Source organism: Streptomyces sp. NPDC005791 (assembly GCF_042871485.1).
Taxonomy (GTDB): domain Bacteria; phylum Actinomycetota; class Actinomycetes; order Streptomycetales; family Streptomycetaceae; genus Streptomyces.
Genome location: NZ_JBIAIP010000003.1, coordinates 178,604 through 236,274, shown reverse-complemented (window position 1 = coordinate 236,274; position 57,671 = coordinate 178,604). Strand labels below are relative to the sequence as shown.

At 72.3% G+C, this 57,671-nt stretch carries 28 protein-coding genes, 1 tRNA gene and 4 pseudogenes (1 of these 33 cut by a window edge); 14 read left to right on the top strand and 19 right to left on the bottom strand.

Annotated features, from left to right (window positions below):
* The 3 genes from ACFYSH_RS08155 to ACFYSH_RS08145 form a co-directional block, all read right to left on the bottom strand.
* On the bottom strand, positions 1-816 hold the 5' portion of the coding sequence (locus ACFYSH_RS08155) for an MFS transporter (protein WP_388751432.1). Its footprint begins 411 nt before the window's first position; the window shows 816 of its 1,227 coding nt (coding positions 1-816); the start codon lies at positions 814-816; its stop codon lies off the left edge, out of view.
* Between the two features lie 415 nt (positions 817-1,231).
* Positions 1,232-1,305 (bottom strand) — tRNA-Pro (locus tag ACFYSH_RS08150).
* A gap of 50 nt (positions 1,306-1,355) precedes the next feature.
* Positions 1,356-4,013, bottom strand: a complete 2,658-nt coding sequence (locus ACFYSH_RS08145; protein WP_388751430.1) for an ATP-binding protein — start codon at positions 4,011-4,013, stop codon at positions 1,356-1,358.
* 107 nt (positions 4,014-4,120) lie between these two features.
* Here ACFYSH_RS08145 and ACFYSH_RS08140 point away from each other — a divergent pair, with 107 nt between their 5' ends.
* The 3 genes from ACFYSH_RS08140 to ACFYSH_RS08130 all read left to right on the top strand — a co-directional run bounded on the left by ACFYSH_RS08140 (position 4,121) and on the right by ACFYSH_RS08130 (position 5,628).
* Positions 4,121-4,654, top strand: coding sequence for a DUF309 domain-containing protein (locus ACFYSH_RS08140; RefSeq protein ID WP_388751428.1), 534 nt, complete (start codon positions 4,121-4,123; stop codon positions 4,652-4,654).
* Positions 4,655-4,759: 105 nt separating this feature from the next.
* Positions 4,760-5,182: a DUF350 domain-containing protein gene (locus tag ACFYSH_RS08135; protein ID WP_359465147.1), complete on the top strand. Its 423-nt coding sequence runs from the start codon at positions 4,760-4,762 to the stop codon at positions 5,180-5,182.
* An 83-nt stretch (positions 5,183-5,265) separates the two neighbouring features.
* Positions 5,266-5,628, top strand: a complete 363-nt coding sequence (locus tag ACFYSH_RS08130) for a hypothetical protein (protein WP_359465145.1) — start codon at positions 5,266-5,268, stop codon at positions 5,626-5,628.
* Between the two features lie 49 nt (positions 5,629-5,677).
* On the opposite strand, the gene ACFYSH_RS08125 is transcribed toward ACFYSH_RS08130, so the two are convergent.
* A complete protein-coding gene (locus ACFYSH_RS08125; RefSeq protein WP_388751426.1) occupies positions 5,678-6,445 on the bottom strand; it encodes a sulfite exporter TauE/SafE family protein in 768 nt (255 codons plus the stop codon).
* 148 nt (positions 6,446-6,593) lie between these two features.
* On the opposite strand from ACFYSH_RS08125, the gene ACFYSH_RS08120 reads away from it, so the two are divergent.
* The 6 genes from ACFYSH_RS08120 (at position 6,594) to ACFYSH_RS08095 (ending at position 14,057) form a co-directional block, all read left to right on the top strand.
* Positions 6,594-7,715 (top strand): substrate-binding domain-containing protein, encoded by a 1,122-nt coding sequence (locus ACFYSH_RS08120; RefSeq protein WP_388751424.1) that lies wholly within the window; start codon positions 6,594-6,596, stop codon positions 7,713-7,715.
* 102 nt (positions 7,716-7,817) lie between these two features.
* Complete coding sequence (locus tag ACFYSH_RS08115; protein ID WP_388751422.1) at positions 7,818-9,185, top strand: ABC transporter substrate-binding protein; 1,368 nt, start codon at positions 7,818-7,820, stop codon at positions 9,183-9,185.
* Between the two features lie 46 nt (positions 9,186-9,231).
* A complete protein-coding gene (locus ACFYSH_RS08110) occupies positions 9,232-10,233 on the top strand; it encodes a carbohydrate ABC transporter permease (RefSeq protein ID WP_388751420.1) in 1,002 nt (333 codons plus the stop codon).
* Entirely contained in the window at positions 10,230-11,105 is an 876-nt protein-coding gene (locus ACFYSH_RS08105) for a carbohydrate ABC transporter permease (protein ID WP_388751418.1), read from the top strand. Before ACFYSH_RS08110 ends, ACFYSH_RS08105 begins: the two co-directional genes overlap by 4 nt.
* Positions 11,106-11,139: 34 nt before the next feature.
* Complete coding sequence (locus ACFYSH_RS08100) at positions 11,140-12,168, top strand: hydroxyacid dehydrogenase (protein ID WP_388751416.1); 1,029 nt, start codon at positions 11,140-11,142, stop codon at positions 12,166-12,168.
* The gene (locus ACFYSH_RS08095; RefSeq protein ID WP_388751414.1) at positions 12,165-14,057 is read left to right on the top strand and encodes a DUF2264 domain-containing protein; all 1,893 of its coding nucleotides are present in this window, start codon (positions 12,165-12,167) and stop codon (positions 14,055-14,057) included. Before ACFYSH_RS08100 ends, ACFYSH_RS08095 begins: the two co-directional genes overlap by 4 nt.
* Before the next feature lie 61 nt (positions 14,058-14,118).
* Here the strand turns inward: ACFYSH_RS08095 and ACFYSH_RS08090 are convergent, their stop codons facing one another.
* The 5 genes from ACFYSH_RS08090 to ACFYSH_RS08070 all read right to left on the bottom strand — a co-directional run bounded on the left by ACFYSH_RS08090 (position 14,119) and on the right by ACFYSH_RS08070 (position 18,567).
* Complete coding sequence (locus ACFYSH_RS08090) at positions 14,119-14,754, bottom strand: LUD domain-containing protein (RefSeq protein WP_359465135.1); 636 nt, start codon at positions 14,752-14,754, stop codon at positions 14,119-14,121.
* Positions 14,751-16,301 carry a lactate utilization protein B gene (locus tag ACFYSH_RS08085; RefSeq protein WP_388751413.1) on the bottom strand — a complete coding sequence of 517 codons (1,551 nt, stop codon included), beginning with the start codon at positions 16,299-16,301 and terminating at the stop codon, positions 14,751-14,753. The genes ACFYSH_RS08090 and ACFYSH_RS08085 overlap by 4 nt, the downstream gene beginning before the upstream one ends.
* Complete coding sequence (locus ACFYSH_RS08080; protein WP_359465131.1) at positions 16,298-17,065, bottom strand: (Fe-S)-binding protein; 768 nt, start codon at positions 17,063-17,065, stop codon at positions 16,298-16,300. Before ACFYSH_RS08080 ends, ACFYSH_RS08085 begins: the two co-directional genes overlap by 4 nt.
* 346 nt (positions 17,066-17,411) lie before the next feature.
* Complete coding sequence (locus tag ACFYSH_RS08075) at positions 17,412-18,164, bottom strand: FadR/GntR family transcriptional regulator (RefSeq protein WP_388751411.1); 753 nt, start codon at positions 18,162-18,164, stop codon at positions 17,412-17,414.
* Between the two features lie 127 nt (positions 18,165-18,291).
* Positions 18,292-18,567 carry a hypothetical protein gene (locus ACFYSH_RS08070; protein WP_359465124.1) on the bottom strand — a complete coding sequence of 92 codons (276 nt, stop codon included), beginning with the start codon at positions 18,565-18,567 and terminating at the stop codon, positions 18,292-18,294.
* Positions 18,568-18,803: 236 nt separating this feature from the next.
* On the opposite strand from ACFYSH_RS08070, the gene ACFYSH_RS08065 reads away from it, so the two are divergent.
* Both ACFYSH_RS08065 and ACFYSH_RS08060 read left to right on the top strand, forming a co-directional pair.
* A complete protein-coding gene (locus ACFYSH_RS08065) occupies positions 18,804-19,757 on the top strand; it encodes a histidine kinase (RefSeq protein ID WP_359465121.1) in 954 nt (317 codons plus the stop codon).
* A 2-nt stretch (positions 19,758-19,759) separates the two neighbouring features.
* Entirely contained in the window at positions 19,760-20,431 is a 672-nt protein-coding gene (locus tag ACFYSH_RS08060; protein WP_359465118.1) for a response regulator transcription factor, read from the top strand.
* Here the strand turns inward: ACFYSH_RS08060 and ACFYSH_RS08055 are convergent.
* Positions 20,398-20,547, bottom strand: a complete 150-nt coding sequence (locus ACFYSH_RS08055) for a hypothetical protein (RefSeq protein WP_359465115.1) — start codon at positions 20,545-20,547, stop codon at positions 20,398-20,400. The two genes, ACFYSH_RS08060 and ACFYSH_RS08055, sit on opposite strands and share 34 nt — an antisense overlap.
* Before the next feature lie 47 nt (positions 20,548-20,594).
* Between ACFYSH_RS08055 and ACFYSH_RS08050 the strand changes: the two genes are divergently transcribed.
* Both ACFYSH_RS08050 and ACFYSH_RS08045 read left to right on the top strand, forming a co-directional pair.
* Entirely contained in the window at positions 20,595-21,485 is an 891-nt protein-coding gene (locus ACFYSH_RS08050; protein WP_359465113.1) for a DUF2510 domain-containing protein, read from the top strand.
* 245 nt (positions 21,486-21,730) lie between these two features.
* Positions 21,731-22,381, top strand: a complete 651-nt coding sequence (locus ACFYSH_RS08045; protein WP_359465110.1) for a 4'-phosphopantetheinyl transferase superfamily protein — start codon at positions 21,731-21,733, stop codon at positions 22,379-22,381.
* Positions 22,382-22,433: 52 nt separating this feature from the next.
* Here ACFYSH_RS08045 and ACFYSH_RS08040 read toward each other — a convergent pair whose 3' ends face one another.
* Positions 22,434-22,823, bottom strand: a complete 390-nt coding sequence (locus tag ACFYSH_RS08040; RefSeq protein WP_388751408.1) for a hypothetical protein — start codon at positions 22,821-22,823, stop codon at positions 22,434-22,436.
* Between the two features lie 1,132 nt (positions 22,824-23,955).
* On the bottom strand, positions 23,956-24,492 hold the full coding sequence (locus ACFYSH_RS08035; RefSeq protein WP_359465105.1) for a LuxR C-terminal-related transcriptional regulator: 537 nt from the start codon (positions 24,490-24,492) through the stop codon (positions 23,956-23,958).
* 73 nt (positions 24,493-24,565) lie between these two features.
* Here ACFYSH_RS08035 and ACFYSH_RS08030 point away from each other — a divergent pair, with 73 nt between their 5' ends.
* Positions 24,566-24,811: a hypothetical protein gene (locus ACFYSH_RS08030; RefSeq protein ID WP_388751406.1), complete on the top strand. Its 246-nt coding sequence runs from the start codon at positions 24,566-24,568 to the stop codon at positions 24,809-24,811.
* 520 nt (positions 24,812-25,331) lie between these two features.
* Here the strand turns inward: ACFYSH_RS08030 and ACFYSH_RS08025 are convergent.
* From ACFYSH_RS08025 to ACFYSH_RS07995, 7 genes and pseudogenes are all read right to left on the bottom strand, one after another.
* Positions 25,332-27,404, bottom strand: coding sequence for a HelD family protein (locus tag ACFYSH_RS08025; protein ID WP_388751658.1), 2,073 nt, complete (start codon positions 27,402-27,404; stop codon positions 25,332-25,334).
* 225 nt (positions 27,405-27,629) lie between these two features.
* Positions 27,630-29,207, bottom strand: coding sequence for an MFS transporter (locus ACFYSH_RS08020; RefSeq protein WP_361894502.1), 1,578 nt, complete (start codon positions 29,205-29,207; stop codon positions 27,630-27,632).
* A 398-nt stretch (positions 29,208-29,605) separates the two neighbouring features.
* Positions 29,606-33,982: pseudogene (locus ACFYSH_RS08015) on the bottom strand (SDR family NAD(P)-dependent oxidoreductase); the annotation flags it as partial.
* Between the two features lie 171 nt (positions 33,983-34,153).
* Positions 34,154-34,789, bottom strand: a pseudogene (locus ACFYSH_RS08010) (ketoacyl-synthetase C-terminal extension domain-containing protein); the annotation flags it as partial.
* 141 nt (positions 34,790-34,930) lie between these two features.
* Positions 34,931-37,099, bottom strand: a pseudogene (locus ACFYSH_RS08005) (type I polyketide synthase); the annotation flags it as partial.
* Between the two features lie 234 nt (positions 37,100-37,333).
* A pseudogene (locus ACFYSH_RS08000) lies at positions 37,334-40,948 on the bottom strand (type I polyketide synthase); the annotation flags it as partial.
* A gap of 38 nt (positions 40,949-40,986) precedes the next feature.
* On the bottom strand, positions 40,987-57,630 hold the full coding sequence (locus tag ACFYSH_RS07995; protein ID WP_388751404.1) for an SDR family NAD(P)-dependent oxidoreductase: 16,644 nt from the start codon (positions 57,628-57,630) through the stop codon (positions 40,987-40,989).
* Positions 57,631-57,671 lie beyond the last annotated feature (41 nt).

Here is a 57,671-nt window from a genome sequence, read left to right as displayed (position 1 = left end):
TCCGGCGATGCCGGCTGCCCCGTAGACGAGGAGGAACACGGTGATGAGCCCGGCGCCCACCTGTGTCACCTGTTCCAGGAACGGGGTGACGTAGGTGTAGGCCCCGAAGTGGGCGAGCACGACCAGGAAGGTGATCACCAGCGCGAACCTGGTGTTGACGCTTTTCAGCATGCCGGTGAGCACGCGCAGGCGTGTGGGCTCCTCCGCGGGCAGGGACGGGACCACCAGGATCAGCAGGACGAACACGGCGAGAGTCAGCGCTCCCATCACCAGGAAGGCTGTACGCCACCCCGCGACGTCCCCGATGAACGTGCCCATCGGTACGCCGAGCACGGATCCGAGCGGTACCGCGGAAAAGATCATGGCGGTGGCGCGGCCGACCGACTCCGGAGGCACCAGCCGGCCGGCCAGTCCCGCCCCGATCGACCAGAACCCTCCGATGGTGATCCCGACCATCACCCGGGAGACCAGGACCAGCCAGTAGCTGGACGCGGCGGCCGCCAGGAAGTTCGCCAGCGCCAGCAGGAGGATGAACGCCCCCAGCATGAGACGCCGGTCGATGCGCCCCGTGGCCACGGTGACCAGAGGTGCCGAGATGGCCGCCAGGAAGCCCGGCATGGTCATCATCAGGCCGGCCATTCCATCGGAGATGGTGAAATTCGACCCGATGGAGGTAAGCAATCCGATCGGCAGGATTTCGGTGGTGACGATCGAGAAAATTCCCAGCATCACCGAGATCACGGCCAGCCACGATACGAGGGGCGACCGTGCCGGCAGTTCAGCGGGGTCGATGGAAGTAGTCGTTGCTGCGGACACGAATCCCGTCCTGTTGTGGGGCCTCACACATGGTTGTGAGCACTATTGCAGCAGGGACAGGAGACACCTTCTGGCAGTTTTCCGACGTCAACAAGAGCGCCCGGGCACCCCGCCGACCCGTCGGCCGAATTGCGTCAGGGCCGGAGAGCCCTGCGTTGCGACTGTTCAGGCGGTTCAGGGTGGGCTGGGAGGCCGGTGACGGGACGCCCCTCATTCGGCGGCAAGACCGCGCTACTTCGTCAAGTCGGCGAGCGTGTGCTGCGCGCACCACGCTCACTCCCGAGCCCCATCGTCATGACCCGCTGGCCCGGTCAAGGACGCCAGACCCCAAGTGGTCCCCAACTGGTCCCCAAAAATGATCAAGGGCCGGTTTCGGATTGCTCCGAAACCGGCCCTGATCTGCGACTGTCTCCAGTCGGGACGACAGGATTTGAACCTGCGACCCCTTGACCCCCAGTCAAGTGCGCTACCAAGCTGCGCCACGTCCCGCTGCGTTTCCTCCCGGTGTCCCCGGGGGGCTGCGCAGGACAAACATTACCTCACTCCGAGGACCGGATCGACGCCCGTACCTGCTGGGCACGGGTCGCCAGTCCTTCCGCGCCGCAGGTGGTGGCCAGCTTCTGCGCGCGGGCGAGCTCCCGCTGGGAGCGGATCGCGGTGCCGTACTCGAAGCGGGCCAGGGCGTGCTCGTAGGCGGAGGAGGACGCTTCGAGGTGGCGTACGGCCTCGGCCAGCATGTGTGGGGCCTCCTCCTCGGGCGCGAACAGGGCTTCGCAGCGCAGGGCCTCGCCGATCGCCGTGTCCGTGCCGAAGCGTTCCGCGTGGACGCGCGCCCGGGCAGCCAGTTCGGCGGCGCGTACCGGATCGGTGTCGGCGAGTGCGCGGGCGAGGTCACCGGACCAGGGGGCCCAGACGCCGTTGAACCGGCCGCGTGGTTCGAGAGCCGCCCCAGCCGCTTCCAGCTCGGCCACGGCCTCCTTGGTGCGCCCTTCGGCCAGCAGCAGACGTCCGCGTACGCACGGGGCGTCCGGCAGGACCATCGCGCTGGGGTAGGGCGGGCCGAAGCCGTACCGGTCGGCGACCAGCCTGGCCTCCGCCGTCCGACCGCGGGCGAGGAGGGTGTCGACGAGGAGGCAGGTGGCGTCCCAGTGGACGGGCAGTCCGCTGCCGGCCCGGTCGGCGAGGCGCAGTCCTTCTCGCAGGAAGCCCTCCGCCTCGGCGAGACGGCCGCGCCTGCGGTGCACGAGGCCGAGGAGGGTGTGCGAGAACGCGAGGTGCGCGCCGCTCCAGCCGGAGATCTCGAAGGCGCGCACGGCCTCGCCGAAGAGCGTTTCGGCACGGTCGAGCTGGTCGGTGAACGCGTAGGTGATGCCTACCATCGCGGGGAGTTCGAAGCCCCATTCGGAGTCGGTCCAGCCGAGCCCGCGCGCGGGCCGTCCGTCGACGAGCGCTCGTTCGCAGAAGCCGTTGACGAGTTGGGCGTTCTCCCCGCGGAGCATGGCGTCGAAGGCTCGCAGTGTGAGCAGGGCGCGCTCGGCGTTGTCGCGGCCCTTGAGGTGGTCCGCGTTGCGGGCGAGGCGGGCCGATCGTCCGGGGCCGTCGTCCTCGGTTGCCTGCATGCCCTCCCACAGGAAGTGCGCGGCCTGGAGACGCATCAGACCAGGGCCCGGTGCCGTGCGGGAGGCCTCGGCGGCGAGCGAGAGTGCCGCGTCCTTGAGCTGGTTGTTGTGGGACAGGGCGGCGGCGAGCCGGAAGGTGGCGTCGATCCGCAGTGTCTCGTCGAGCCCAGGCGTGTCGAGTGCGGCACGCAGGTGCTGCACCGTGGTGGCTGGTGAGGAGAGCAGCGTGGCGCAGCCCAGCTCGTACAGCATAGCTGCCCGTTCTTGGGGGCGTGGCGGCTCCTCCAGGGCGCGTTCGAGGCAGCGGCTGGCGGCCTCGGGGGCGCCGACCGCGAGGTGCTGCCGTGCCGCCTCACGGAGCTGTGCGACCAGCTCCTGGTCATCGTCCGGGTGGACTTCCAGCAGATGGCGGGAGGCTGCCGCAGCCCCGAGTCCGGCCTGGGTGATGGCCCAGGCCGCCCTGCCGTGCATGGCGGTGCGGGTCGCCGGCGGGATGGAGCGGTAGACGGCGGTGGCGATGAGCGGATGGACGAATTCCAGCGGGTCGAAGCCGCTGACGATACGGGCGTCCCGTAGCCGGGCCGTGCAGTCGGCGGCCTCCGCCGAGCTCATGCCGGCCAGGGTGGCGGCGAGTTCCTGGGAGATCTCGGTGCCGAGCACGGCGGCCGCCCAGGCGAAGCGGTTGGCGTTGGTGCCCAGGCGTTCGAGGCGGGCGACGAGCCCGCTGCCCCGGGCCGACGCGCCGAGCTCGCGCAGGAGGCCGGCGGATTCCTCGACCGGTGCCAGTTCGCGGTCCTGCGCCTTGGCGACGAGTTCGACCGCTTCGTAGGGGTTGCCTCCGGTGACGGCCCAGACCTCGCGGCAGAAGGGGTCGTCAGCGTGCTCCCCCAGGCCGGCGCGCACCAGGTCCGCCGTGGCGTCGGGGGTGAGCGCGCGCAGGGCCACCCGGATCAGCGCGGGGTGTCCCGCGGTGCCGGCACGCTCCGGGGCGCGGGCCATGGCCCAGTCGGCGTCACGTGCGGCGAGCTCCTGGGGGCGGTGCGCCTGGACGACCAGCAGGGGCAGTTCGGAGAGCCGCGCGGTGAAGCCGGCGAGCCAGGCCAGGGATTCACCGTCAGCCCAGTGCGCGTCGTCCACCATCAGGAGCAGCGGCCGGTGGCTGAGGCGTGAGGCGAGCCGGGACACGAGGTAGTCGAGGCCGTCTCTGACACCTTGCGGGTCGGGCTGCGGGCCGCTGGGATCCGCGAGGCCCAGAGCGGGCGCGGCGATCTCGAACCAGTCGCCGAACAGAGCGCGGGTCTCGTCGGCGGGGAACCGGTCCAGCGCGGGCTGGAGCAGTTGGCGTACGACGTGGAACGGCACCGAGGTGACCGTCTCGCCGCCGCGTGCGGACCAGACGGTGCAGCGGTCGGCGGCCATGGCCCGGATCTCTGTGAGCAGAGCGGTCTTGCCGATGCCGGCTTCGCCGGTGAAGACCAGCAGTCCGCCCGCCGCTTGCCCGCCGCACAGGGCGTCCAACGCCTTCGCAGCGGCGGCGAGTTCCGGTTCGCGCTCGTACAACGGCCGGGACGGCTTCATGCCTCCCCTTCCCAGGGTGGTTGCGGAGAGCACCGAGCCTATCCGCGCGCGGGTGCGCAAGGACAGGGTTCCCGTGGTCATCCGCAGGTGCCGGGCACAATCGGGGGGTGGACGAATCTCGCAGGGACCGCGACGAGGAAGGGCGGGCGCGCAATGCGCGCCCCCGGGACGGGCTGGGGCGCCCCCTGCCGTACGGGACTCCGGGAGTGGAGCGGCAGCCCGAAGGGGTGGTCCGCTCCCCCGGTGAGACGGTGCGCGAGGCCCAGCGGCTGTTGGACGCCGGCATGCCGTTCCACGCTCATGAGGTGTTCGAGGACGCCTGGAAGTCGGGGCCGGACGCGGAGCGCGAGCTGTGGCGAGGCCTGGCGCAGATGGCGGTGGGGCTCACCCATGCCGCACGGGGCAACACGGCGGGCGGCGCGCGGCTGTTGCGGCGGGGCGCCGCCGCCGTCGAGGCGTTCCGGGCGTCGGGTCCGCACGGGATCGCGGTGGACGGCCTGATCGTCTGGGCAACGGAGTTGGCCGGTCGCGTGGAGCATGCGGCGCAGGGGGGAGCGGGGGGCGGGCCTGAAGGTTCCGGGCCCGTGGACGCCGCGGCGGAGGCCCCGCGGCTGCAGGGAGGGGACCAGCCCGGAAAGTAGGCACGTACGTGCGATAGGTTTTGCTCCTTCCTGACGGCGTGTTGGTCGCGTCCGTCATGCTCACGTTCCATTCTTCGACAACTCGCTCAGGAGACGGACGCCCCGATGACCGACATCATCAACGGCCTCGGCCGTGCCACCGCATACGGGGCCCTCGGCGTCGTACTGCTCGTTCTCGGCATATTCCTCATCGACGCACTGACACCGGGCAAGCTCGGCCGTCAGATATGGGAGGAGCGCAATCGCAACGCCGCGCTGGTCCTGAGCTCGGCGCTGCTGGGCATCGGTGGCATCGTGTTCACGTCGATCTGGACCACCTACGAGGACTTCGGCAAGGGACTCGCCTCGACGGCGGCGTTCGGGCTGCTCGGCCTGATCATGATGGCCGTGGCCTTCCTCGTCGTGGACCTGGTCACGCCCGGCAAGCTGGGGGCCACGCTGGTGGAGCGGGAGCCGCACCCGGCGGTGTGGGTGACCGCCTCGTGCAACCTGGCGGTGTCCGCCATCGTGTCGGCGTCGATCGCCTGATCGCTGATGGCCGACGGCCGATGGCCTGGGCGATCCCACGGTCCGGCGAACAACGCGCCGCGCAGCCATTACGATCCGGCGTCATGAGCACTTCAGACCAGGACCAGGACCAGGAGCAGCACCAGGAGCGGGACCGGGAGCCGGATGATGCCGGCTCCACGGCGATATCCGGGCCCCCCGCGCAGGAGCGGAGACTCACGCCACGTCAGGCACGGCGGTTGCGGATCGCCCTCTCCTCGGTGGGCATGGTGGCGATGGCTGCCGTCCTGGCCCTGCGGATCGCGAGCCGTTCGTCGGTCCTGGTCGTCGGGGTCTACGGGCTCGCGCTCATCCTGTGCGGCGTGGTGATCGAGCTCAGCAGGAACGGCCGCACCCGGCTCGGCAGCTGGCTGCTGGGCGCCGGGCTGGTGGCGGCCGTCGGCGCGGACTGGCTGCTCATCCCCTGAGCCGGTCCCGCCGGCCCGTCGCGCACCGTGCGTACCGCACGGACGGCCCTCAGAGCAGCAGCAGTTGGAGGCCGCCCAGGACGGTGGCCCCGATCACGATCCGGTCGAAGAGCTTCTGGTTGATCCGGCCGACGCAGGCGCGGCCCAGCCAAGCACCCGGGATGACGAACAGCACCAGAGCGGCGTCCAGCAGCAGTGACTGCGCGTCGATGAGGCCGAGCCCCACGCTGAAGGGCACCTTGGAGGTGTTGACGATCAGGAAGAACCAGGCCGACGTCCCGAGGAAGCCCAGCTTGCGGAAGCCCGCGGACAGCAGGTAGAGCGACATCACGGGGCCGCCCGCGTTGGCGACCATGGTGGTGAATCCGCCGAGCACCCCGTACGAACGGGCCTTCAGTCGCCCGCCGCGGGAGGGCCCGTCCGCGTCCTTCCCTGCCGGAGCCGGCTGGGGCCGTTCCCGCCGGCGCCAGAGGGTGACGCCGGCCATGAAGAGCAGGATCGCTCCGATCGAGGTGCGTACGGCGTCGTCGCCGGCCCACATCATGAAGACGGTGCCCCCCGCCACGCCCACGGCGACGGCGGGGAAGAGACGCAGCAGGGTCGGCCAGTGCGCGTGGCGGCGGTAGATCAGCACGGCGAGGATGTCGCCCGCGATCAGGATCGGGAGCAGCACACCGGTCGATTCGCGGGCCGGGAGGACCGCCGCGAAGACCGCGAGGCTGATCGTATTGGCACCGCTGACCGCCGTCTTGGAGAAGCCGACGAGCGTGGATGCCGCCGCGAGCGCGGCCAGTTGCCAGAGGGTGATGGTGTCCATTCCGATTCAGATGGTAGACACATCTTCCCTTCGGCGGTTCGTCGTTCCGCCCGGTGCCCCCTCTGACGTGCGGGTCCCTCGCTATGCTGCGATCGCTCATGAAAGCGTTCAAACGAACATCGAACCAGCGGTAGGCAAGGGGGCCAGCATGCGGGAGCCGGTTGAGCTGAGGCGGAAGCGCATCCTCGCGGTGGTGCACGCGCGTGGCGCCGTCAAGGTGAGCGCGCTCGCTTCCGAGCTGGACGTCTCGGCGGTCACGCTCCGGCGGGACGTGGAGGAGCTGGCCAGGACGGGGATGCTGCGGCGCGGGCACGGGGTGGTCCGCCCGGCGGGGGACGTCGGACCGCCGCAGAGCGTTCCGGCCGCGCGGAACGGGGAGCCGGCCGGGGACGGAGCCGCGATCGCCCTGGTCGTCCCGGAGAGGCATTCCTATCTCTACGAGACCCTGCACGGCGCCAGGACGGCCCTGGAGGAGGCTGGGGCCCGGATCGCCCTGCACATCGCCCCGCAGGCGGCCGGGGCCGAACGGCCTCAGGTGGAGCGGGCCCTGGCCGCGGGTGTGCGCGGCCTGCTGATCGCCCCGCGGTGGCGCGCCGTCGCCGGCGAGGAGGCCGACTACGGCTGGCTCGCCGAGGTGGGGGTGCCGACGGTCCTGATGGAGCGGCGACCGCGGCCCGGAAGTGCGCTGCACGCCCTGGACTCGGTGTGTTCCGACCACTGGTACGGGATCCACCTGGCCGTGGATCACCTGATCTCGCTCGGCCACCGCCGGCTCGTGCTGGCCGCGAGGAACGACAGCCCGACGGCGCGTTCCATCCGGGCCGCGTTCGCCGAGATCGCCGCCGCCCGGCCCGAGGTGGAGGACTGGGCCGTGGTGCTCAGCTCTCCGAACGCGGGCCCGGGGGAGCCCGGGACGCAGGAGGCGGTCCCGGATCTCCCGGCACTGGTGCGGGAGCGGGGTATGACCGGCGCCGTCATGCACGGCGACGAGGACGCCCTGATGCTGGTCCAGCGGCTGACGGAGAGCGGAATCCGGGTGCCGCGGGACTGCTCCGTGGTGGCGTACGACGATGTCGTCGCCGCGCTGGGCAGCACCGCCCTCACCGCGGTCGCCCCGCCGAGAGCGGAGATCGGACGGGCTGCGGCCGAACTCCTGCTGCACCGGCTGGACCGCCCGGCCGGCACGACCGGACCGGTGCGTCGGGTGGAGCTGCTGCCCGCCCTGGCGGTGCGCGGATCGACCACGGTGTCGCGCCACCCGGAATGCTGATCGTTTGAACACTTCAATCTTCTTTTGATCGATCTATTGACCGCTATCGATCAGCCGATCAGTATTCCCCGTGCATCGCATCAGGAGCCGCGGGAGGCGCACATGCATGGTCGACAGAGCCGTCGATCCGTGCTCGCCACGATCGCCGCGCTGCCTCTGACGGGCGCGCTCAGCGCCTGCGCAGGCGGCGGCGGAGACACACGATCGGGCGGTACGAGCAGTACCGGCAGGACAGTGAGCAGCAGGACCGGCAGGAAGAGGCGGATCACCTTCTGGTCCGCCCTGCGGGGCAGTCAGGAGGTCGTGGACGCGTTCAACAGCGGACACGACACCATCCAGGTCGACTTCCAGCAGATTCCCTCGGGCGGCCAGGGCGGTTACGCCAAGCTGAGCAACGCCGCCCGGGCCGGCAACGCACCGGACGTCGCCACCATCGAGTACCCCCAGGTGCCCGGTTTCGCCATCGACGGGGTCTGCCGTGATCTGACCGACCTGGTCAGCGACGGCCTGCGGGCCAAGCTGCTGCCGCAGGCCCTGGGGCTGACCACCTTCGAGAAGCGGGTGTTCAGCGTCCCGCTCGACATAGAACCGATGGTGATGCACTACCGCACCGACCTCTTCGAGCAGTACGGACTGACCGTCCCGCGCACCTGGGAGGAGTTCGAGGCGGCGGCGCGGACCGTGCGCCGCAAGGGGCACGAGCGCCGGGTGGCGCTCTTCCCCACGGACGGCGACACCCATTTCGCCGCGTGGTCGTGGCAGGCGGGCGCCCAGTGGTTCGGCACGTCGGGGGGCGCCTGGAACCTCTCGCTCGCCGACGCTCCGACCCGTCGCGTGGCCGCGTACTGGCAGCGTCTGACGGACCAGGACCTGGTCTTCATGAACGCCACGGAGAGCCGGCAGAGCGACGCCCAGATCGCCAACGGGGCGGTCCTCGCCCGCCTCAGCGGTGCCTGGGACGCCGGCGCGCAGATGAAGGCCCGCCCCGGCCAGAAGAACCGGTGGGCGATCGCCCCGCTCCCCCAGTGGGACCCGGCCGACCCCGGTGTCGGTACCCACGGTGGTTCGACGTTCGCGGTCACCAAGGACAGCGCGGCCCCGGAAGCCGCGATGGAGTTCATCGAGTGGCAGGTCTCGCATCCGGACGCCCTGCGCGCCCGGCTCTCCAGCGGGGCCAGCAGCCAGTACCCTGCCGCCCCGGGGCTGGTCGACGTGGGCCGCGAGGCCTTCGACCGTTCCTACTACGGCGGCCAGGACATCTACACCCTCTTCGAGCAGGAGGCCCTCAAGATCCGCGCGGGCTGGACCTGGGGCCCCCGGATGACGGCCACCGGCAGGCTCATGAAGGACGGATTCGCTCGGGCGAGCGGAGGCCAGGGCGACATCATCGGAGCGGTCCGGGCCGCCGAGGAGGGCACCATGCCGGACCTCAGGGCACTCGGCCTGTCCACCACCAGGCACTCCACCTGACTCCCCGACCGCGACCCACCGTCCAGCTGAGAGGCAGGTGACCCCCGTGACCAGCGCCACCCCGGTTTCCGTCCCCGCGGAAACCGCCGCACGCCCGGCACCGCGGCGCCAGGCCGGTCCCGCACCGGCGCCCGCCACCCGCGGATCCGCCCGTCGTCGTGAACTGGGCGCCTGCGGCGCCCTGATGACGCCGTTCTTCGTCCTCATGGTGACCGTCTTCCTGATTCCGGTCGGCACCGCCGTGTACTTGAGCTTCTTCGGCGACGACCAGCCCGGGCTCGGCTTCGGCCCGGAGCGCACGGTCTTCGCCGGGCTGCGCAACTACACCGCGGTGGTGACCGACCCGACCTTCCTCGGCGGTCTGGGCATCGTCGCCCTGTACTGCCTGATCTACATCCCGCTGATGGTGGTGGGCGCCCTCGCACTCGCGCTGCTCCTGGACTCCGGCGTGGTGCGGCTCCGCGGAACGGCCCAGCTCGCCCTGTTCCTGCCGCACGCGGTGCCCGGCATCATCGCCGCACTGATCTGGCTGTATCTGTACACCCCCGGGATCAGTCCGGTCGTCGAGGTGCTCGGCAAGGCCGACATCACCATCGATTTCCTGGGCGTGCACACCGTGCTGCCCTCCATCGTGAACATCGCGCTGTGGAGCAACCTCGGTTACAACATGGTCGTGTTCTACGCGGCCCTGCAGGCGGTCCCCCGCGAGGTGATCGAGGCCTCGGTCGTCGACGGTGCCGGCCCGGTCCGCACCGCGCTCCAGGTCAAGGCACCCCTGGTCCGCTCCTCGATCGTGATGGTGGCGATGTTCACGCTGATCTTCGCGCTCCAGCTCTTCACCGAACCGATGCTGCTCAGCCAGTCCACCCCGATGATCAACTCGCGCTTCTCGCCCAGCATGTACGTCTACGACGCGGCCTTCACCCGGAACAACTACGGCCTGGCGGCCGCGGCCTCGGTCGTCCTGCTCCTCTGCACGGTCGCCCTCTCCTACGGCGTCACCCGCTGGACCAATCGCGCCGACGCCACCGAGGAGGGCACCCGATGAGCGCGTCCACCGCATCCCGAACGGCCTCGCCGCTACGGCCCCGTCTCCTGGGGCGCTCGGTCGTCAACCTCGTGGTCGGCATCTCGGTGCTGTACACCCTGCTGCCGGTGCTGTGGCTGGTCCTGGCCTCCACCAAGAACCGGGACGCCCTCTTCAGCAGCAACGTCCTGTCGCTGACCGACTTCTCCTTCGTCCAGAACCTGACGGACCTGTTCGCCATGGACGGCGGGCTGTACGGCCGCTGGTACGGCAACAGCCTGCTGTACGCGGTGCTCGGCGCTGCCCTCGGCGCGCTGATCAGCATCGCGTGCGGTTACGCCTTCGACAAGTACCGCTTCGCCCACAAGGAGAAGCTGTTCGGCCTGGTACTGGCCGCCGTCATGGTGCCGCAGACCGTACTGGCCCTGCCGCTCTACCTGATGGCCTCCGGCACCGGTCTCGTGAACACCTTCTGGGCCGTCTTCATCCCCGTCCTGTTCAATCCGTTCGGGGTCTATCTCGGCCGGATCTTCAGCCAGGGCTACGTGCCCGACGAGGTGCTCGAGGCCGCGCGGATGGACGGCGCGGGCGAAATGGCCGCCTACTTCCGGGTGGCGCTCCGCATGCTGGGGCCGGGCCTGGTCACCATCTTCCTCTTCCAGCTCACGGCCATCTGGAACAACTTCTTCCTGCCCATGGTGATGCTGTCCGACCAGGACCTGTATCCGGTCAGCCTCGGCCTGTACTCCTGGAACAGCGCCGCGTCCGTGTCGCCCGAGTACTACCCCGTCGTCATCATGGGCTCGCTGCTCGCGGTGGTGCCCCTCATCCTCGCCTTCGCCCTGCTCCAGCGCTTCTGGCGGTCGGGGCTGACGGCGGGCGCCGTCAAGTAGCCGTCAGTCCGCCGGACCACCGACCAGGAGAACCATGCCCAGCACTCCCCCCGCACACCGCCGGCCGCGCGCCGCACTCGCCATGGGGGCGGACGCCGCAGCCGCGGTGCTCTCCCCCGGCTCCCTGGCGGCGCTGGCCGAGGTGTGCACCCTCGCACCGGGGCCCGCGATCGACGACTTCACTACCGAGGCGGCCCGGACCGTCCTCGCGGACACGGAGGTCCTGATCACCGGCTGGGGCTGCCCGCCGCTGCACACCGGTGTCCTGGCCGCCGCACCCGCGCTGCGGGCCATCGTGCACACGGCGGGCACGGTGCGCGTCCATGTCACCGACGCCTGCTGGGACAGGGGCATCGAGGTGTCGTCCGCCGCGGCGGCCAACGCCCTGCCCGTCGCGGAGTACACCGTCGCGATGATCCTTCTGTCCGGTAAACGGGTCCTGGAGCGGGCCCGCGATTTCCGGGCCTCCCGTAGGCGCGACGCCTGGCTCGCCACACCGGACGACGTCGGCAACTACCGCCGCACGGTGGGCATCCTGTCCGCCTCCCTGATCGGTCGCCGGGTCATCGAGCTGCTGCGGCCCTACGAGCTGCGGGTGCTGCTCCACGATCCGTACGTCACGGACGAGGAGGCCGCCGGTCTCGGCGCCCGCCCCGTCACCCTGGCCGGGCTCTTCGCGGAGAGCGACGTGGTCAGTGTCCACACACCGCTCCTGCCCGCGACAACGGGTCTCGTCAGCCGCGGACTCCTCGCCTCGATGCGGCCCGACTCCGTCCTCATCAACACCGCCAGGGGCGCGGTCGTCGACCAGGACGCCCTCACGGACATACTGCGGGCGGACCGGATCCGCGCGGTCCTCGACGTCACCGACCCCGACCCGCTGCCGGCCGGCCATCCGTTGTGGGACTGCGACAACGCGCTCATCACCCCCCATCTCGCGGGATCCCAGGGCAACGAACTGCGCCGGCTGGCCGACCTGGCGGTCGGCGAGGTCGCCCGCTGGGCCGCCGGCGACGGCTTCGCCCATCCCGTACGACGCGAAAGGCTGGCCTTCCTCGCATGACCTCCACTCCTTTTCGACTCCCCTCCGAAGACCGTGTGTCCAGCCCGTACACCGGCTACACCCGGGCCCATTGGGAAGCGGCGGCGGACGGACTGCTGGGCGCCGCCTGGAAGTGGGCGACCCCCGGCCGGGCCCTTCTCGACCTGCCGGGCCGCCCCTCCCGCTCCGGGGTCCGGTCCGACGGGCTGGAGGGTTATGCCCGTACGTTCCTCACCGCCGCCTTCCGGGTCGCCGGCGCCGAGGGCGAGGACCCGCACAACTGGCTTGAGCGGTACGCCGACGGACTCACCGCCGGTACGCGCACGGCAGGGCGGGACGACGCCGAGTCCTGGCCGCTGATCCTGGACCACACCGTGTTCGGCCAGCCCATGGTGGAGTCGGCGTCCGTCGCGATCGGGCTGCGGCTGACCCGCCCTTGGCTGTGGGACCGGCTGGGCGCGGAGACGCAGGACCGCGCCGAGGAGTGGCTGCGCGGCGCCCTGCGGCACTCCCCCGCGCCCAACAACTGGTACCTCTTCCCGTTCTCCGTCGCCGGATTCCTGGAGTCGGTGGGCCGGGGGGACGGGGAGACGGCCCGGGCCCGGCAGCGGGCGCTGGACCTGATGGAGGTCTGGTACCGCGGCGACGGCTGGTACGCCGACGGGGACGGGCGCGCCTTCGACCACTACAACGGGTGGGCGCTGCACCTGTATCCCGTCCTCGACGCGTACCTGTCGGGCGACGCGGAGCTGTCCGCACACTACGGCGCACGGCTGAGCGAGCATCTCGAGAGCTTTTCGCTGATGTTCGGCGCGGACGGTTCTCCGCTGCACTTCGGACGCTCCCTCACCTACCGCTTCGCCGCCGGCGCGGCGGTCGGGATGGGCGCTGTGTCCGGCCACACCCCCCTGGCACCGGGCGTCTCGCGGCGGCTGATCAGCGGATCGCTGCGGTACTTCCTGGAGCGCGGGGCGGCCGGGGACGACGGTCTGCTGAGTCTGGGCTGGCACGGTCCGCACGACGCGACGCTCCAGGTGTACTCCGGTCCGTCGTCGCCGTACTGGGCGTCGAAGGCCTTCGTGGCCCTGCTCGCCCCGCCGGAACACCCCCTGTGGACGGCTGACGAGGAGGCCGCACCGAGCGAGGTCCGGGACCGGGTGCTGTCGCTGCCGTCGCCCGGGCTGCTGGTGCAGTCGACGCGGGCCGACGGCATCGTACGGTTGCACAATCACGGCAGCGACCATGTCCGGCCGCACGAGGGCGAGACGGCGGATCTGTCGGACCCGCTCTACGCCCGCCTCGCGTACTCCACCGCCACCGGTCCCACGGCGTCCGCGAACACCGCGGACAATCACCTCTCGCTACGGATCAAGGGGTCCCGGAGCAGCCGGGTCCGTATCCACCCCGTGGGCGCGGGTCATGGGGACGGCTGGGGCTGGGCCGCCTCCTGGCACTGCCCGGTCTTTCCGGACGGCCCGCCGACCTGGCCGGGCCTTCGGGTGGAGAGTGTGACCGTCGTGCGAGGACGGTACGAACTACGGGTGCACCGCGTCCTGGGCGCACCCGCCGGGTCGCTGGCCGAGCAGACGGGCTGGGCGACGGACCCCGGGGGCACCGTGCGATCCGCGCTGTGCGGGCTGCACGGCTGGGCGGAACCCGAGGACGTACGGGCCCCCCAGGGCACGGCGTTCACGCGCTGGGCGGTGCTGCCCCGGCTGGCCGCGGACGTGGAGGGCACCGACGTACTGGTGGCCCTGGCATCGCTCACCGCTGAGCCGGACGCCGGCCCTCTCGCCTTGGCGGTGAGCGGGGTGGACGTGAACGGGGAGACGGTCTCGGTGCGTTGGGCGGACGACGGTACGACGACCCGTGTCGGCTTCGCGCCGCTGGAGGTCACCCACAACCCCTGATCCCCTGATCTCCGGACCCCCGGATCTCCGGTCGGACACCGACGCCCGCCGCCGCGTGTGGTCAGGCGTCGGTGCGGATCACCACGGCGAGGGTGCGGGGGCCGTGGACGCCCTCCACCCGCTCCAGTTCGATGTCGGACGTGGCCGAGGGGCCGCTGATCAGGGTCGTCGGCCTCTCCGGTACCAGGCGGGCCACCGCCTCCGGGACGCCTGCCACGACGGAGGACAGGTCGACCACGCAGACATGGAGGTCGGGGACGAGGGACAGGGCGCGCCGGCCCTGGTCGGGTGATCCGTCAAGGAAGATCGTGCCGGTCTCCGCGCAGCTGACGGTCGAGGCCGTCACCACCCCGTCCAGTGCGTCGAGGCTCGGGGCGGGGATGTCCGCCGAGTCCCGCTGGATCTCGCCGTCGTATGCGGTCAGCCACTGCTCGTCCAGGCCGTCGGGAACGCCGATCCGACGGGCGCCGTGCTCGCGCAGGATCGCGGCGATCGCTTCGGCCGTACGGTCACCGGTGCAGGCGTGGACCTGCGCCTTGTAGTCGACGAGCCGGTCGGTCAGCAGCTCCAGGCGTTCGTCGTCCGGGAGGGTGCGGCCGGTGCGGTACTCGCGGGGGACCTCGGCGCCGGGGGTGGACGCGATGGCCAGGGCGTCCCTGATGCGGCCGAGCACCGTCTCGCGCGCGGTGGTCGTCACTGTTCCTCCTGGTGGTCTTCGGCGCGCCGGGCGGCGCCCTCCTTCGAGGCTTCCCGCATGGTGGCCCTGCCCTCGGCGGAGGCCAGCCAGGAACGGAATGACTGCTGGGGCGGGGCGGCGGTGTCGCGGCTGTCGCTCCAGCCGTCGAGCGGGGCGGGCAGGTGGGAGATGGTGCGGTCGCGTCCGCCGACGCCGAGGGAGCGGCTGAGGGAGGCGGCCTTCTGCGCGGCCGTGTACATCCTGGGCGACTTCATCACGGTGGCGGCGGCCTTCATGGCCAGCTTCTCCGCGGTGGTTCCGGCCTGTTCGGTGTTCTGATGGCGCAGTTCGACCAGGAGCGACGGGATGTCGATCTTGACGGGGCAGGCGTCGAAGCAGGCACCGCAGAGGCTGGACGCGTACGGCAGCGAGCTGTTGGGGTCGTCCTTCGCCGCGTGCATTCCGGCGAGCTGCGGGGTGAGGACCGCGCCGATCGGGCCGGGGTACGTCGATCCGTACGCGTGCCCGCCGGCCCGTTCGTACACCGGGCAGACGTTGAGACAGGCCGAGCAACGGATGCAGTTGAGGGCCTCGCGACCGACCTCGTCGGCGAGGGCGGCGGTGCGTCCGTTGTCGAGGAGGACGAGGTGGAAATCCTGCGGCCCGTCACCGGGGGTCACACCGGTCCACATCGAGGTGTAGGGGTTCATCCTCTCGCCGGTGGAGGAGCGGGGCAGCAGCTGGAAGAAGACCTCCAGGTCCTGGTAGCGCGGCAGGACCTTCTCGATGCCCATGACGGTGATGAGGGTGTCGGGCAGGGTCAGGCACATCCGGCCGTTGCCCTCGGACTCGACGACGGAGAGGGTCCCGGTCTCGGCGATACCGAAGTTCGCGCCGGAGACGGCCACCTTGGTGGTCATGAACTTCTCGCGCAGGTAGGTGCGGGCAGCGGCCGCGAGGTGCGCGGGTACGTTGTCGAGATCCGGGTCGACGCCGGGGATCTCGTCGAGGAAGATCTGCCGGATCTCGTCGCGGTTGCGATGGATCGCGGGCACCAGGATGTGCGAGGGCTTGTCGCCTGCGAGCTGCACGATGAGCTCGGCCAGGTCGGTCTCATGGGGCGTGATGCCCTCGGCTTCGAGATGTTCGTTGAGGCCGATCTCCTGGGTGGCCATCGACTTGACCTTGATGACGTCCCTGCTGCCGGTCGCCTTGACCAGCCGGGTGACGATCTCGTTGGCTTCGACGCCGTCGCGCGCCCAGTGGACGGTGCCGCCGTGCTCGGTGACCTTCGCCTCCAGCTGTTCCAGCAGCTCGGGCAGCCGGTTCATGGTGTCGGTCTTGATGGCCGATCCAGCGTCGCGCAGCTGTTCCCAGTCCGGGAGTTCACCGGTGACGTTGATGCGCTTGGCACGGATGGTACGGGTTGCCCGGCCGAGGTTGCGGCGCAGCTGCTCGTTGCGCAGCTCGTCGTGCGCGGCCTTGGGGAACTCGCGTTCCCCCCGCAGATTGCCGGTCCCGTACGGGGAGCGGGGCGGGGTGGCGGGCATGCCGAGGAACGTGCTCATCGGGCGGCCTCCATGAGGGCGTACGGCGCGGTGCGGGTGGATCCGAGGATCTGGGCGAGATGCAGGGTGCGCGTACCGGACTTGATCCGGGAGAGCCCACCGCCGATGTGCATCAGACAGGAGGAATCCCCGGCGGTGCACACCGCGGCGTCGGTCGACATGACGTGACGCATCTTGTCCTGGAGCATCGCGGTGGAGGTCTCGGCGTTCTTCACGGCGAAGGTGCCACCGAATCCGCAGCAGGAGTCCGCCTCGGGCAGTTCGACGAGGTCGATCCCGTCGACCTCGCGCAGCAGTCGCAGCGGCTTGTCACCGACCCGCAGCATCCGCAGGGAGTGACAGGTGGGGTGGTAGGTGACACGGTGCGGAAAATACGCGCCGACCTGGGTGACTGCGAGGACGTCGACGAGCAGCTCGGAGAGCTCGTACGTCTTGGCCTTCACCGTGGCCACTGCGGCGCGCAGTGCGGCGTCCCCGTACCGCTCGGCGACGATCTCGTGCTGATGACGGACCGATCCTGCGCAGGATCCGGACGGCATCACGACCGCGTCGATCGAGTCGTCCCCGAACTGCTCGGCGAAGGTGCGCACCAGCGGGACGGGTTCACGCTGGTAGCCGGTGTTGACGTGCATCTGACCGCAGCAGGTCTGGTCCGGCGGGAAGATCACGTCGTGGCCCAGGCGGGCGAGCAGCACCGCGGTGGATTTCACCGCCTCCGGAAAGAGCGTGTCTCCCAGGCAGGTGGCGAAGAGTCCGATACGCATGGGGCCTCCCCGATCGCAAGTTATGGTCGGACCATACTAGCCTCAGTCCACTTCGGGAAGCCCTGCACGTCCATTCAGCGTTGCACGCGAAGTCGAGCCGCAAGCGCTTTCTCCACCGTCTCCACGAGACTGCCCACAGGCGGGCCCCGACCGGACCGCCCGGATCGGACCCGCCTCCGCCGGTCGCCGCGAACACGCCGTGCCTACTGGTCCACCTGCAGTCCACGTCGGCGCTCTCCCGGGTGCCGCCGCAGGCGCCCCTCGCAGCCGCAACGGTGAGGGGCCGGTGCGCGGCCGGTTTCCCGGGTCCGCACACCGGCCCCTCACTGCTGTCGCCGTGCCGCCGCTACGCGGTACCGCCGTCCTCGGCACCGGTCCGGTCCTCGACGACCAGCGTGCCGTGGAAGCCACGGATGTGGAGCTCGGCCAGATCGGCCGCCTCCTCTCCGTTCCCGGCACGCACCAGCCGCATCAACTCGAGGTGCTGGCTGTTGAGTTGCTCCCGAGTTGCCGACCAGTCGTCCACCTCGGCGAGAGCCCGCAGGATGAGGGGCCGTACGGACTCCCGCACCGCCGCGGTCAGGGTCGAGGTGAGCGCGTTGCCCGAACCGCTGGCCACCTTGACATGGAACTGGGTGTCGAGTTCGTTGAACTCCTCCGGCGCGATGTCCGGCTGCGACATCCTGTGGACCAGCACGCCCGCCTCGTCCAGGTCCTCCTCGACGGCGTGCGTCGCAGCGGCGGCGAAGCTGGAACGCTCCAGGGCCACCCGGGCCTCCATCACATCGTGCAGGCTGTAACTGCCCAGGGCGAAGTGCAGACGCAGCAGCCTCCCCAGAGCATCGTCCGGGTTGCGCACGATGCGCGCTCCCGAGTCCGGGCCCCGGCCGGGCTGCGCGACCAGCACACCGATGGTCTCCAGCACCCGCAGCGCCTCCCGCAGGGCCGAACGGCTCACCCCGAAGACCGGCGCGAGTTCCCGCTCGGGCGGAAGCCGGTCACCGGCCCTGAGCTTTCCGGTGAAGACCTGCTCCTCGATGCTCTGCAGTACGAGTTCATGGGTTCGGGACTGCCGCACGGGCTGCCACTCGACAGGCATTCGCTACTCCCCGTTCCAGCCGATACGCATGTCCCGACTATGTCACACACATCATGTGGTCGGACCAGTAAGGAAAGGGACGCGCCGGGCCGAGGATGCGGGGGACCATACGGGTAGGGGGAGCTGCTCAGCGTGCCGCCCGGTGACCGGGGCGGTGCCTGCGACGGCGGTCCGGGTCGAAGAGCTGGCCCCCCACTCCGGCCGCGACCAGTCCTGCTGCGATGAGCAGTCCGTGGCCGACTGCGATGCCGGTCATGAGCGCTCCCAGTCCCACCACCAGCCACACCCAGGCCGTGGTGGCGTTAGGCCGCCGCCGTTGCCGGCCGGCCGGCCGCAGGGCCTCCCGGCTGGGGCCCGGGCACACGCCACTCGACCGGGACCGCCACTCGTCCTGGTGCACCATGGTGTCTCCTTCCTCGAGGATCCCCCGGGGCCTCTGCGCGTCCCCGGTCCAGCCGGTGCGCCGGACTCCGATCGTCGTACGAGAGGCACACCCCGGTCCATCAGGGTCGGCACCCATCTTCGGGAGGGGACACCATGCAGGCGCGCCCCGGGCGGCGGCCCTGCGCGTGGGTCCGGGGGCGGACCCGCCATAGTGGAGACACGTCCCCCCGAGCGTACGAAGGAGGCCGTCCGGCCTTGTCCCTGTTCTGGCGCATCTTCCTGCTCAACGCCGCGGTACTCGTCGCTGCCGGGGCTCTGCTGCTGCTCGGTCCGATCACCGTGTCCGCCCCGGTGGTGCTGACCGAGGCCCTGATCCTGGCCGGTGGCATGGCACTGATGCTCGGCGCGAACGCACTGCTCCTGCGGCTGGGCCTCGCGCCACTGCAGAGGGTGACCCGGGCGATGACGACCACCGATCTGCTCAGCCCCCGGCCACGCCTCGAGGTTTCCGGTGAGGGAGAGGTCGCGGCCCTGATCGAGACGTTCAACAGCATGCTCGACCGCCTGGAGGCTGAGCGCGCCACCAGTAGCGCCCGTGCCCTCTGGGCGCAGGAGGCCGAACGCCGCCGGGTGGCACAGGAGTTGCACGACGAGGTGGGACAGACCCTGACCGCGGTTCTGCTGGAGCTGAAGCGGGTAACGGGACATGCCCCGGCCCCCCTGCGTGAGGAGCTGGCCCAGGTCCAGGAGATCACCCGGGGAAGCCTGGACGAGATCCGCCGGATCGCACGGCGGCTGCGCCCCGGGGTGCTCGAGGAGCTCGGGCTGGTCAGCGCCCTGACGGCGCTGAGCACGGAGACACCGACTCCGGCAGGGCTGACGATCAGACGGCGGATGGGGAAGGATCTGCCCCCGCTCGGTGAGGAGGCGGAGCTCGCCGTCTACCGCATCGCCCAGGAAGCGGTCACGAACACCGTCCGGCACGCCGGGGCCACCTTGCTCGAGCTCTCCCTGCTCCGCAGCCATCAGGGGGTGGAGCTGCGCATCCGTGACGACGGCCGCGGCCTCGGGGACGCTCCTGAGGGCGCGGGCCAGCGCGGCATGCGCGAACGTGCCCTGCTCATCGGCGCCACACTCACTCTCGGGACCGGCACGACGGGCGGCACGGACGTACGCCTCGATGTGCCCGTACGGAACGGAAGCACCTGACGATGTCCCACTCCCCCGGCGGATCCGGCAAGACCCGCATCCTCCTCGCCGACGACCACGCCCTGGTCCGCCGCGGCGTACGGCTGATCCTCGACGGCGAGCCGGACCTCGAGGTCGTGGCCGAGGCGGGCGACGGTGCCGAGGCCATCGAGAGGGCGCGCGCCGAGCGGCCCGATCTGGCCGTCCTCGACATCGCGATGCCACGCCTGACGGGTCTGCAGGCGGCCCGTGAGCTGTCACGGGTCATGCCGGAGCTGCGCATCCTGATGCTCACCATGTACGACAACGAGCAGTACTTCTTCGAGGCGCTGAAGGCCGGTGCCTCGGGATTCGTGCTGAAGTCCGTCGCCGACCGGGACCTCGTCGAGGCGTGCCGGGCGGCCATGCGCGACGAGCCGTTCCTCTACCCTGGCGCGGTCACCGCCCTCATCCGGAACTATCTGGACCGGGTCAGGGACGGCGGCGACGTACCGGACCGGGCGATCACCGAGCGCGAGGAGGAGATCCTCAAGCTGGTCGCCGAGGGTTATTCGTCGAAGGAGATCGCGGGCATGCTCGTGATCAGCGTCAAGACGGTCGAGCGGCACCGCGCCAATCTGTTGCAGAAGCTGGGACTGCGGGACCGCCTGGAGCTCACGCGCTACGCGATCAGGGCCGGGCTGATCGAGCCGTAGGACCGCACCGCCTCCGACACGCCGATCCCGGTGCGGGCCGAACGCGGTCCGCCGTGGACGGACTTGCCGGCCACCGGCACGGCGATCACAGCGGTCCGGGAGGTGGCTACGGCCACCCTGTGCGTTTCATACGTTTCTCACCGAGTGCGCCTACGGTGCTCTCGTGACCCAGACGACCCCGCCCGGCTGGCATCCAGACCCCGGGCACTCAGGAATCGGCCCCGCCCAGGAACGATGGTGGGACGGGAGCCGCTGGACCGACCAGCTCCGGATACCTCCCGCGACGGTCCGGCGCCGTCGCATACGCATCGGTGCGGGCATCGCCGCCGGTGTCGTCCTGCTCGCGGCCGTCGGCGGCGGCGCGTACGTGCTGGGCGACAGTTCCGACGACCCCGCCGGCACCTCGGCCGAGGCCCCCTCCGGCAGTCCTCGCCTCCCCGGCGCACCGGACGGTGGGCAGGACGACGGCGGACAGGACGGCGGACAGGGGCAGGCCCCCGACCAGCAGATGCCGCAGACCGAGGACGGGTACGCGACCGACCTGGCCAGCGGGATCAGCATCCCCGTGCCCGACGGGTGGACCGGGCAGTCCGGGCCCATCGGTGCCGGCCTGACGACCGGCGAGTACGCCTGCCCCGGCGACGAGAGCCAGAAGTGCGTGCGCGGCGGGGTGTTCTCCGCACCGGCACAGGCGCTGGAGGTAGAGGCGACCACCGCCAAGGCCGCGGCCGAGGCCGACATCGAGACCAACGCCGAGGAGTCCTACGGCGAGAAGATCTACGGCGGCATCACCTCGCACGAGCAGCTCAAGTCCGAGGCGGTCACCGTGGCCGGCCAGAAGGGCTACCGGGTGCGCTGGAAGGTGGTGACGAAGAACGGCGACGACGGCTACGTCGAATCGCTCGCGTTCCCCTCCCCCAACTCCGCGGAGACGCTGGTCGTCGTCCGGTCCGGTTTCGACGTCAACGACAAGGCGCCGAAGCTCTCCGTGCTGGACGACATCACCGAGGGCATCAAGAAGGCCGCCTCAGCCGGCTCGGGCCAGGACACCTGAGCCGGCCTCGTCCCTCCTCGCCGCCGTGCCGCGCAGGACATACTCCGTACGACGGCCGGGCCGGGCTCCGCATCCGGGGCCCGGCCCCTCCCTCCGTTCCCCAGCACAGCAACGACTCTTCGTCCGCGACGAGTTGGGTAGGGTCAGCGCATGACATCGATGCACGCACCGGTGGTGCGCCGGGCCCTCCCCGCTCCCACCGCGCAGGCCGTCCGGTGATCCGCGGCGCGCTGCCCCCCGAAGTCATGACAGCGGTGTCCTACGACGACGGGCACGAGCCGGGCGAGGAACTGTTCCCCGAGGAGAAGGCGCTGATCACGCGTGCGGTCCTCAAGCGGCAGCAGGAGTTCACGACCGTACGCTTCCTGGCCAGGCGCGCGCTGCGCAGCCTGGGGCGGCCGCCTGCGGCCCTGCTCCCGGATCGTCGCGGTGCTCCCCGGTGGCCGGAAGGAGTAGTCGGCAGCATGACGCACTGCGACGGCTACCGCGCCGCCGCGGTGGCAGGAGCCGACGACACGGTCGGACTGGGGATCGACGCGGAACCGAACGCGCCTCTGCCGGACGGAGTCCTCGCAGCGATCGCGCGGCCCCGCGAGCTGGACCACCTCGCCTCACTGACCGACCGTCGGCTCGGGGTCAACTGGGACCGGCTTCTCTTCAGTGCGAAGGAAAGCGTCTTCAAGGTCTGGTACCCCCTCACCGGACGCGAACTCGACTTCTCCGAGGCGGAGATCGACTTCGCTCCGGCCGGCCGTACCTTCCGGGCGCGTCTGCTGGTCCCGGGCCCCGTCGTGCAGGGCCGTCGTCTCACCGGATTCGAAGGGCGCTGGGCCGTGGAGCATGGCTTGGTGGCGACCGTCATCCACCTGCCCCGTGCTCCCTCCCCCGCCACCTGAGACAGGCCCAGGATCGCCACGTGTACCAGTTACGCAGCCCGTGACTGCGGCGTCATCGGCGGAGGCCGTCGATCTCCGCTAGTGCGGCGGTGGCCTCCTCCGGGAGGAAAGGCGGCGTGCCCACGGAGGGCAGGTCGAGCAGCCCCATGTCGAGCAGCGCACGGCCGAACTCAGTGAGGACCTCGGCCGCCTGGCACAGATCACCCGCGCTCCGGTAGGTGCCCGCAGCCTGCTCGCAGGCGGCCACAAACTCGTCCATGCGCCCCACCGAGGTGAAGGCCCAGCCGAGGTTGCGCAGCGAACGGGCCAGGCCGGGGAGGTCCGTGGCCGGGTGTGCCTCGGCGAGGCGCTGGTACAGCTCGGTGGCCCGCTGCGTGGCGGCCAGTGACTGTTCCCCGCGGTGTGCCTCGTCGAATGGCGCCCGTAGGGGGAGCCTCATCATGGTCCGGCACATCGGATTGATCTGGTTCGCCGGCGCCGGAGTCCACGTACACGTCCTCCGCAGGATCGCCGGCCACGGTTCACCGACCACCACCCAGCGCAGCCCACTTCGGCGTGCTGCGCGTACCACGATGACTTCCGAGTCCGATCGTCATGACCCGCTGACTCGGTCAAGGACGCCGGTCCCCAACTGGTCCGGAAATGATCAAGGGCCGGTTTCGGATTGTTCCGAAACCGGCCCTGACCTACGACTCTCTCGAGTCGGGACGACAGGATTTGAACCTGCGACCCCTTGACCCCCAGGAGTGAGGGTCAAGGACATTGTCTGGATATAGCAGACTTAATCCGTGCACAAGTTGTGCATGGAAGCATGCATCGTGCACCACCGCGCGTACCGTGTGGTCCCCAACTGGTCCCCAGGATCACCGTCCTGGCGGTGAGAATCGCTCTGGCATCTCTGGTCTTCCTGCTGATCGCCGCGTTGGAGATCTCCAGGGCGTGCTGCTCCGAGAACAGCGGGTGGTGACCGGTCCGGCCGGACGGTTGTCGCACCTCTCACCCGCCCGGCCAGGCCACCCGCACGGCCTGCGAGCGATGCACGCCCACGGGATCATTCACGTCTGTCTGTGAGCGCCAAGGCATGCAGATACGCGCCGACCGGGCCCGTTCCGAATGTCATCCACGGGTGCGACCGCCCCTACTCCGGAAGAGACATGCCTAAACAACTCAGAATTACTTCCGGTGAATTCGACTGCGGGGTGCGACAACTTCATGTGCACACGGCGAAGTTTGCCGAGCCGAAAGTGCGGTGGAGCGTGGGCGAGTACATCAGGGTAATGCCGGGTCGCCGCAGTCCGGGTGCGGCCGATCCGCCAGGGGGAGGCAAGGCGACCGCCCCGGGGAGGCTCTTGGCCCTTCGGAATCGATAACGCGTGGAGAAACGCAGGTCCGCAATGCGCAGACGCAAGGGGATGGGCATTCGCGCAAACTTCAGCCCTCCGCGGCGTGCTGTCGAGCAGCGGCAGGACGCATCGGCCAGCGGAGGACAACCTGCCCCCGGCGCGGCTCGTTAAGAAGTTTATCTCTGGACTAGCTGCGCCCGAGGGGCAGGTTCTCGCCGAGCGGTCGACATCTCACATGACGAGGAGCCCCGACTCCATGGCCCGGACGACCGCCAGAGTCCGGTTGGGGCAGTTGAGCTTGGCCAGAATGATGCCGACCGTGCGCTTGACCCCGTGTTCGGAGACACTCAGCGATCGGGCGACCTGCCGGTTGCTGAGCCCCTCGGCGATCAGGCACAGCACCTGATGTTCACGTGCCGTCAGGGATATCGTCGACGCGCGCTTCGAGATGCTTCCGTCCCCGACCTGGTCGGACGCCGTCACGGACCGTCGGGCCAGGGTCGCCGACACATGGAAGCGCCCGGCCTGCACATCGACGATCGCCGCACGCAGGGACTCGGGGCAGAGATCCGCCCAGTCCAGGAAGCCGTTCGCGTGATCGGCCCAGGACTGCTCGACCACGTCCGCCGAGTCCACCAGGATCAGTACGGGCGTGTTCTGCCTGCGCAGCCTTTCGGAGATCTCGTCAGGTATGGACTCCAGGGCAGCACTGTCCGAGATGACCAGCCAGCCGTTGCAGAAGGACGAGAGATCTTCGGCATTCGTCACGGATCGAACGGTCAACTGGATGTCGAGTGAACCAAGCATTCCCTCGATACTGTATCGGCGGATGTCGTCTTCGATGATCAACGCCATAGCGGTGCGCGACCAGGGTCGTCCGGTGCTCAGGGAAGCTCGTCCGTCACGTATGTCAGGTGCCACATCGTCTATCCGAATGCTGCAGTTCTCGTATTTCCTGTCACTCGATATCGGTTGCCAAATTAACCTGTTCTTCACGCTGCTCATGTCAACGATTCCCCCGCTGCCCATACCGCTTCCCCCATTTCTTTATGCTGCAAATCCGGAAGGGTCACTTCCTGATACATGAGCATGGCACGGAGTGACGCTAACTGTCTACCCCGCACCGATCAGCCCGACTCGATCGCAAGGCATCTCCGAAGAAAAATTGCAAGTAAAAAATTCGCATAGGATCTCGGGGCTGTTTGCCGCGTTCGATGCTTTCGACCTGATCGCGTATGCGCCTATGCCGGGTTCATCCCGACGCGTCGTGGGGCTGTGCGGTGCACCGGGAGAGGGTGGGGCCGGCCTCGACGGCCCGGACGTCGTGCGTCATGGGGGCCTGTCGGGTGTGGCCGGCGGCATGCCCGTGGACAGCCGGGCTGAGGGTTTCGGGCGCGGACTCGGTCTCGGGCTCGGACCCGGCGTGTACGACCGGGAGCGCGACGGTCGGCTTCGCCCTGCTGCGGAGGGGAGCGGGACATCGTCGGCTCGGACCGGACCGTGGGCGGCCGGGTGCGCGCGGGGAGGCGGCGAGCGGCCCGGCGGGGGCGGGGCGGTGATCGTCCCGCGTCGGCGGCGCCCGCGGTGACACCGCGGGCGCCGCGTGTTCAGGCGGGCTGGACGGTGATGGTGCAGAGGCGCTTGGTCGCGCGGGTCAGGGCCACGTACAGGTCCCTCTCCCCGCCGGGGCGGGCCGTGATGATCTCCTCGGGGTCCACGACGACGACCCCGTCGAATTCGAGGCCGCGTGCTTCGGACGCGGGCACGATGCGTGCGTGGTGAGCGATGCCCTGGACCGTCAGTTCGCTCACCCTGTTGTCCGCGCAGATCACGCCCAGGAGCTCGCCCGGATGCGTGGTGCTCTGGGCGCGGAGTTCCTGGACGGCGGCGGCCACCAACCCGTCCGGGGGGGTGGTCACGGTGCGAGGGCTCTCACCGCTCCGCAGTGACCGTGTGGGCTTCTGGTCGGGGGCGATCCGCGTGAGCAGGTCCCGGACGCTCTCCAGGATTTCCTGCGTGGTGCGGTAGCTGACGGTCAGGTCGTGGAGCTTGAACCGGGGTCCGACGTGAGGGCTCAGCGCTTCCTTCCAGTCGCATGCGGTCGCGACCGGGCCCGCCTGGGCGAAGTCCCCCACCAGCGTCATCGCCCTCGCCGAGCAGCGGCGGACGATCATCCGCCACTGCATGGCGGTCAGTTCCTGGGCCTCGTCGACGACGACGTGCCCGTACGTCCGCTCCGGGGGGCCGTCGACCAGGCTCGCCGCCTCGTCCAGCAAGGGCACATCCGCATCGGTCCACGGGTCGTCCGGGCCGCGCAGCAGAAGGGACCGCTCCTGCGCGGTCAGGCGGGGCAGGTACTCGGCGAGAGCGTCGGCATGCGTCAGGAGCGCCTTCACGAGGTCACCCGGTACCAGCCGTGGCCACAGCGTCTCGACCGCCCGGTCGACGCCCGCGTCGTCGAGGAGATCGTCCCGGATGGCGTCCAGGTCCAGTTCGTGGACCGGACCGGGGTCGGCCGCACCTTCGACGCGGCGCTGGGCGACGCCCGTGAACCGGTCGAGGTTGATGCCCGTCATCCTCTCGGCATCGGCGTCGATCTGTTCGAGGACCTCGCTCATGTCCCGTTGCATCGCGTCGGTGACGGCGTCGACCAGGAGCTCCTTGAACGCCTGGCGCGCGGGGTTGTGCCCCGATACGGCTCGGACGGCGGCCTCACGTGCCATGGCGACCTCCTCGCCGGAGAGGTGGACCCGTTCCTGTCCGACCCGCACGGTGAAATCGCCGGCAGGGGCCTGGTGGACGCGCAGCAGACCGGCCAGCGCGTCGGCGAGGTCGGAGCCGCCCTTGAGACGCGCCCTGTCGAACGGGTCCACCGCGTCCGTGGAGACCCCGGCCAGTTCCTGGCAGGTCGCCAGGACGACATCGTTCTCGCCCAGCGAGGGGAGAACCTGGGAGATGTAGTCGAGGAACCGGGCGTTCGGCCCCACCACGAGGACACCCTCCTCGGCGGCGCGCGGGAACGCGTACAGGACGTAGGCCGCCCGGTGCAGGGCGACCACCGTCTTTCCGGTGCCGGGGCCGCCCTGGACCACGGTCACCCCGCGGTGGGCGGAGCGGACGATCTCGTCCTGCTCGGCCTGGAGCGTCGCGACGGCCGCCTGCATCATGCCCGTACGCCGTGCCGACAGAGCCTCGGTCAGCGGACCGTCCCCCACGACGTCGTCGTCGGTGGGGGCGGTCCCGTCCAGGAGCTCGTCGCTCACCGAGATGACCGTGCGCTCCTCCAGACGCAGGTGCCGGCGCCGCCGCAGGTCCATCGGGTGGACCGGTGTCGCCTCGTAGAAAGGACGTGCCGCGTTCGCACGCCAGTCCACGAGCAGAGGCAGGTCGTCCTCCTCCGTCTGCAGTCCGATGCGCCCGATGCGCAGGGCCGTGCCGTCCGTCCAGTCGATGCGCCCGAAGACCAGCCCCTTCTCGGCGCCCTCCAACCGGCCGATCTCCTTGGCCAGCCGCTCGGCGGCGATCTCTCTCTCGTATGCCTCACCCGCACTTTCCGCCTTGGCCTTCAGCACGCTCGCCCGGCTCTCGCGGGCCTCGGAAAGCCGCTCGGTGAGCAACGCGTACAAGGAGGAGACGTAATCCCGCTCCGCTTCCACTGCACGCACAGCGGGATCATTCATGGTCGACAACCGGGGGCTCCTTCGGGTCGGGCGAGACATACGGGGTGAGCTCTTCCGCCGGGAATCGGACCGCTCCGCCGGGAGCCGGACCGGTGGACTCGCACCCCGCTCGCCGCAGTGCAGCCCGGCGGCGGGTGACCGACAGCCCCTTCGCGGCGGCGGCCGTCCGAGTTCCGTCCGCGTTCCCGCCCGTTCCGGTCCGGGTTCCCGTCCGCGTCCACCCCGTCAGGCGGTGGAATGAGGCTCGGCACTGCGGGCCCCTTCGTACTCCGGTTCCGGTGCCGGGTTCTTCTTCTTTCCGGCAGCGGGCAGGGCGATCATCAGCACGGCCACCGCGACGAGCGTGATGAGCATGATCCAGACCGCACCGACGTGCATGGCGTGGATGAACGCCTGATCGGCGGCCCGTGCGAGAGCGGGCTGATCGATCGTGGTGGCGACGTGGCGGGCCTGTTCCGCGGAGACCCGGGCGCTGTCCCGCACCGCCTCCGGGACAGCTCCCAGCGAGGGTTCGATCGCGTCTCGGTACGCGATCGACATGATCGTGCCGCCCACCGCGATCCCGATCACGCTGCCGACCTGCCGCGCCGTGTTGGTGACGGCCGACCCGGCACCGGACCGCTCCAGCGGCAGGCTGCTGAGCAGTGCGCCGGTCACCGGGGCCATCACCATGCCGACGGAGAGGCCCTGCGCCAGCAGCAGGAGAGCGATCCAGACGAGCGGGGTGTGCAGATCGAGGAATCCGACCGCGCCCATGGTGAGCGCCGCCACCGTGAGCGCCGGCACGGCGACGGGGCGCAGTGACCATCGGCCGACGAGACGTGCGCCCAGGGGTGCGCCCACGACGGCGCCGACGGCCGTCGGAACATTGGCCAAACCGGCCTTCATCGGTGAGTAGCCCAGCGCGCCCTGCATGTAGAACGCGTTGTAGAAGGTGATGGCGGCGACGGAGAAGAACAGCAACGCCATGGACGCGTTGCCACCGCCGAACATCCTCTGGGCGAGCAGCCGGGGATCGAAACTCGGTGCCTCGGTCCGCAATTCGACGAGCACGAAGACGACCAGCAGGACGATCCCGGCCGCGGTCGGCGCCCAGACGTCCCAACGGCTCCAGTCGTCCACCTGCCCCGCACGGATCACGCCGTAGGTCAGCGCCGCGAGTCCGGTGATGGACAGCAGGATCCCGGCCGGGTCCATCGGCCGCACGGAGGGGCTGCGGAAATTGGGGACCAGAAAGACGATCCCGGCCAGTGCCACCACGATGATCGGGACGTTGACGAGAAAGACCGAACCCCACCAGAAATGGCCGAGCAGAAGTCCCGCCAGCACCGGTCCCGCCGCCATTCCGACACCGGTGGATGTCGAGGAAATGGCGATCGCGGTTGCCCGCCCGGCGCCGGTGAAGGTCCACAACAGAATGGCGAAGTTGGCCGGCATGATCAGTGCGGCGCCGACTCCCATCGCGGCCCGTGCGGCGATCAGCTGGCCCGCATCGCCCGCGTACGCCGCCCAGATCGAGGCCCCGGCGAAGATCACCAGGCCGATGGCGAGCACATTCCGGTGGCCGAAGCTGTCGCCCATCGCACCGGCGGTGAACATCAGGGTCGCGAAGACCAGGGTGTAGGCGCCGGTGGCCCATTGCAGCTCGGCCGGGCTGGCGCCCAGCCCCTGGACCGGGTCGGCAAGGGTCTCCAGAGTGATACTGAGAACGGTGTTGTCCAGCCAGATCAGCAGCGAACACACCATGAGTACGGCGAGAATTAACCGTTGCCTGGATTTCGGCAACGTCGGAGGCGCGGTCATGACCACCTTCGAATATCGATCGACGGAAACTTGAACGACGCGACTATAAACAGGCCCTACAACACTGTCAAGCTCAGAATTTCTCGCCGACACGGTTGCAACCGGGCGGCCTTTATGCCTCCGGCGGATTTGCAGACCGCGCCATTCTGTGCCTCCACCGCATTTGCGGATCGAATAGTTTTCTGTCTCCGGTGAATTTCCGAGCCGGAAGAATTCACCTCCCTCGGTGGTTGCGGCCGAGGCAATTCTTTGCCCTCGGGGACCTGAACTGTCGCGCGGCGCCCCCGCTGCGGACGGACGAGCCCGAGCCCGAGCGCGCCGCGCGGGCGGCGTGCTCGGGCTCGGGCTCGGGCAGAGCTGTCAGGCGTCTCCGTTCCCCCGTTCCGACGGTCCGGCCCTCACCGGCCGCCGAGTGAGTCCAGCCAGCGCCGCAGATGCGCGGCGGTCTCCGGCGCCCGCTCCTCGATGATCGAGAAGTGGTCCGCCTCGATGTGCTCGATCGGTCCACGGTGCTGCCAGTCCGGGACGGGGTCGCTGTCTCCGAAGCTGCTCAGCGTCAGGGTGGCCCGCAGATTCAGTGTGGGTGCGGCGATCGGTTCGGCCTCGCGATCGGGGTAGATGCGCACATAGCCGCCCATGGCGAGCAGGCCGTGGTCGTCCACGGGGGTCAGAGCGTTGTTCCGGGACAGGATCTGCCCCAGCGCGTCGGTGAGCACGTGGCGGTTGAGTTCGACGTCGTCCGGGGAGTAGGTGTCGATCATCGCGACGCCCGCCAGCGTGCCTCCGTCGTCCTCGATCCGCCGGGCGACCGCATGGGCGATCGCGCCACCGGCCGAATAGCCGATGAGCGCCACCGGGCTTCGGCCGAGCTCCGCCGCGACGCTCGCGGCGAGGCTCTCGATCGCCGCCGTCCAGGTCGGTGGCAGGTCGTCACCCGCGCGCGTGCCGGGCAGCCGCAACGCGCTGACCCGCCGCTCGCCGCCCAGTTCACGAGCGAGGCGCGCGAACTGGTGGGAGCCCGATCCCGCGAGGAACGAGGGGATGCAGACCAGTGCCGGTGCCGTGTCGCCGCGCGCCAGGAGCTGCGCGGCCGGGCGCCGGGTGGCGGCCTCCTCGGCGGAGTACAGGGGCATCAGGGCGGCGCTCGCGGTCAGCAGCGGCATCGCCCCTGCCAGCTCACCGCGGCGATGCGCCGCCGACACCAGCTCGGTGATCGTGCCGCGCACGCCGGCCGGTACCTGCTCGGCCACGCCGGTGCCGGACTCCTCGATCCGCGACCGCACCAGTTTCGCCACATCGGCGGCGGTCGGGTGGTCGAAGATCAGCGTCGACGGCAACGTCAGCTCGGTCAGCTGTGCCAGCCGGTTCCGGAACTCGACGGCACCGAGGGAGTCGAACCCTAGCTCGGTGAACGGCGCGTCCGGGTCGATCGCGTCACCGGAGAGGTGGCCGAGGACCGCCGCCGCGACGTGGCGTACCTCGCGCAGGACCGCGGCATCGAGGTCGGCGTCGGGCAGGGCGGCCAGCTGCCGCGCCAGGCTGACACCGGCGCTCCCGGTGGCCCGGGGGACCCGGATCATGCCGCGCAGCACCGCGGGCAGTGTGCCGCCGCGCGCCAGGGCGGTGAGCGCCGCCGTGTCCAGCAGCGCCGTCATCGGTGTCGCCCGGTCGGTCTCCAGCGCGTGGTCGAACAGCGCCATCCCAGAATCCGGGTCGATCGGGACCAGGCCCAGCCTGGCCCGGATCCGGCGGGCGTACTGCTCGGCACCGTCCCCGCTGAGCGCCCCTGCCATGCCGACGGTCCACAGCCCCCAGGCCAGGGAGTGCGCGGGCAGGCCCGCGCTGCGCCGCAGGCGTGCCAGGGCGTCCAGGGCGCTGTTCGCAGCGGCGTAGTTGCCCTGTCCTTGCCCGCCGAGCAGCGGGGCCGCGGACGAGAAGAGCACGAACGCCGACAGATCCAGATCGCGCGTCAGCTCGTGCAGATGCAATGCCGCGTCGACCTTCGGCGCCAGCACCCGTGTCGTCCGCTCGGCGGTCAGGGTGTCGAGTGTGCCGTCGTCCAGGACGCCCGCCGCATGGATGACGGCGGTCAGCGGCGCGTCGGTGCCGATGCCGGCCAACAGGTCCTGGACCGCAGTGCGTTCGGTGACGTCGCACGCCACGACCTGGACGTGGGCGCCGTGGCCGGTCAGCTCGGCGGTCAGTTCGGCGGCGCCGTCCGCGGCGGCGCCGCGTCGCGACACCAGCAGCAGCCGCCGTGCGCCGTGCGCCGTGACCAGATGCCGGGCGACGATCGCACCGATGCCGCCGGTGCCGCCGGTGATGAGCACGGTGCCCCGGTCGAACGACGGCGGCGCGCCCGCTCCGGTGGCGGGCAGCGACCGCAGTCGCGGTGCCAGGAGCCGTCCCCCGCGCACGGCCAGGTGCGGTTCGTCCTGGGCCACGGCGTCGGCGAGCGAGGTGAGCGGCAGGGCGTCGCCGTCGTGGTCGATGAGCAGGAAACGGCCCGGACGCTCGGCCTGTGCGCTGCGCACGAGGCCCGCCACGGCGGCCCCGGCCAGATCGGGCTCCTCACCGGGCAGCCCGGCGGCCGTGCGGGTCACGATCACGAGCCGGCCGGGGTGAGCGGCGCCTGTCCAGCCCTGCAACAGGGCGAGCGTCGTCAGGACGCCGGTGTGGACGTCCGCCGCGCCCGCCCCTGTCCCGCGGGGCGCCTGCCATACCACCGTGTCGGGAACGTCCCCCAGCCCGGCGAGTCCGGCCAGATCGGCACAGCTCGTCGCGGGCTCCGGGGCCTCCACGGCCGCCGGGTCACCCAGCACGACGACGCGCCCCGCGTCCGCCTCGGGGGCGGCAGGCACGGCGACCCATTCCAGGTCGAACAGCGGTGCCGCGCCGCGCAGCTCGGCCAGCGCCTGCGGCTCGATCGGGCGGGACCGCACCGATTTCACGCTCAGCACGAGGGCACCGGTCGCGTCGGCCGCGTCCACGCGCAGGGTGTCCGGTGCGATGCGGGCGATACGGACGCGCAGGGCGCCCACGCCGGACTGTGCCACCTGGACACCGTCGAAGGCGAAGGGGAGGGGCAGCCGGCCGTCGGGCCCGCCCTCGACGAGAGGTCCGACCGCCGCGTGGAACACCGCGTCCAGCAGTGCCGGGTGCAGCCCGAAGTCGGTGGCGCGCGCCGCGCTGTCGGTGTCGAGCGCCAGGTCGGCGAAGACTTCCTCCCCACGGGTCCACGCGGCGCGAACACCCTGGAACACCGGGCCGTATCCGAAGCCGAGGTTGCCGAGCGCGCGGTACACCTGCTCCCCGTCGACCGGCTCGCCCGCGGCCGGAGGCCACGCGCGGGACCAGTCCGGTGCCGGGACCGGTGCGGCGGGCGTGAGCAGACCATGGGCGTGCGGCACCCAGGCGTCGGCGACGCGGGCGTGGACGGCCACGGTCCGGTGCCCGGCCGCGTCGGGTTCGCCCACGGCGAGCTGGAGGTCCGCGGTGCCGTCGGCCGGGAGGACCAGCGGCGCCGCGAGGACCAGTTCAGCCAGCCGTGGCACGCCGAGCCGGGCGCCGGCCGCCAGGGCCAGTTCCACGAATCCGGTCCCTGGCATCATGACCGTGCCCAGGACCGTGTGGTCGGCGAGCCAGGGGTGCGTGCGCAGCGAGAGCCTGCCGGTGAACAGCCATTCGTCCTTGCCGGCGAGCTGCATCTGGGCGTGCAGCAGCGGATGGCCGGCGGAGTCGGCGCCGGCGAGCGGCGCTGCGGCCTCCGCGGGCAGCAGCCAGAAGCGTTCGTGCTGGAAGGGATAGGCGGGCAGCGTGATCCGTGCCTGCGGTCGCGCTCCGAAGTAGTCGGACCACCGCACCGGCCGGCCCGCGCAGTGCACGGTGGCCAGCGCGGCGACCAGCTGTCCGGGTTCGTCGACGGTGCGGCGGGAGGCCGCGACCACCGAGGCGCGCGCCGCGACGTCGGCCGCCGCGGTGGCGCGGGTCATGGCCGTCAGCACCGCGTCCGGGCCGAGCTCGACGAACAGGCCCACGCCCAAGTCGAGCAGGGACCGCACCGCCGGGGCGAAGCGCACCGCCTCGCGCACCTGCCGTACCCAGTACTCGGGCGTGCCCACCGCGGCGCCGACGAACGCGCCGGTGACCGTGGAGCACAGAGGGATGCGCGGCTCCCGGTACGTCAGGCCGGCGGCGATCTCCGCGAACTCGGCCAGCATCGGGTCCATCAGGGCGGAGTGGAACGCGTGGCTCACCCGCAGCCTGCTGGTCCTGACGCCTTCGGCCACGAGCCTCGACTCGACCCCCGAGACCGCGTCGGCGTCTCCGGAGAGGACCACCGCGTCGGGGGCGTTCACCGCGGCCAGGGAGACCGCGCCGGCTGCCGGACCGGCGTCGGCCGCCGCCAGCAGCTCCAGGGCCCGCCCCTCCGGCACCGCGGCGGCCAGCATGCTCCCGCCTGCCGGCAGCGCCCCCATCAAGCGGCCTCGGGCCGCGACGAGGGTGCACGCGTCCGGCAACGACCACACACCGGCCACGTAGGCCGCGGCCAGCTCGCCGATCGAGTGCCCGGCGACCACGTCCGGCGTCACGCCCAGCGACTCGACGAGGCGGTACATCGCCACCTCGAACGCGAATAGCGCGGGCTGGGTGTACTCGGTGCGGTCGAGCAGCGTCTCGTCGGCCGTGCCGAACATCACGTCCCGCAGCGCGTGCCCCAGGTGGGCGTCGAACTCCGCGCACACCTCGTCGAGCGCCGCCGCGAAAGCGGGGAACGCCCGGTACAGCCCGGCGCCCATCCCGGTCCGCTGGGCGCCCTGGCCGGTGAACAGGAACGCGGTCGTCCCGGTCCGGCCGGCGTCGTCGGCGATGCCCGGTCCCGGCTCGTCGGCCGCCAGGCGCGCCAGGGCGGCGAGCAGTGTCTCCCGGTCCTGGCCCACGGCGGCGGCGCGCCGGTCGAACCGCGCGCGGTGCAGTGCCAGCGTCACCGCGACATCGGTGAGGTCGAGCTCCGGACGTTCGCTCAGCGTGTCGTGCAGACGGCGCGCCTGGGACCGCAGCGCGGCAGGTGTCCGCGCGGACAACAGCAGCGGCACGGCCGGCGGGCGCGGTGGATCGACCGGCCGGGGCGGGACCGGGGGCGCCTCCTCCAGGATCACGTGCGCGTTGGTCCCGCTGATCCCGAACGACGACACCCCCGCCCGGCGCGGGCGACCGCCGGCGGGCCACGGCTCGGCCTCGGTCAGGATCCGTACCGCATCCGCCGGCCACTCCACGTGCGGTGACGGCTCGTCGACGTGCAGGGTGGGCGGCAGCGTCTCGTGCCGCAGCGCCTGCACCATCTTGATCACACCGCCGACACCGGCAGCGGCCTGCGCGTGCCCGATGTTCGACTTCAGCGACCCGATCCGCAGCGGCTCGGCGCGGTCCTGGCCGTAGGCGTTGATCAGCGCCTGTGCCTCGATCGGGTCACCCAGCGTGGTGCCGGTGCCGTGCGCCTCCACGGCGTCCACCTCGGCCGCCGACACCCCTGCCCTGACCAGTGCCTGGGCGATCACCCGCTCCTGCGAGGGTCCGTTCGGTGCGGTCAGGCCGTTGCTCGCGCCGTCCTGGTTGACCGCGCTGCCGCGGATCACGGCCAGCACGGGGCGCCCGTTGCGCTGCGCGTCGGACAACCGCTCCAGGGCGAGCACGCCGACGCCCTCGGCCCACGCGACACCGTCCGCGGCGCTCGAGAACGCCTTGCAGCGCCCGTCCGGTGACAGGGCCCGCTGCCGGGAGAACTCCTGGAACAGCATCGGGGTGGACATGACCGTCACCCCGCTGGCCAGGACCAGCGACGTCTCCCCGGCGCACAGGGCCTGCACCGCCAGGTGCAGGGCCACCAGCGACGACGAGCACGCCGTGTCCACCGTCACCGCGGGTCCTTCCAGACCGAGGGCGTAGGACACCCGGCCGGAGACGACGCTGCCGCCCGATCCGGTCGCCAGATAGCCTTCCGCGGCACCGTCGGCGGCCTCGCGCGCCGTGTAGCCGTAGTCCTGGTACATGACGCCGGCGTACACCCCGGTGTCGCTGCCGCGCAGGGAGGCCGGGTCGATACCGGCGTCCTCGAGCGCTTCCCAGGACGCTTCGAGCAGCAGCCGCTGCTGCGGGTCCATCGCCGCTGCCTCACGGGGGCCGATGCCGAAGAAGGCGGCATCGAAATCACCCGCGGCGCGCAGGAATCCGCCTTCCCGTGTGTACATCTTGCCGGGTGTGCCGGGGACGGTGTCGTACAGGTGGTCGATGTCCCAGCCGCGGTCATCGGGCATCGGGCCGATCGCGTCCACGCGCCCGGCGATCAGGTCCCAGAGCTGGTCGGCGTTCTCCACGCCGCCGGGGTACCGGCAGCTCATGCCGACGATCGCGATCGGCTCGTCGGCCCTGGCCCTGGCCGTGGCGGGGCGCGACCGTGCCGGCGCCGCGCTGTCGACCCTGGTACGCAGGAAGTCCGCGACGGCGGCGGTGGTCGGATAGTCGAACACCAGCGTGGACGGAAGCGGGACACCGGTGGCGGCGGTCACCTTGTTGCGGAACTCGACTCCGCCGAGCGAGTCGAAGCCCAGTTCCGTGAAGGGCGTTTCGGGGTCGACGGCGTCGGCCGACTCGTGGCCGAGTACCCCGGCGGCGATCGCGCGGACCTCGTCGCGGATCAGCGCCTCCCACCGATCGGCGGGGGCGTCCACCAACCGCCGGCGCAACGGGCTGTCGGCGGTCCGGCCGCGCGACGGCACGTGGATCAGACCGCGCAGCACGGCGGGCAGCGTGCCGAGCCGGCCCAGCGCGGTGAGGGCCTGCGTGTCGAGCAGCGCGGTCATCAGCATCGGTTCGCCGGTGGTCAGCGCGTCGTCGAGCATCCGCATGCCGGTGTCCGGCTCGATCGGGGACAGGCCCAGACGCGTGCGGATCTGACGGGCCAGGTGTTCGGCGCCCGCCTCGTTCAGCGCCTCGGCCATGCCGCGCTTCCACAGCCCCCAGGCCAGCGAGTGTGCGGGCAGACCGGCACTGCGGCGCAGCTGGGCAAGGGCGTCCATCGCCGCGTTCGCCGCCGCGTAGTTGCCCTGGCCCTGCCCGCCGAGCAGCGGCCCGGCGGAGGAGAACAGCACGAACGCCGCCAGGTCCATGTCGCGGGTGAGCTCGTGCAGATGCCAGGCGGCATCGGCCTTCGGGGTGAGCACCCGGTCCACCTGCTCCGCGGTCAGGGTCTCGACGGTGCCGTCGTCGACCACGCCTGCGGTGTGCACGACAGCGGTCACCGGTTCGTGCACGGGTACGGATTCCAGCAGCGCCGCCACATCGGAGCGCTTGCTGACATCGCAGGCGGCGACGCGTACGCGGGCGCCCAGCGCGGTCAGTTCGGTGACCAGCTCCGCGACCCCCGGCGCGGCGGAGCCCCGGCGCGAGACGAGCAGCAGCCGGCGCACCCCGTGCCGGGTGACCAGGTGACGTGCGGTGACGGCGCCCAGTCCGCCGGCGCCGCCGGTGATCAGGACCGTGCCGTCACCGAAGGGCTCGCCGGCCGGGGCGGCGGTGGCCGCACGGACCAGCCTCGGTGCCACCGTGGCGCCGACACGGATCGCGAGCTGGGGTTCGTCCATGGCGGCTGCGGCGGCGATCCGCCGGTGCGGGTCCGCGAGGTCATCGTCGTCGAGGTCCACGCTCACGATGCGCCCCGGATGTTCCGACTGCGCGCTGCGCACCAGGCCGCGGACGGCCGCCGCCGCGAGATCCGGCGTCTCACCGGGCAGACCCGCCCCGTTGCGGGTCAGCACGATCAGCGTCGAGCCGGCGCAGCCCGGTTCGGCGAGCCAGTCACGCAGCACCGCGAGGGCGCTGTGCACGGCGGTGCGGACGGTCGCCGGGACGTCGGCGTCGTCCTCCGCCGCCGTTCCGGGCGACCAGACGACGGCCGCGCCGGTGGGGTTCCCGCCTGCCACGAACGCCGTGACATCCTCGAACGTCTCGGCGCAGCCCTCGACGGGCCGCCCCAGGGCGACCAGGGGCCGGTCCGGCACCTCGGGCGCCGTCACCGGCGTCCAGGCGATCGTGTGGAGCGGGGCGCGGGCCCCGGCGAGAGCGCGCGCGTCCGCAGGGCGGGCGAGCACGGCGTCGATCGACAGCACGGCGGCGCCGGTGGCGTCGCAGGCGTCGATGCGCACTTTCTCGGAACCCGACCGGATGATGCGGGCGCGGACCGCGCTCGCGCCGCGCCGGAAGACACGGACGCCGCCGAAGGAGAACGGAAGCGGCAGCCTGCCGTCGGGGAGGTCGTCGGCGAGTACGTCGATGGCGGCGTGGAAGATCGCGTCCAGCAGCGCCGGATGGACCCCGAAGGCCGCCGCCCTGCCCGCCGTCGTTTCGTCCAGGGACACCTCGGCGAAGACGTCGTCACCGCTGGTCCAGGCGGCGCGCACGCCCTGGAAGCTCGGGCCGTAGCCGAATCCCAGGTCGGCGAGCCGGTCGTACAGCCGCGTTCCGTCGATCGGCCCGCCGTCGGCCGGCGGCCAGTCGGGGTCGGTCCAGGCCGGTGTCACACCGTCGGCGGGAGCGAGGACGCCGGTGGCGTGCAGCGTCCAGTCCGGCTCGCCCGGGTGGGACGGCGCGGTGCCGGTGGCGGCACGCGAGTGGACCGACAGGCGCCGTCGGCCGGTGTGGTCGGGCTCGGTCACCGACACCTGTACGTCCACGGCGGCGGTGCCGTCGAACACCAGCGGTGCCTCCAGGACGAGTTCGTCCACGACGGGCAGGTCCAAGCGGCTGCCCGCCGCCGACGCGAGCTCCACGAACCCGGTGCCGGGCAGCAGCATCGAACCGAACGCCGTGTGGTCGGCGGTCCACGGCTGGTCGGTGGTGGAGAGCCTGCCGCTGAAGAGCCATGCGTCACGCCCGGCGAGCGGCGCGGCGACGCGCAGCATCGGATGGTCGAGCGTCGACAGGCCGGCGCGGCCCAGGTCACCGAGCGCGCCGTCCTCGGGCTGCACCCAGTAGCGGCGGTGCTGGAAGGCGTAGACCGGCAGGTCGAGGTGGGTGACCGGCCCTGCCGGTGACAGCGGCGACCAGTCGACGGTGACGCCCGAGCAATGGGCGGCGCCGAGCAGCCGAAGGAACTGGCCGGCCTCGTCGACGCCCCGCCGTGACGCCGCCTCGACCAGCGAGCGCTGCGCCACCTCGTCGTTCAGCGTGTGGCGGGTCAACGCCGCCAGCACCGCGTCCGGACCCACCTCGACGAACCGGCGCACCCCGGCGTCGGCGAGCGACCGCACCGCCGGGGCGAATCGCACGGCCTCGCGCACCTGCCGCACCCAGTACTGCGGCGTCAGCAGCTCGGGGCCGGCCGGCGCACCGGACACCGTGGAGCACACGTCCATGCGGGGCTCCCGGTACGCAACCGACCCGGCGACCTCCTCGTACGCGGCGAGCATCGGCTCCATCAGCGCCGAGTGGAAGGCGTGACTGACCGTCAGCCGGTTCGTCCTGACGCCCTCGTCCTTCAGCCGCTCCTGCAGGGCGGCGATCGCCGCCGTCCCGCCCGAGAACACGACGGCCGTGGGCCCGTTCACGGCCGCCAGCGAGACCGGCCCGGTCGCGAGCAGGTGCAGCGCCCGCTCCTCCGGCACCGCGGCGGCGAGCATCGCTCCGCCGGCCGGCAGCGCGCCCATCAGCCGGCCGCGGGCGGCGACGAGCCGGCACGCGTCGGCCCGCGACCACACCCCGGCCACGTAGGCCGCGGCCAGCTCACCGATCGAATGCCCGACCACCACGTCCGGGGTCACGCCGAACGACTCCAGGAGGCGGTACAGCGCCACCTCGAACGCGAACAGCGCGGGCTGGGTGTACTCCGTCCGGTCGAGCGGGGCGCTGTGCCCGGTGTCGCCGGCCCGGCCGGACATGACCTCGCGCAGCGACACCCCCAGCAGGGCGTCGAACTCCGCGCAGATCTCGTCGAGGGCGGCGGCGAACACGGGGAACGCGGCGGCCAGCCCTTCGCCCATGCCGACGCGTTGCGCGCCCTGGCCGGTGAACAGGAAGGCCGTCCCGCCGGTGGTGGCGGCACCCGACACGAGCTGCGGGGACTCCGCGCCCTCGGCCAGGGCCGTGAGGCCGGTGAGCAGAGCGGCCCGGTCGGCGCCGAGCACCGCGCCGCGCCGCGCCAGCTGAGCGCGCCCGGTGAGCAGGGCGGCGGCGACATCAGCGTCATCCGCCTCGGGGTGCGCGGCGAGCCAGTCCCGCAGCCGGCCCGCCTGCGCCTGGAGCGCGGCTTCCGACTTGGCGGACAGCAGCCACGGCGCCGGCAGCGCCGGCCGGCCCGGCTCCGGCCGCTGGGCGTCGTCCGCCGGTCCGGCGGCACGGGCGCGTGGCGCCTCTTCGAGGATCACGTGAGCGTTGGTCCCGCTGATCCCGAAGGACGACACACCCGCCCGGCGCGGACGGCCGAGCTCCGGCCACCGCTGAGTCCGCGTCAGCAGCCGCACGGTGCCCGCCGACCAGTCGACCTCGGGGGTCGGCTCGTCCACGTGCAACGTCGGGGGCATGACCCCCTCGCGCATCGCCATGACCATCTTGATCACGCCCGCGACACCCGCCGCGGCCTGCGTGTGACCGATGTTCGACTTCACGGAACCCAGCCACAGCGGGTGGTCGTCCCCCCGGGCCTGGCCGTACGCGGACATGAGCGCCCGCGCCTCGATCGGATCGCCGAGCCGTGTACCAGTACCGTGCGCCTCCACGGCGTCCACCTCGGACGCCGACAGCCGCGCGTCGGCCAGCGCGGCCCGCACGACCCGCTCCTGCGACGGCCCGTTCGGTGCGGTCAGCTGGCTGCTCGCACCGTCCTGGTTCACTGCCGAGCCCCGCATCACCGCCAGCACCCGGTGCCCGGCGCGCTCCGCGTCCGACAGCTTCTCCAGCACCAGCACGCCCACGCCCTCGGCCCAGCCCGTGCCGTCCGCCGACGACGAGAAGGCCCTGCACCGCCCGTCCGGCGCCAGCCCGCGCTGCCGGGAGAACTCCACGAACGTGCCTGGTGTCGCCATCACGGTCACACCGCCGGCGAGCGCCATCGAGCACTCACCCTGGCGCAGCGCCTGCGCGGCGAGGTGCAGCGCGACGAGCGAGGAGGAACACGCGGTGTCGACCGTCACCGCCGGCGCCTCCAGGCCGAAGGTGTAGGCCAGCCGGCCCGACGCGACGCTGCCCGCGCTCCCGGTCAGCATGTAGCCCTCGAAGCCCTCGGGGGTGTGGGGGCGGGAGCCGTAGTCGTCGTACATGACGCCCATGTACACCCCGGTACGGGTGCCCCTCAGCGTCGTCGGGGCGATGCCCGCGTGCTCGAAAGCCTCCCAGCTGGTCTCCAGCAGCAACCGCTGCTGGGGGTCCATCGCCGCCGCCTCGCGGGGGCTGATGCCGAAGAACTCGGCGTCGAACCGGTCCGCGTCGTACAGGAAGCCGCCTTCGCGGGCGTACGAGGTGCCGAGGTGGTCGGGGTCCGGGTGGTACAGGTTCTCCAGGTCCCAGCCACGGCCGTCCGGGAAGGGACCGACCGCGTCACGTCCCGCGCTCAGCAGCTCCCACAGGTCCTCCGGGGAGGCGACACCGCCCGGCAGCCGGCAGGCCATGCCCACGATCGCGATCGGCTCGTGTGCGCGCTCCTCCAGATCCTGCACCCGCTGCCGGCTCTCCCGCAGATCGACCGTCGCCCGCTTGAGGTAGTCGCGAAGTTTCTGCTCGTTGTCCATGTCTACCTGCCGAGTTCGTTGTCAAGTGCTGCGAAGAGTTCGTCGTCGGTCGCCAGGTCGATGTCGGCGCCGTCGGGGCCGCCGTCCACCGTCCGGAGCAGACCGCGCAGTCGCGTGGCGTACGTTCCCGCCGGGCCGTCGCTGTCCGAAGGTCCGGCGGCCGCGAGCGCGGCCTCGAGGGCGTCCAGGGCCGCCTGGACCGGGTCCGCCGCTTCGCCGGCCAGCTCGCCCCGCAGGTGTTCGGCGAGAGCCTGAACGGTCGGGTGGTCGAAGACGAGCGTGCTGGGCAACCGCATTCCGGTGACGGTGTTCAGCCGGTTGCGCAGTTCGACCACGGTCAGGGAGTCGAAGCCCAGGTCCAGCAGTCCGCGCTGGACGTCGATCGTCCGCGGGGCCGGGTGGGCCAGCACGATACCGACCTGCTCCCTGACGAGGTCGAGCAGCCGCTTCCGCTGTTCCTCCGCGTCCAGGCCCGAGAGCCGTCGCGCGAGGGGGATCTCCGCCGGGGCGGAGGCTCGCCGGCCGGTGTGGGGCCCGGTGCGCACCAGGCCCCGGTACAGCTCGGGCAGGGCATCCCCGAGGCTCCGCAGCGCCGCGAGGTCGAGGGCCACCGGTGCGAGCACCGGTGGCGTCGCCGCCGCGCCGGCCGCCGGTGGCGCCTCGGCTCCGGCCAGGGCCGTGTCGAGGGCGGCGAGCGCCCGGCCGGCCGGCATCGGCAGGATCCCGTTGCGTGCGAGCCTGGCCCGGTCGGCACGGTCGAGGTCGTTCGCCATGCCGTCCTGCCACATTCCCCAGGCGAGGGACACGGCGGGCAGGCCCTCGGCGCGCCGGTGTCCGGCGAGCGCGTCCAGGAAGGTGTTGCCGGCGGCGTAGCCGGCCTGTCCGGCGTTGCCCACCAGACCGGCGACGGACGAGAAGAGGACGAAGTGCGTCAGCTCCAGCCCGGCGGTCAGTTCGTGCAGGTTCCAGGCGGCTGCCACCTTCGGCCGCAGGACCCGGGAGAGGCGCTCCGGGGTCGTGGCCTCCAGCATGGCGTCCTCGACGACTCCGGCCGCGTGCACGACCGCGGTGAGCGGGTGCTCGTCCGGGACCGAAGCGAGCAGCGCGGCCAGCGCGTCGCGGTCGGCCGCGTCGCACGCCGCGACGCGTACGTCCGCGCCGAGCGCCGCCAGTTCGGCGACCAGATTCCGCGCCCCGCCTCGCCGGCTGGTGAGCAGCAGGCGACGGGCGCCGTGGGCGGTCACCAGGTGCCGGGCGACCTGGGCCCCGAGGGCGCCGGTGCCCCCGGTGACCAGCACCGTGTGCTCCGGGTCGAACGCGCCGCCGGTGTCCGGGGCCGGGTTCGGGACCTTGGCGAGCCGGGTCACGTAGGCCAGCCCTCCGCGCAGTTCGATCTGCGGCCGAGGGTCGGCCAGGGCCGCCGCGAGCAGGTCGCCGCCGGCCGGGCGGCCGTCCGTGATCACGTGCTGGAAACGTCCCGGATGTTCCGACTCCGCGGTCCGCATCAGCCCGGAGAGCGCGCTGTGCGCCAGTTCCCCGGTGCTGACCACGGCGAGCCGCGCTCCGGCCGCCGGGTCGGTGGCGAGCCACTGCCGCAGGACCGTCAGCGTCTCCTCCGTGACCCGGCCGGTCTCCTGCGGGGTGGCCGGGCGTACCGGAAGGACGACCACGTCGGGTACGGGCGCGCCGTCCGCCGTCGAGGCCGCCAGGCCGGCGAGGTCGGCGTGGTGCCGGGCGGCGAGTCCGAGGGTGGTCCCGCCGAGGACCGCGAGGCTCATGTCACCACCGGTGGCAAGTTCCACAGCGGCCCGCTCCACCGCGTACACGAGCGGCTCCGAGGGGCGGGTCAGCGAGGTCCCTGCCGGCAGGGCCCGCACGGCGAGCGAGGCGACGGTGGCGACCGGCGCGCCCGTCCCGTCGGCGACGGCGACCGTGACCGTTCCGTCCGGGCGGGGTGACAGCTTGACCCGCAGGGTGCCGGTCGCGGTCCCGGTCAGCTGGACGCCGCCGAAGGAGAAGGGCAGCCGTAGTGCGGCAGGCTCCTCCAGGAGCAGTGCGTGCAGCGCGGCGTCGAACAGGGCCGGGTGCAGGGCGAATCCCTCATCGAGGTCGACGGGCAGCCGTACCTCGGCGTAGAGGTCCTCGCCCGAGCGCCACGCCGCCCGGAGGCCCTGGAAGGCGGGTCCGTAGCCGTAGCCCCGGTCGGTGAGGCGGTCGTACAGGTCCTCGACCGGCTGGGGTTCGGCGCCGGCCGGGGGCCACGGGACGAGGTCGGGGCCGGGGGTGCCGGGGACGGCGGCCACCACGGTTCCGGTGGCGTGCCGGTCCCAGACGTCGCCTTCCCGGTCCCCGCGTGAGTGGACGGCGACGGGCCTGCGGCCGTCTCCGTCGGGGCCGCCGACGGTGATCTGGAGCTGGAGCGCGCCCTCGTCGGGGAGGACCAGGGGCGCCTGGAGGGCGAGTTCCTCCAGCCGCTCGCAGCCGAGTGCGGCGCCCGCGTGGAGCGCGAGCTCGACCAGGGCCGTGCCGGGGACCAGCAGGGTGCCGGCGACGGCGTGGTCGGCGAACCAGGGGTGGCTGCGGGCCGATATCCGGCCGGTGAACAGGACACCGTCGGAGTCGGCGAGCGGGACCGCGGCCCCGAGCAGCGGGTGCCGTGCGGCGTCGAGCCCGGCCGAGGTGACGTCGCCGCCGGGCCCCTCCATGAGCCAGTAGCGCCGGCGCTGGAAGGGGTAGGTCGGCAGCTCCGCTGCCGGTCCCGTGTCCTCGCCGAACAGGGCGCGCCAGTCCACCGGCACCCCCCGCACGTGTGCGTGGGCCAGGGCGGTGACGGCTGTGTGCGGCTCGGGGCGCCCGCCGCGCATCACCGGGACCAGGAGCGATCCCGCGTCGAGGAAGTCCTGCCCCATGGCGCTGAGCACACCGTCCGGGCCGAGCTCCAGGAAGGTCCGTACGCCTTCGGCCTCCAGGGCGCGGGCCGCGTCCAGGAAGCGCACGGGGCGGCGGGCGTGCCGGACCCAGTACTCGTACGTGGTCAGCTCCTCGGCGCCGGCGAGCTGCCCCGTCAGGGTGGAGACGACCGGGATGGCGGGCGCGGCGAAGGTGAGCCCCTTCGCGACCGTCTGGAATTCGTCCAGCATCGCGTCCATGTGCGGCGAGTGGAAGGCGTGGCTGACGCGGAGCCGCTTGGTCCTGCGTCCCAGAGCGGAGAGTTCGGCTCCGACGGCCTCCACGGCCTCCTCGTCGCCCGAGAGCACCACGGAGGTGGGGCCGTTGACGGCGGCGATGTCCAGCAGGTCCTCCCGCCCGGCGAGCAGCGGCAGCACCTCCCGCTCCTCGGCCTCCACGGCGAGCATCGCGCCGCCGCCGGGCAGCGCCTGCATCAACCGGCCGCGGGCCGCGACGAGCTGCGCCGCGTCCGCCAGGGAGAGGACGCCGGCGACGTGCGCGGCGGCCAGCTCACCGACGGAGTGCCCGGCGACGAAGTCCGGTCGCACGCCCCAGCCTTCGAGGAGCCGGAAGAGCGCGACCTCGGTGGCGAAGAGGGCGGCCTGCGTGAAGCTGGTCCGGTCCAGCGGCGCCGGGTCCGTGCCGAAGAGGACGTCGAGCAGCGGCTTCTCCAGCCACGGGTCGAGCTCCTCGCACACGGCGTCCAGCGCTGCGGCGTAGGCGGGGTAGGCGGTGTACAGCTCCCGTCCCATGCCGAGTCGCTGGCTGCCCTGGCCGGTGAAGAGGAAGGCCGTACGGCCGTCCACGGGGGTGCCCCGCACGGCCGGTGCCGCGCATCCGTCGACCGCTTCGGTGACGGTGGAGGCCACCACGACGGCACGGTGCGGCAGTCCGGCCCGTCCGAGGGCCAGGGTCCGGCCCGCCGGCGCCAGGTCTCCACGCGCGGCGCCGGCGAGAGCAGCGCCCACCCGGTCCGCCTGCGCGAGCAGAGCCGCGTCGTTGTGCGCGGACAGCAGCAGGGGCACGACCGGCATCGGCGCGGCGGGCGGGGCTACCCCCTCGGCCGACGGCTGCTCCACGATGACGTGGGCGTTGGTACCGCTGATGCCGAAGGAGGACACGCCTGCCCGGCGCGACCGGTCGGACTCGGGCCACGGCACCGCCTCGGTGAGCAGTTCGACCGCCCCGGCGGACCAGTCCACGTGCGGGCTGGGCTCGTCGATGTGGAGGCTCCTGGGGAGCACCCCGTGCTCCATCGCCATGACCATCTTGATGACCCCGGCCACGCCGGCGGCGGCCTGGGAGTGTCCGATGTTGGATTTCAGGGAGCCCATCAGAAGGGGCGCCGTACGCTCCTGCCCGTACGTGGCGAGTACGGCGCGGGCTTCGATCGGGTCGCCCAGCGTGGTACCGGTGCCGTGGGCCTCCAGTGCGTCGACGTCCGCGGTGGTCAGGCCCGCGTTGGTCAGGGCCTGGCGGATCACCCGCTCCTGCGAGGAGCCGTTGGGGGCGGTGAGGCCGTTGCTCGCACCGTCCTGGTTGACGGCGGTTCCCCGGATCACGCCGAGGACCCGGCGGCCGTTGCGCCGGGCGTCGGAGAGCCGTTCCAGCAGGAGGATCCCGGCGCCTTCGGCCCAGGCCGCCCCGTCCGCCCGGGCGGAGAAGGACTTGCACCGGCCGTCCGGTGCCAGGCCGCGCTGCCTGCTGAACTCCACGAACAGAGTGGGCGCGGCGAGGACGGTCACCCCGCCGGCCAGGGCCAGCCCGCACTCGCCGTTCCGCAGCGCCTGCGCGGCGAGGTGGAGGGAGACGAGGGAGGAGGAGCAGGCGGTGTCGACGGTGATCGCCGGTCCCTGGAGGCCGAAGGTGTAGGCGACGCGGCCGGAGGCGACACTGACCGTGCTGCCGACCGACAGATAGCCCTCCAGGGCCTCGGGGGCGTCCTTCAGGCGTGCCGCGTAGTCGTTGGCCATGACACCGGCGAACACCCCGGTCCGGCTGCCCTTGAGTGAGGCCGGGTCGATGCCCGCGCGTTCGAATGCCTCCCAGCAGATCTCCAGCAGCAGGCGCTGCTGCGGGTCGATGGCGGTGGCCTCACGGGCGCTCACCCCGAAGAGCTCGGGGTCGAACTGCGGGGCGTCGTAGAGGAATCCGCCGTGCCGGGTGTACGAGGTGCCCATGTGGTCGGGGTCCGCGTCGTACAGGCCGTCCAGGTCCCAGCCACGGTCGTCCGGGAACGGGCCGATGGCGTCCCGCTCGTCGGACAGCAGCGCCCACAGCTCCTCCGGCGAGCTGACCTCGCCCGGATAGCGGCAGGCCATCGCGACGATCGCGATCGGCTCGTCGGAGGCGCCGACGGCCGGTTCGGCCTCGGCCGGTGCGGCGGCCCGGCCGAGCAGCTCGGTCCGCAGGAAACCGGCCAGTTCGACCGTACTCGGGTGGTCGAACACCAGCGTCGCGGGCAGCTTCAGACCTGTGGCCGCGTTCAGCCGGTTGCGCAGTTCCACCGCCTTGAGCGAGTCGAAGCCCAGCTCGTTGAAGGCCCGGTCGGGCGCGACCTGGCCGGCGTCGGTGTGCCCCAGCACGGAGGCCACCACGCCGCGGACCAGCTCCAGCAGCGCGCGCTCCTGGTCCTGGGGGGCCAGGGGCGCCAGGCGTTCCCGGAGGGAGTTCCCGCCCGCCCGCTCGCCGGCGGCGGTGCGCCGCGCCGGGCGCACCAGGCCGTGGAAGAGCGCGGGCAGGGTGCCGTCCTCGCTCCGGGCCCGCAGTCCGGTGTGGTCGAGCAGCGCCGGGACGAGCACCGGGCGGCGGGTCGCGAGGGCCGCGTCGAACAGCGCAAGCCCCTGTTCGCTGCCGAGGGGGGCGATGCCGCCCCGGGCCATGCGGGCGAGGTCGGCGTCGGTCAGGTGACCGGTCATCCCGCTGCCCTCGGCCCACAGACCCCAGGCCAGCGACGTACCGGGCAGGCCGAGGGCCTGGCGGTGGTGCGCGAGGGCGTCCAGATAGGTGTTGGCCGCGGCGTAGTTGGCCTGCCCCGCCGTGCCGACCGTACCGGCGAGCGAGGAGAACAGGACGAACGCGTCCAGGTCCAGGTCGGCCGTCAGCTCGTGCAGGTGCCGGGCGGCGTCGACCTTGGGGCGCAGTACGTCGTCGAGCTGCCGGGCGGTGAGGGCGTGCAGCGTGCCGTCGTCGAGGACACCGGCGGTGTGCAGGACGGCGGTGAGCGGGTGCTCCGAGGGGATCGCGTCCAGCAGCGCGGCGACCGCCGTGCGGTCGGCAGTGTCGCAGGCGACCACGGACACGGCGGCTCCGTGGGCGGCGAGTTCGGCCTCCAGCTCCGGCATGCCCGCCGCGTCCCGGCCACGGCGGCTCACCAGCAGCAGGTGCCGTACGCCGTGGGCGGTGACGAGGTGGCGGGCGAACAGCCGGCCCAGGGTGCCGGTGGCGCCCGTGACGAGCACGGTGCCCGCGGGGTCCAGGGCGGGCACGGTGTCGTCGCCGGCCGTGGGCGAGGTGACCAGCCGGGGTACGAGCAACGCCCCGTCGCGCAGGCTCACCTGCGCGTCCGGTACGGCCAGCGCGCGGCCGAGCTCGGCCTCGGAGACGTCCCAGTCCGTCAGGTCCAGCAGCCCGAACCGGCCGGGGTGCTCGGCCATGGCGGTCCGCACCAGACCCCAGACGGGGGCGGAGCCGAGTCCGGCCTCCGTGCGGGCGGTGGTCGCGTCGCGGGTCACGAAGACCAGGCACGAGTCGGCGAACCGCTCCTCGGCGAGCCACTCCTGGGCCAGCCGCAGAGCCCGGTGGGCCACGGCGCCGGGGCCCTCCTCACCGGGGAACGGGACCACCACGAGCGGCGGGGCACCGACCGTGCCGGCGAGGTCCGGGTAGCTGCCCAGAGGGGCCGGCAGACCGGGACCGGAGGCGCCGACGACGGCCCACCCGGTGGCCGGGGCGGCCTCCGGGGCGGTCGTCCACTCCACCTGGAGCAGCGGCCGGCGGGGCGCGCCCGAGCCGGCGATCCGCGCGGGGTCCACGGCCCGCAGGCCGAGCGTCCTCACCGACGCGATCGGCGCACCGCTCGCGTCGGCGAGGGAGAGGGCGGCGCCCGAGCCCTCCGGGGTGATCCGTACGCGCACCACGCCGGCGTCCACCGCGTACAGCCGGACGCCGGTCCAGGCGAACGGCAGCGCCAGGCGGCCGTCCTCCGCGAGCGCCAGCGGGTGCAGGGCGGCGTCGAGGAGGGCCGGGTGGATCCCGAACTCGCCCGGGGCGACGCCCTCCGGGAGCGCGACCTCGGCGAACATCTCCCGGCCGGCGCGCCACAGCGCCCGCAGGCCCTGGAAGGCGGGCCCGTACTGGAAGCCCCGCTCGGCGAGCGTGTCGTAGGCCGCCGTCAGGTCGACCGGTTCGGCGCCGGCCGGGGGCCACGGGGTGCCGGCCTGTACGGCCGGACCTTCCTTCGCGTGGCCCAGTACGCCGGTGGCGTGCAGGGTCCACGGGTGGACGGTGGCGGCATCGGGCTCGGGTTCCGGGCGGGAGTGCACGGACAGCGCGCGCCGGCCCTCCTCGTCCGGGGCGGCGACCACGACCTGGAGCTGGACTCCGCCACGGCCGGCCATCACCAGGGGGGCCTGGAGGGTCAGCTCGTCGAGCTCGTCGAGGCCGGTGTGGTCACCCGCCCGGATGGCGAGGTCCACGAAGGCGGTACCAGGGAGCAGCACGGTGCCGGCCACGGCGTGGTCCGCGAGCCAGGGCTGCGTGGTCAGGGAGATCCTGCCGCTGAGGACCAGCTTGTCCTGGTCGGCCGTCCAGAGCGCGGCGCCGATGAGCGGGTGCCGCTCGGCGGCCATGCCGAGCCCGCCCGCGTCCCCGGCCGCGGCCGGGCCCTCCAGCCAGTGGCGCCGGCGCTGGAAGGGGTAGGTCGGCAGGTCGACGACCGCGCCGGGCCCGCCGACCACCGCGGTCCAGTCGAGCGGGGCGCCCGAGACGTGGGCCTGCGCGGCGGAGGCGAGGAAGTCGTCGATTCCGCCCTCGTCACGGTGGAGCGAGGGCACGGTGACGGCACTGCCGTACGGCGTGTCGTCGATCGTCTCCTGGAGCGCGACGGTCAACACCGGGTGGGCGCTGGCCTCGATGAACACGCGGTGGCCCTGTGCGAGCAGGGTCCGGGTGGCCTCCTCCAGCCGGACGGTCCGGCGCAGGTTGCTGAACCAGTACGAGCCGTCGAGCTCCGTGCCGTCCAGCGGCTGCCCGGTGACGGTGGAGAGGAAGGGCACATCGACGGCGCGCGGGGTGAGCGAGGACAGGGCGTCGAGCAGCTCGTCCCGCACGCTGTCCACGTGCGCGGAGTGGGAGGCGTAGTCGACCGGGATGCGCTTGGCGCGCAGGCCGTTGGCCTTGCAGTGGGCGACCAGCTCCTCCAGGGCGGTCACCTGTCCGGCGACCACCACGGAACGCGGACCGTTGTGCGCGGCGATGTCGATCGCGCCCTCCCACCGCGCGACGAGCTCACCCACCTCACCCGCCGGCAAGGCCACCGAGACCATCCCACCCGTACCCGCCAGCCTCACGATCGCCCGACTGCGCAACGCCACGACCTTCGCCGCGTCCTCCAGCGACAACGCCCCCGACACCACCGCCGCCGCGATCTCACCCTGCGAATGCCCCATCACCGCATCCGGCTCCACACCCACCGAACGCCACAACGCCGCCAACGACACCATCACCGCCCACAACGCCGGCTGCACCACATCCACCCGATCGAACCCAGGCGCACCCTCCACACCCCGCAACACATCCAGCAACGACCACTCCGTGAACGGCGCCAACGCCCGCTCACACTCCCCCAGACGAGCAGCGAACACCGGCGACACCTCCACCAGCCCCACCGCCATACCCCGCCACTGCGACCCCTGCCCCGGAAACACGAACACCGTCGTGCCCGGACCGGTGACGGTGCCCCGCACCAGGTTCGGCGCGGGCCCGCCCGAGGCCAGCGCGTCGAGACCGGCGAGCAGTTCGTCGCGGCCGGCGCCGGAGACCGCCGCCCGGAAGGGGAGGTGCGGGGCGCGGGTGGCGAGAGCCGAGGCCACCCGTGCCGGGTCGACGGTCTCCGGGGCCAGCAGCTCGCGCACCTGGCCGGCGCGCGCCGCCAGGGCCGCCTCGCTCTTCGCCGAGACCACCAGCGGAAGCCCCGCCACCACCGGCTCACCGGCCGCGGCAGGCTCAGGGCCCTGCTCCAGGACCACATGGGCGTTCGTACCGCTGATACCGAACGAGGACACGGCCGCGCGGCGCGGACGCGCCGCCTCCGGCCACGGCCGGCGCTCGGTGACCAGCTCCACCGCACCCGCCGACCAGTCGACGTGGGGTGTGGGCTCGTCCACGTGCAGCGTCGGCGCGAGCTCCCCGTGGCGCATCGCCATCAGCATCTTGATGATGCCCGCGACACCCGCGGCGGCCTGCGTGTGACCGATGTTCGACTTGACCGACCCCAGCCGCAGGGGCTCCTCGCGTTCCTGGCCGTAGGTGGCGAGCAGCGCGTTGGCCTCGATCGGGTCACCGAGCCGGGTGCCGGTGCCGTGCGCCTCGACCGCGTCCACCTCGTGCGGGGCGAGACGGGCGTTGGCGAGGGCCTGGCGGATGACGCGTTCCTGCGAGGGCCCGTTGGGGGCGGTGAGGCCGTTGCTCGCACCGTCCTGGTTGACCGCGGAACCCCGGATCACCCCCAGCACGGTGTGCCCGAGCCGCTGGGCGTCCGACAGCCGCTCCAGCACCAGCATGCCCGCGCCCTCGCCCCAGCCCGTACCGTCCGCCGACGCCGCGAACGACTTGCAGGTCCCGTCCGGCGACAGACCGCGCTGACGCGAGAACTCGACGAAGGTCGTCGGCGTGGACATCACGGTGACCCCGCCGGCGAGTGCCATCGAGCACTCGCCCTGACGCAGCGCCTGAGCGGCCAGGTGCACCGCCACCAGGGAGGACGAACACGCCGTGTCCAGCGTCACCGCCGGTCCTTCCAGACCGAACGTGTAGGCCACCCGGCCCGACAGGACACTGGAGATCGTGCCCGTCAGCAGATGCCCCTCGAAGCCCTCCGGCGCACGTCCCAGCCGCGACCCGTAGTCGTTGTACATCACACCCGCGTAGACACCGGTCGAGGAGCCGCGCAGCGAGGCGGGGTCGACTCCCGCACGCTCCAGCGCCTCCCAGGCGACCTCCAGCAGCACCCGCTGCTGCGGGTCGGTCGCGATCGCCTCACGCGGACTCAGGCCGAAGAACTCGGCGTCGAAGTCGGCGGACCCGTAGAGGAATCCGCCCTTGCGGGTGTACGACGTGCCGGTCTTGTAGGGGTCCGGGTCATAGAGGCTCTCCACGTCCCATCCTCGGTCGGCCGGGAACTCGTCGATCGCGTCCCGGCCCTCCGCGACGAGCCGCCACAGGTCCTCCGGCGAGGAGACCCCGCCCGGATAGCGGCATCCCATACCGACCACGGCGATCGGCTCGTCCGCTCCCTGGGCGTGGGCGGCCACCGACGGGACGACGGCCGTCCCGGTCCCGTCGAGCCGGTCCAGCAGGAAGTCCGCCACCGCCCGGGGCGACGGGTGGTCGAACACGAGGGTGGTGGGCAGGCGCAGCCCGGTCACCGCGCTGAGCCGGTTGCGCAGTTCGACACCCGTGAGGGAGTCGAAGCCGATGTCCATGAACGCCTTGACCGGGTCGATGCCGGCGCCGGCCCCGTGCCCGAGGACCAGTCCCACGGTCTCCCGTACGGTCCGGAGCACGGCCTGGGCCCGCTCCTCCGCGCCCAGCGCGTTCAGCCGCCCGGCCCACGACGAGCCGGCGCCGGCGGTGGCCGCCTGCCGGCGGCGGACGCGGACCAGGCCGGTGAACAGCTCGGGAAGCGTGTTCTCAGCGGCACGGGCCCGCAGGGCGCGCAGGTCGAGTTCGGCAGGGACCAGCAGCGGCTCCGCCGAGGCGAGCGCCGCGTCGAAGAGGTCGAGGCCCAGTTCCGGGGTCAGCGGGACGATCCCGCTCCGCTTCCACCGCGCGACATCGGCGTCGGCGAGGGTCGCGGCCATGCCGTCGGCACTGTCCCACAGGCTCCACGCGAGGGAGGTGGCGGGCAGGTTCCGGGCGCGGCGGTGCTGCGCGAGGGCGTCGAGGAAGGTGTTCGCGGCGGCGTAGTTGGCCTGGCCGGCGTTACCCATGAGACCCGCGATGGACGAGAACATCACGAACGAGGCGAGGCCGTGGGACTCGGTGAGGCGGTGGAGGTTCCACGCCGCGTCCACCTTCGGACGCATCACGCGCTCCAGCTGACCGGCCGACAGCGAGGCGACCGTCGTGTCGTCCAGGACACCCGCCGTGTGCACCACGGCGGTCAGCGGACGCTCGGCCGCGACCTCGTCCAGCAGACCGGCCAGCGCGCCGAGGTCCGACACGTCACAGGCCGCCACGCGCGCCCGCGCGCCCGCCTCCGCCAGCTCCGCCACGAACTCGGCGGCCCCCGGCGTCCCACTCCCGCGACGCGACACCAGCAGCAGGTGCCGGGCACCGTGATGCGTCACCAGGCGGCGCGTCACCAGCCGGCCCAGCGTGCCCAGAGCACCGGTCACCAGGACCGTGCCCTCCGGGTCCAGATCCTCCGCCACGCCCGCCGCGACACCCTCGGCACGCGTCAGACGCGGCACGAACAGCGCGCCGCCCCGCGCCGCCACCTCGGGCTCACCCGACGCCAGCACGGTGGGCAGCAGCTCCGCCCCGCCCTCGTCGACGTGGGCGAGGACCAGCCGGCCGGGCTGCTCGGTCTGCGCGGTACGGATCAGGCCCACGAGCGGGGCCGTGTGCAGCGCGCCGTCCGGGACGACGAGGACGAGGCAACTGTCCGCGAACCGCGGGGCGGCCAGCCACTCCTGTACCGTCTCCAGCCCACGCGAGGCGGTGGAGTGAGTCAGGTCGAGTACGTCACCGACGCCGTCGTCGACGAGTTCCCGCTCGCCGATCACCACGAACTCCGGCACATCGGATCCGGCGTCGAGCGCGGCGCCGAGGGCGGCGAGGTCGGCGTAGGGCGCCTCGCCCAGCCGGACCCACCGCCGGCCGGCGACCGGCTCGGCCGCCGCGACGGGCTCCCAGGCCACCCGGTACAGGGACTCCACGGCCGGGCCGGCGACGGCGATCCGGTCGCGGGCGACCGGCCGCAGGGTGACCGACTCGATGGTCGCCACCGGAGCGCCGGCGCCGTCGGCGAGAGCGAGACGGGCCGTGTCCTGGCCGGTCCGGGTCCAGTGGACGCGCACCACCGTGGCGCCGACCGCATGCGGTGCGAAGCCCGCGAACGAGAACGGCAGTCGGATCGTGGTGTCGTCCTGCGCCGAGGCCGCGGCCTCCAGCACGAGCGGGTGCAGGACCGCGTCGAGCAGGGCGGGGTGCACCCCGAAGCGCGCGGCTCCCGGGTGGAGCTGCTCGGGCAGGACGGCCTCGGCGAACAGGTCGTCACCGGCGCGCCAGGCGGCCCGCAGCCCCTGGAAGGCCGGCCCGTAGCCGTAGCCCAGGTCGCCGAGGCGGTCGTAGACGCCGTCCAGCGGGACGGGCGTGGCGCCTGCCGGGGGCCATGTCTCCAGCGAGACACCCGGCGAGGGGACGGCGGAGGTGAGCAGGCCGGTCGCGTGGGCGGTCCACTGCTCCTCACCGGTCCGTGCGTACACGGTGAACCGGCGGTCGCCGCGCACGTCGGCCCGGTCGACGGTCAGCCGCAGCTGAGCGCCCGTCGTCCCCGGGAGAGCCAGGGGGGCCTGGAGGGTGAGCTCCTCGACGCCGGCGTATCCCAGCTGTTCGGCCGCGGCGCCCGCGAGCTCCAGGAAAACCGTCCCCGGTACCAGGACCGTCCCACCGATCGCGTGATCGGCCAGCCACGGGTGCGAGGACGACGAGACCGAAGCCGAGAACTGGACCGCGTCACCGTCCGGCTCCGTGATCACCGCAGCAAGCAGCGGGTGATCCACAGCCGTCAGACCCAGACCCGCCGCGTCACCGGAGCGCGGCGCGTCCAGCCAGAAGCGTTCGCGCTGGAAGGCATACGTCGGAAGCTCCACCACACCGGAGCCCGGCAGGAACCGCTCCCAGTCCACACCCGCGCCGTGTGCGTGCACAGCGCCCAGGGCGGCGAGCAGGGAACGCTTCTCGGGACGGTCCTTGCGCAGCACCGGAACCGCGACGACGCCCTCGGCGCCGTCCAGGCACTCGCCCGTCAGAGCCGCGAGTGTCCCGTCGGGGCCCAGCTCCACGAACGCCGTCACACCGAGACCGGCCAGCGTGGCGATGCCGTCGGCGAAACGGACCGCCGAACGGGCCTGCACGGCCCAGTACTCGGGAGTGAACTCCTCGACCACCTCACCGGTGACATTCGAGACGACCGGGATCCGGGGAGCCGAATGGGTCAGGGTCCGGGCGATCTCGGTGAGCTCCGCCAGCATGCCGTCCAGGTGCGCGGAGTGGAAGGCGTGGCTCACCTTCAGCCGTGTAGCCCGCACGCCCTCCCCGCGCGCCAGCTCCAGGACGTCGAGCACGGCCGTCTCGTCACCCGAGATCACGGTGGCGGCAGGGCTGTTGACCCCGGCCACCTCCACCCCGGAGCGGCCCTCCAGCCACCCGGCGACGCGCGCCTCCCCCGCGTTCAGGGCGGCCATCGCCCCGCCCTCGGCAACACCCTCCATCAGACGCGCCCGCGCGCACACCAGACGCGCGGCGTCCTGGAGCGACAGCACACCCGCCACATGGGCCGCCGCCAGCTCACCCACCGAATGACCCACCAGGTAGTCCGGGGTCACCCCGTAACGGGTCAGCAGACGGAACAGGGCCACCTCGACCGCGAACACCGCCGGCTGGGTGTAGAGGGTCCGCCGCAGCAGCTCCGGCTCGCCCTCGATCACCTCGGCGAGCGAACGGTCCAGGTGGACGTCCAACGCCTCCGCGACCTCGTCGAACGCAGCCGCGAACACCGGCTCCGCCGCGTACAGCTCGCGGCCCATGCCCACCCGCTGACTGCCCTGCCCCGAGAACAGGAACGCCACCGGGCCCGCCGATGCGGCCTCACCCGGAGTCAACGCCCGCAGGGCGCCCAGAAGTTCCTCGCGTGTCTCCCCCACGACCACCGCGCGGTGGACGAATCGGGCTCGTGACACGGCCAGCGCACGGCCCACGGCCGCGGCGTCCAGCTCCGGCCGTTCCTCCAGGAACGACACCAGCCGCTGCGCCTGCTCCGACAGAGCGGCCCGCGACCTGCCCGACACCACCCACGGCACCGGTCCCGGCACCGACAGCTCCGGTCCCGGCACCGACGGCTCCGCCACCGGGGCTACGGTCTCCGTCACCTGCTCGACGATGAGGTGTGCGTTGGTACCGCTGATTCCGAACGACGAGACGGCTGCCCGGCGCGGGCGACCGCGCTCCGGCCACTGCTCGGCCCGCGTCAGTAGCTCCACCGCGCCGGCCGACCAGTCGACGTGCGAGGTCGCCTCGTCCACGTGCAGCGTCGCCGGGAGCACCCCGTGCCGCATGGCCATGACCATCTTGATCACGCCCGCGACACCCGCCGCGGCCTGCGTGTGACCGACGTTCGACTTCAGCGAGCCGAGGCGGAGCGGCTCTTCGCGGTCCTGGCCGTAGGTGGCCAGGAGCGCCTGCGCCTCGATCGGGTCGCCGAGCCTGGTGCCCGTGCCGTGCGCCTCCACCGCGTCCACCTCGGACGCCGACAGGCGGGCGTCGGCCAGCGCGGCGCGGATGACCCGCTCCTGCGCGGGCCCGTTCGGGGCCGCCAGGCCGTTGCTCGCCCCGTCCTGGTTCACGGCGGAACCACGGATCACCGCGAGCACCCGGTGCCCGTTGCGTTCCGCGTCCGACAACCGCTCCAGCACCAGCAGGCCCACGCCCTCGGCCCAGCCCGTACCGTCCGCCGACGACGAGAACGCCTTGCACCGCCCGTCCGGCGACAGCCCGCGCTGCCGGGAGAACTCCACGAACATGCCGGGCGTGGCCATGACGGACACACCGCCGGCGAGCGCCATGGAGGACTCGCCCTGGCGCAGCGACCGCGCGGCGAGGTGGAGTGCGACGAGCGAGGACGAGCAGGCGGTGTCGACCGTCACCGCCGGGCCTTCGAGACCGAAGGTGTAGGCCAGCCGGCCCGAGGCCACACTGGCGGTGTTGCCCGTCAGCAGGTAGCCGTCGTGTCCGCCGGACGGCTCGTGCAGCCTCGGCCCGTACTCCTGCGCCGTGGCGCCCACATACACACCGGTTCGGGTGCCGCGCAGCGCGGCGGGGTCGATGCCCGCCTGCTCCAGGGCCTCCCAGGCCGTCTCCAGCAGCAGCCGCTGCTGGGGCTCCATCGCCGCCGCCTCCCGGGGGCTGATGCCGAAGAACTCGGCGTCGAACCGGTCCGCGTCGTGCAGGAAGCCGCCCTGGGTGGCATAGGTCGTGCCGGGGCTGTCCGGATCGTCGGTGAAGAGCGCGTCGAGGTCCCAGCCCCGGTTGGCCGGGAATGCGCCGATCGCGTCGACCTCGTCGCTGACCAGGTTCCACAGGTCCGCGGGGGAGGCGACCCCGCCCGGCAGCCGGCACGCCATGCCCACGATCGCGATCGGCTCGTCGAGCGCCACGGCCTCGTAGGCGTCGTCGTCCAGGCCCTGGTCCTGGCCTTCGTACAGCTCCTCGTCCGGGTCCTCGGCCAGGTCCGGGAGCTGAGCGCCGAGGTGTGCGGCGAGTACGGCCGGGGTCGGGTGGTCGAAGAGGAGGCCGGCGGGCAGCGACAACCCGGTGGCCCTGTTCAGCGCGTTCCGGAGCTCGACGGACGAGACGGAGTCGAAGCCCAGGTCCTTGAAGGGCGTGTCGATGTCGACGTCACGCGCCGAGCCGTGGCCGAGCACCGCCGCCGCGTGCGCACGCACCAGCTCCAGGGCGTCGCCGCGCGGCGCGGACCTCTTCCGGCTGCTCCGCCGTGCCACGGCGGTCCGGACCGGGGCCGGCCCGGCCGCCGGGCCCTCCAGCCAGTAGTGCTCACGCTGGAAGGCGTACGTGGGCAGATCCACCAGCCCCGGACCCGGCAGCAGACGCTCCCAGTCCACCTCCACACCGTTGGCGTGCGCCTCCGCGACCGAGGTCAGAAAACGGTCCTGCCCCCCGTCGTCGCGGCGCAGCGATCCGACGACGACGGTGCCACCGACTCCGGCCTCCTCGGCCGTGTCACTGAGGGCCGAGGTGAGCACCGGGTGGGCGCTGACCTCGATGAAGACGTGATGCCCGTCGTCGAGCAGAGCGCGGGTGGCTTCCTCCAGCCGGACGGTCCGGCGCAGGTTGCTGAACCAGTACGAGCCGTCGAGCTCCGTGCCGTCCAGCGGCTGCCCGGTGACGGTGGAGAAGAACGGGATGTCACCCGCACGCGGCGTGACATCGGCCAGCAGCTCCCGCAGCTCGTCCCTCAGCAGGTCGACGTGGGCGGAGTGGGAGGCGTAGTCGACCTTGATGGTGCGGGCACGGTACCCCTCGGCCTCACCGCGCGCGACGAGGTCGGCCAGGGCCTCCGGGTCGCCGGAGACGACCGTGCTCCGGGGACCGTTGTGCGCGGCGATGTCGATCGCGCCGTCCCACCGCGCGACGAGCTCACCCACCTCACCCGCCGGCAAGGCCACCGAGACCATCCCACCCGTACCCGCCAGCCTCACGATCGCCCGACTGCGCA

Bases quoted from the DNA above. Each gene is read 5' to 3' on its own strand.
- ACFYSH_RS08145 (WP_388751430.1), bottom strand. From the start codon at position 4,013: ATGAAGCCGTCCCGGCCGTTGTACGAGCGCGAACCGGAACTCGCCGCC.
- ACFYSH_RS08135 (WP_359465147.1), top strand. From the start codon at position 4,760: ATGACCGACATCATCAACGGCCTCGGCCGTGCCACCGCATACGGGGCC.
- ACFYSH_RS08130 (WP_359465145.1), top strand. From the start codon at position 5,266: ATGAGCACTTCAGACCAGGACCAGGACCAGGAGCAGCACCAGGAGCGG.
- ACFYSH_RS08125 (WP_388751426.1), bottom strand. From the start codon at position 6,445: ATGGACACCATCACCCTCTGGCAACTGGCCGCGCTCGCGGCGGCATCC.
- ACFYSH_RS08120 (WP_388751424.1), top strand. From the start codon at position 6,594: ATGCGGGAGCCGGTTGAGCTGAGGCGGAAGCGCATCCTCGCGGTGGTG.
- ACFYSH_RS08115 (WP_388751422.1), top strand. From the start codon at position 7,818: ATGCATGGTCGACAGAGCCGTCGATCCGTGCTCGCCACGATCGCCGCG.
- ACFYSH_RS08105 (WP_388751418.1), top strand. From the start codon at position 10,230: ATGAGCGCGTCCACCGCATCCCGAACGGCCTCGCCGCTACGGCCCCGT.
- ACFYSH_RS08100 (WP_388751416.1), top strand. From the start codon at position 11,140: ATGCCCAGCACTCCCCCCGCACACCGCCGGCCGCGCGCCGCACTCGCC.
- ACFYSH_RS08095 (WP_388751414.1), top strand. From the start codon at position 12,165: ATGACCTCCACTCCTTTTCGACTCCCCTCCGAAGACCGTGTGTCCAGC.
- ACFYSH_RS08085 (WP_388751413.1), bottom strand. From the start codon at position 16,301: ATGAGCACGTTCCTCGGCATGCCCGCCACCCCGCCCCGCTCCCCGTAC.
- ACFYSH_RS08080 (WP_359465131.1), bottom strand. From the start codon at position 17,065: ATGCGTATCGGACTCTTCGCCACCTGCCTGGGAGACACGCTCTTTCCG.
- ACFYSH_RS08075 (WP_388751411.1), bottom strand. From the start codon at position 18,164: ATGCCTGTCGAGTGGCAGCCCGTGCGGCAGTCCCGAACCCATGAACTC.
- ACFYSH_RS08070 (WP_359465124.1), bottom strand. From the start codon at position 18,567: ATGGTGCACCAGGACGAGTGGCGGTCCCGGTCGAGTGGCGTGTGCCCG.
- ACFYSH_RS08060 (WP_359465118.1), top strand. From the start codon at position 19,760: ATGTCCCACTCCCCCGGCGGATCCGGCAAGACCCGCATCCTCCTCGCC.
- ACFYSH_RS08045 (WP_359465110.1), top strand. From the start codon at position 21,731: ATGACAGCGGTGTCCTACGACGACGGGCACGAGCCGGGCGAGGAACTG.
- ACFYSH_RS08040 (WP_388751408.1), bottom strand. From the start codon at position 22,823: ATGATGAGGCTCCCCCTACGGGCGCCATTCGACGAGGCACACCGCGGG.
- ACFYSH_RS08030 (WP_388751406.1), top strand. From the start codon at position 24,566: ATGATCAACGCCATAGCGGTGCGCGACCAGGGTCGTCCGGTGCTCAGG.
- ACFYSH_RS08025 (WP_388751658.1), bottom strand. From the start codon at position 27,404: ATGAATGATCCCGCTGTGCGTGCAGTGGAAGCGGAGCGGGATTACGTC.
- ACFYSH_RS08020 (WP_361894502.1), bottom strand. From the start codon at position 29,207: ATGACCGCGCCTCCGACGTTGCCGAAATCCAGGCAACGGTTAATTCTC.
- ACFYSH_RS07995 (WP_388751404.1), bottom strand. From the start codon at position 57,630: ATGGTCTCGGTGGCCTTGCCGGCGGGTGAGGTGGGTGAGCTCGTCGCG.